The following is a 57,671-nucleotide window of genomic DNA, read 5'->3' on the forward strand; positions in this document are numbered from 1 at the left end:
GAGCACGGGGGTGCTTATTTCAATCAGCCGTTCAGGTGCGCGCAGCCCCCGGGCAACGAGAATGGAATCGAATTTGTCGCGCATGGCCATGCCCTGGTAGGGCACGATCCAGACTTCATCCACATACTGGTCCCAGTTGGCAAGAACATCGCTGAATTCCATGATGCCATCAGGGGTTACGATAATGGAGCGGTCATAGCCCAGCGGGTGGGTATTGAGCCGGAAGCGCGATTCAACGCCAAGCAGGTCAATGAAAATGAAATCGATGCGTTTGGTTTCAAGGTCCGTGATCAGGCGCGCGCGCATGCCATATTCGATTGTCAGCGTGAGGAATGGCTGCTCGCGTTTTATCTCTGCAAACAGGCGGGGGAGGATGGCCTCCATGATCGGGGCCTGGAACCCGATCCGCACGCTGCCGTAAAGCGTGCCCTTTATTTTTGAAAGATCATTGCTCAGAAGGCGCAGTTCCGTATCCATGCGCCGTGCGGTGGTGACGATGCGTTTCAGCACCGGTGTGGGCACGAGGCAGCCGCCATCGCGTTTGAACAGTTTCTCACCAAGGATTGATTCGATTTCGAGGCAGCTTTTCGAGACAGCCGCCGTGCTGATCCCGAGTTGTTCAGCCGCGCGGCGCATGCTGCGGGTGGTATCGAGCATTTCAAGCAAGCGAAAATGGCGGAATTTCAGGAGTCGCCCAAGTTGTACACTGCTGAGTGGTGGTTGTGACATAAAGACCAGGCCTCTTTTGCGTCAACCATGTGGTTGACAGCCTATAACATCATTTCGCTTTCCCAACACCTTTATCTCGTGAAACTTATATATCGGACATGAAACGATTTGTGGAGATGAAGGCCCTGTCTGCCTGAGGTGCCGGTTGCGCCCGAGTTTGCCACATGCCTGCACGATGTCTGTAACGCCTGCGAGGTAAAATCATATCATGAAAAATGCCGATGCCATCTGGAGCTTCGTTGATCGCCATGCCGCGCCGCTGATCCGGCTCAGTGATTCCGTATGGGAGGTGCCTGAACTGAATTATGGGGAGTTCAAGTCCTGCGCCCTGCACACGAAAGCGCTGGAAGATGAAGGATTTCGCGTAACGCGCAACGTGGGTGGCCTGCCCACCGCCGTCATGGGCGAAGCGGGGGAGGGGGGGCCTGTCATTGCGTTTCTGGGCGAATATGATGCCCTGCCAAACCTGAGCAATGCAGCGGGCGTGATGGAGCACGAGCCCCTGCCCGGTAACGGCAATGGCCATGCCTGCGGGCATAACCTGCTCGGCTCGGCCGCGCTGCTTGCGGCTACGGCTGTCAAGAACTGGCTGGCCGAAACCGGACAGCCCGGCCGCGTGCGGTATTATGGCTGCCCGGCGGAAGAAGGCGGCGCGGGCAAGAGCTTCATGGTGCGCGCGGGCGTGTTTGATGATGTGGATGCCGCCGTGTCATGGCACCCAACATGCTTTGCCGGCGTGTTTCCGCCCACCTCGCTGGCCAATATCCGCATGGATTTCACTTTCCACGGCAAGGCGGCGCATGCGGCGGCGGCGCCGTTTCTGGGGCGCTCGGCCCTTGATGCAGCGGAATTGCTGAATGTGGGCGTCAACTACCTGCGCGAACACATGCTGCCTACATCGCGCATTCACTATGCCTATCTTGATGCGGGAGGCACGGCGCCCAATGTCGTGCAGTCGAAGACGGTGATCCGCTATACGGTGCGCGCGCTGGAACTGGGCGACATGCTCGAACTCGCCGAGCGGGTGCGCAAGGTTGCCCGTGGCGCGGCCATGATGACCGAGACGACGGTTGAAGAGCAGATTGTCAGCAGCATGGCCAACCTGCTGACCTGTCCCCCGCTCGAGCAGGCCATGCAGGCCAATCTCGAACGCCTCGGCCCCCCGATTTTTGATAATGCGGATCGTGCCTTCGCCCGCGAAATGCAAAAAACCTTTCCGCCAGGCGACATCATTTCCGCTTTCCGCCATGTGGGCCTGCAACCCAGGCCTGACACGCCGTTGTGTGATTTCATCCTGCCGTTTTCCGACACGCGTGCCTCGATCGGGTCAACCGATGTGGGCGATGTCAGTTGGACCGTGCCAACCGTGCAGGCATTTGGCGCGACCTGCGCCATCGGCACGCAACTGCATTCGTGGCAGATGACCGCGCAGGGCAAGTCGTCGGTGGCGCATAAGGGCATGGTGCATGTGGCCAAGGTCATGGCCGCCACGGCGGTTGACCTGCTGAGCGATGAGGCGCTGCTGCTGCGGGCCAAGAAGGATCATGCCGACCGCCTGGCGGTTACGCCTTATGTCAGTTCCATTCCGCCTGAGGTCGGGCCTGCCCTGCAAGAGCCTGAAGCGGCCTGATGTGCCACTGCGGCACCCGTAGCGAAAGGAAATGATGATGACAGTGCTGGGCGAAATTACACACGATAGATCGTTTCTTGAAGCATTCCGCCGCAATATTCACGCGCACTCCGAACTCGGGCTTGAGGAGCATCGTACATCCGAGGCGGTTGCCAGCGCGCTTGAGTCTCTTGGAATCGAGGTGCATCGCGGCATTGGCCGCACCGGGGTGGTGGGCGTGCTTCGCGCGGGCAATGGCGCGGGCACGATCGGCCTGCGTGCCGAGCCGCCACCATTGCCGAAGCCTTTGGCGCCACGGCGGTCATGCAGCCTAGGATATATTTCGCGCCTTTATACAATAACCCTGAAAAATCGATCTTTGCGGCGGATGCGGCCGAAATGGTCATGGGGGCGGGAAAGGTGGCGCGCATAACCACCCCGGTCATGGGGTCTGAAGATTTCAGCTTCATGCTCGAACGCGTGCCGGGCGCGTACCTGCGGGTGGGGAATGGAGAGAGCGCGCCCCTGCATAACCCGTCCTATGACTTCAATGATGCTTCCATTCCCTATGGAGCGGCCATTCTGGCCAGCCTTGTGGAGCGGACACTACCGGTGGGATATGGGGGCTGAACGTAATAAATATCATGCAAGGCGTACAGGGCTGGATTTGCCTGTTGTGCTTTTTTTGCCATAAGACCCTAAAATATAAAATCAGGCTTAAAACTTTATTGATTTCGATTTAAGAATATTTTTATACTGAATTACTGTATATTACTTCTATTATCTCTGTATACCGAATTTGTTCAAAGTAATTTTTCATGTATATTTATGGTTCCATAGAAACTGGTAATTTCCATCAGAAACAAAATGAAAGGGAATATATTCAGTCGATAATTGTAAAATACAGTTACGAGAAGCAACGCTGAATTGATGGGTATTCAAACATCTCATTAAGGAAATGGTGATGAAAACTGGTATACCGTACAAAGAAACTGGGGGCAGGGGTATATTCCGTTCCCGGTATAGGATGCGTGTGGTTTCCGCTTTGTTGCTGGGCACTTCCTTGTGGTCAACATCTCATGCCCAGACAGTCACCGCAGGCAAAATGCAAAAACGCGGGCCTGTGCATCATGGCGCGCCAATATCGACACAGAATACGCCCGCCACGCCACAAAAACCGCCGCCTCCGCCCAAACCGGAAGCGATATCGGTTGTCCAGGCGCGTTCACCCTTCAAATTCGTCACTGCACAGCATCAGGCTGATTCAGCCACGCATCTCACTCCCGACCTGATCCGCCAGAAAGGCGTGGTCGGCATTACCGACCTGCAGAACCTCGCCCCCAACGTCACGATCCAGAGTGAAAATGGCGGCGCGACCACGAACTTCTACATTCGTGGCGTCGGCATGCAGGATCTGACACAGAATAACACCCAGTCCGTCATGACCTATGTCGATGATGTGGTCTATCCACTTTCGACAATGGCATCGGGCATGATGTTTGATCTCGCGGGTGTCGATATCAATCCCGGTCCGGTCGGCACCGAGCATGGCCAGGCGGATACGGGCGGCGAGGTCATGATCCGCACGGCTGACCCGACCAGTACGTGGCATGGCGGCGTGATGGAAGATATTGCCAGCTACGCGCGCAGCCGGACCGACATGTTCATTTCCGGCCCCATTACCAAAAACCTCTCCTTCCGCCTTGCAGCGCAGACCATGCATGGCGGCGGATGGCAGACAAACCCCTATACTAACCAGCGCCTGGGCGATGCCGATGAAGGCGCGATCAGGGGCAAGATCAAATGGACGCCAGACGACAAGACTACCGTCATGATCACGGGCCACTGGATGCAGGATGACTCGGAGGTGGTAACGGGGCGCCCGGCCATTGACAGCCTTTATGGCCACGCAGACCGGGACCTGCTGGGCAATGGCATGCCTTACAAAGAGGCGGAATGGGACATACGCCCCCAGTTTGCGAAGATGATCGGGCGCAGTGCCAGCCTACAGCCCAGCGAACATAATACCATGTGGGGGGCGGATGTTAAATTCACGCGCAATCTCGGTTTTGCGGAATTCAAGAGCATCAGCGCCTATGAAACCGAGCGCGAGGGTGAATACACCGATGCCGACGCCACGGCGCTTGGCTCAGGCGACACGTATCGCAACATCACGGCCAATTCCTTCTCGCAGGAAGTGCAACTGCGCAACATCAAGCGTGACTCCCGTTTCCAGTGGCTGGTGGGCATGCATTACAACCGGGTCCGCTCCGAGCAGCAGATGTGGTTTGACTTTACCGATTACGTGCCCAAGCGCGGTTACATATCACTGACAAGTTTTGGGCAGAACCAACAGACATTTGATCAGTTTGCCCATCTTTCCTACCGTTTTCCCCATCATGTCACGCTGTTTGGCGGGATCAACCACGAGGCCGATGACCGGCAACTCGTGCATCTTGCCACTACGCATTTTGCAAGCGGTACCATCTACCAGCCCACCACGCAGAAAGAAATTTTCCAGAATTCGGGTTCGGCCACCAACCAGTTTTCAGGCGTGATTGGTGTGCAGTGGCAGGCCACAAAAGACTTCATGGCGTATTTCAAGATCAGCAAGGGCTTCAAGCCCGGTGGCTTTACGGCCAACAATACGGTTGTCCAGGCCCAGCTCGAACCCATGAAGCCTGAAACGGTTCTGGATTATGAAGTCGGTTTCAAGGCGGATCTGATTCCCAACCGTTTTCGCCTCAATGCATCGGCTTTTTATTACGATTATCATGACCAGCAGATTCTCGGTTATTACGTGGTGCCAAGCTACGGCCCGCTTGGCCGCTACATCAACGTGCCCAAATCCCAGATCTGGGGCATTGAATTCACGGCGCAGATCCATCCGTTCAAAAATGTGTATGTTACGCAGAACCTAGGTTACGAACGGGGTGAATACCAGAAGTTCCAGAGCGTCAACCTGAGCGCAACCAATGCCCAATATGCCTCGACGGGGGCATGGTCGCCAGTTTACATGAGCTATAACAACACGGATTCAGGTATTCCGAAACTTACGCTCAATGGCACGGCAGATTACCGCCGCAAGGCGTTTGGAAACCGTTATACCTGGGAAGTGGGTGTTGACTGGATGTATCGTGGGCAGCAGGCCATGATTCCTGGTGGCCTGAATACTTATGGTTATCATCTGCCAGCCTATTTCCTGCTGGGGGCGCATGCGACCTTCAAGCCCACCAAGGGGCCGTGGACGGTGTCTGTCTATGCGACCAATCTGCTCAATCGCGATTACTACACAACGGGCGGCATGGCGACGACCACCTATTTCTGGATTCCGGGCACGCCGCGTTTTGTCGGTGGCCGCTTTGGCTTCCAGTACTGAAAAACAGGTTTAACCACCATCAAGACAGGCCGCACGATATTTTATGAAACAATACACGCCGACTGAAGTAAAAAATAACAATGACCCTGCCTTGCACGTCGAACGGGCAAGGCAGGGATTACAGGATTGAGTTATCTGGCAGGCAGCCCCTGCTCGGTGATTTCAGCCAGAATGGAAGCGCCGTAAACCAGGGCTTCATCATTGAAGTTGTATTCCGGGTGATGCAGCATCTGGCTTGCGCCATTGCCAAGGCACATATAGGCCCCCGGCACCTTGTGCAGCATATAGCTGAAATCTTCTGATGCCATGACCGGTTCCATATCGCATTTCACGTTGCTGGCGCCGCAAATACTGCTTGCAGCCCGGATCATCATATCGGTGCTGGCAGGATCATTGACGGTAGGCAGGAACTCGACCGGATAAGAAATCTCGATCGTGGCGCCAAAAGCATTGGCAATGCCTGTTGCGATGTCCTTCATGCGCTCGCGGATCAGATGTAGCACCTCTGTGTCGAGGCAGCGCAACGTGCCGCTGATGGTAACGGAATCCGGTATAACGTTTGAGGCATGCCCTCCTTCAATGCGGGTTGCGCTGATGATGGCTTCCTTTGATGCGGGAATATTGCGTGAAACAACGGATTGCAGCGCGGTAATGATGTGGCAGGCCGTCAGCATCGGATCGATGGAACTTTCGGGGCGGGCGGCATGAGAGCCCTTGCCTTTGACCAGAATTTCAAAAAAACCGCCTCCCGCCATGACAGGCCCGGTATTGATGGCGCATTTTCCCACGTCCAGGCCGGGCCAGTTATGCATGCCAAAAATATGATCGCAGGGAAAATCCTCGAACAGGCCATCACGTATCATGGCGCTCGCGCCCCCGCGCCCTTCTTCCGCAGGTTGGAAAATGAAGTTGACAGTGCCATCAAACTGCCGGGTTTCCGCCAGGTAGCGCGCAGCGCCGAGCAGCATGGTCGTGTGCCCGTCATGCTCGCAGGCATGCATTCGGCCTGCGTTCTGGCTTTTGTAGGGAACAGCGCCCAGTTCATCCATCGCCAGGGCATCCATGTCTGCCCGCAGGCCAATGGAGGCAGGCGAGGCGCCATTTTTCAGCACGCCCACAACGCCGGTGCCGCCAATGCCCCGATGCACGGCAATACCCCATTTTTGCAACAGGCCGGCAACAATATCGGACGTGCGGAATTCCTCCATGCCAATTTCAGGGTGGGCATGGAAATCATGACGGATATCCATTAGGTCTTTTCGGTAGGTACCGATTTTTTCGAGAGGGGTCATTCGTTCCTGGCCTGTTTTATTTATACTGAAAGCAAGCATGAATCATTCGACATGATTGCACACGGAAAAGTAAAGTATTTCACATATGTTATAGGCAAGCAATGAGTTTGCCCTGCATGTCTGTGAAGGCAGCCATTGAAAAATTTAAATGCACTCTGTTTTAGGGCATTCAGTGCAGGCTTCCTGTTGTTTTCAGGCAACAGACACGGTCAGAGGATCAAAAAAACATTATGTGTCCGCCCGGATGATATTCATAACGATAAAAGAATGAGATAAATAATCTATAAACAGGATAAATCATTATTTTCCGGAACAGACGTCGCGTGCCATCATATTGCGTGCGCAAGATCCAGGGGAGCCGCCGTTTTGCAGGGTCAGTCGAGGAAAATTCATAATCTCGTTGCAGCAACAATCGGAAATACGCTGGAGTTCTATGATTTCACGGTTTATGCTGCGTTCTCTACCATCATATCGCAGGTTTACTTCCCCGTAGGCAATCCCGGGCTGGCGCTGCTTCTGTCCACCATCATTTTTGGCATCGGCTTTCTCTCCCGTCCGATCGGGGCGGTCGTGATGGGCGCATTTGCCGACCAGTACGGGCGCAAGCGGGCCATGACGCTGACCATCTGGCTCATGGCGCTGGGCAGCCTCATGATTGGCGTGCTGCCGGGCTATGCCACCATTGGCCTGACCGCGCCAATCCTGCTGACGGTGGCGCGCCTCATACAGGGTTTTTCCACTGGCGGCGAAATGGGCAGCACCACGGCATTCCTTGTCGAATCCTCAGCGCAGGAACGCATTGGTCTTGCGGCAAGCTGGCAGATTGCCACCCAGCATGTCGGCACGATCATTTCCGGCGTCTGTGGCATTGCGCTGGGGCTGACCATGTCATCGGCGCAGATTGCGGGCTGGGGGTGGCGCCTGCCTTTCATCTTCGGGGCCATCATCGCGCCTGTCGGGTTCTGGATACGCCGCAACGTGGATGAAACGCTTCAGCCTGGCCAGACCTTGCGCAGCATGGGGGCCACCATCCGGCATATCTTCACACACATGCCCGGGCGGATCTGCCTTTGCGTCCTGCTTACGGCGGGGGCGACCATTTCACAGTATTTTTTCCTTTACGGCACTATTTTTGCCATCCACGATCTTCACTTTCCGGCCACTTTTGCAATATCGATCAATATCGCCCTTGGCCTGGTCGGTGTTCCGGCCGCGCTGCTGGGGGGGTATTTGAGTGATCATTACAATCCCTATGGCATCACGCTCTTGGCACGATTGGTCCTGTGCATTCTGTTCTTTCCGGCCTTCATGTTCCTGCTGGCCTATCCGTCGCCTTTTGTGTTTACCGTTGTGCTGATGGCGCTCATGACGCTGCATGCCCTGGCAAGCGGGGCCAGCCTGCGCGTGTTGCCTGATCTGTTTCCCATGAGCGTGCGCACGCTTGGCACCGGCCTGTCCTATTCGCTCGGCGTCACCATTTTTGGCGGCACGGCGCAGCCCATATTCACGCTGCTGATCTCCAAAACCGGCAATAACCTGTCATGGATATACTTTGTCGTGGGCATGCTGCTCGTTTCCTCGCTGTCTCTCGTGTTCCTGTGGCGCATGCCTGCCACACAGGAAGATGGACATGAACGTGTGGGGCATGAAGTGTCATGACCCGATGGGATGGCCTGTATTGGTCTCATCATGATTTTACGTAACAATTTGACGTTCTGCGCCAGTAAACCATACGGGATAAAATCATGACATCCTTGCTCGACGAAATAAAATCATGGGTTGAAATTGAAAGCCCGACCAGTAATCGTGCTGCCGTCAACCGCATGATGGACCTGGCGCAGGATACCGCGCGGCGGGCGGGATTGGGCCATGAGCGATTTGCCGGCACGCAGGGCTATGGGGACCACGTTCTTGTCTTTGCCCCCGATGATGATCGCACCCGGCCCGGCATCCTTCTGCTGAGCCATCTGGATACGGTGCATCCCCTTGGCACCCTCAGCCATAAGCTGCCCTGCCGTGTTGAAGGCGACCAGGCTTTTGGTCCCGGTATTTATGACATGAAAAGCGGCGCGCTCATGGCGCTTGCGGCATGGCGCGAACTGATTGCCGAAGGAAGCACGCCCCCCTTGCCGATCCGGCAGCTTTTTGTGTCGGATGAGGAAATCGGCAGCACGTCCTCACGCGGCCTTATCGAAACTCTTGGCCGCAAGGCACGCTATGTTCTGGTTACGGAACCCGCCCGCCCTGGTGGCGAGGTGGTGACAGGGCGCAAGGGCACGGCCCGTTTCAGCCTGCATGTGGCCGGTAGGCCAGCGCATTCGGGCACGCATCATGCCCAGGGCCGCAGTGCGGTCAAAGAGCTGGCGCGGCAGATTCTCGATCTGGAAGCCGTGACCGATCCGGCACGTGGCATTACGGTTAATGTCGGCATCATTCATGGCGGAACGGGCGCCAACGTGGTGCCGGGAGAAGCCACGGCGGAGATTGACATGCGCATGCCCGACAATGCTACGGGCATGCCCGTTGTCGAGCGCATACTGGCGTGTCGGGCCTATGACCCCGATGTTACGGTTACGGTAACGGGGGGCATCAACCGGCCCGGCTACGGCAAGGATGCGGGTGTTTCGGCTCTGTTCAACCATGCAGCGCATCTTGCCGCGGAGCTGGGCATCGACCTGCGTGATGTGTCATCCGGTGGCGGCAGCGACGGCAATTTTACCGCAGCACTCGGTGTGCCAACGCTGGATGGATTGGGGCCGGTTGGCGCAGGGGCGCATACGTTGCATGAACATATACAGATTTCCTCAATCCAGCCCCGCAAGCAACTCCTGCGCCGACTGCTTGAAACGCTGCGCTAGAAGCGTCCGTAAAGCTTTACTCTGAAACCGGTTTTTCGTGCTGTACCGCAGGGCCTGATTCCGCCTGCCCATTCCCGTCAGCATCAGCGCTTGCGGGCAGGGGCAGGCCTATATGGTGCGTGCCCCTGCTTCTGGCCAGCTTGATCTGGCGTTCGCGTTCGGCATAGCGCTGGCGCTGCGCCCCGGTGCGGTCCGTCGTGCAATGCGGGCAGCACACGCCTTCCTCATAGTCGGGCGACTGGCGGTCCATAGCACTGAGCGGCGTGCGGCAGGCGTGGCATATGTCGAACGTGCCCGGTGCAAGCCCGTGGCCTACGCTTACGCGCTGGTCAAACACAAAGCATTCGCCCTCCCACAGGCTCTGGGCCTCGGGCACGGTTTCAAGGTATTTCAGGATGCCGCCCTGCAGGTGAAACACGTCCTCCACCCCTTCGGCGCGGACAAAGGCAGTGGCTTTCTCGCAGCGGATGCCGCCGGTGCAGAACATCGCGATTTTGGGTGTGCGGCCTTCATGCTCCAGCGCGGCCCTGCGTTCGCGGAACCATTGCGGAAATTCGCGGAAGGTTTTCGTGCCCGGATCAATCGCGCCGCGAAAGGTGCCAATCGCCACCTCGTAATCATTGCGGGTGTCGATCACGATGGTATCGGGATCGGCAATCAGGGCGTTCCACTCCTCGGGTGGCACGTAATGGCCCACGTCGCGTCGCGGGTCGAGGCCGTCAATGCCCATGGTCACGATCTCGCGCTTGATGCGCACCTTCATGCGGTGAAACGGCAGCGCAGGCGCACGCGAGAACTTGACCTCAAGCCCGGCGCAGCCGGGCAGGGCGCGGATGATGGCCAGTATGGCGTCAATCGCCGTATCCGTTCCGGCAATGGTGCCATTGATCCCTTCATGCGCCACCAGCAATATGCCGCGTATGCCCAGTTCGTGGCAGGCGGCAAGCAGTTGCTCGCGCACGGCGGCAACATCCGCAAACGGGGTGAAATGATAAAGCGCCGCGACACGGATGGGCAGATCCGCCTGCGGCGCGGAAGATGCGGAAGAAAGGGATGGATCTGTCACACTGGCAACCCTGTGTTAAAAACGGCCACATGCAGGCATGCGGATACATGGCGCCATGATATAACCGAACCCCGGCCTGAATGCACCCTCCGCGCGATGGTGAGCGGGCGCATGGCAGGCGGCCCTGTGCCGGGTCAGGATGAGGAAGCATGACGGACGATCTGACACGGAATATCTTCTACCGGCATGATGACTGGGAGCATTTCCTGCTGGAAATGGTCTCGGGGAGAGATTTTTCCGATATCAGCACGTTTGTCGATCAGGTCTATCCGCCGGGCGCTGCCGGGGATTTTGACCTGCTCCTTTACAATGGCCGGAAGCTGGCCCTGCGGGGTGCAGCCCTCATTGCGTTCGAAAAGGATGGATGCATCGTCTTCCCGTCTTCCGGCATTGAGGTCCGGGCGCATGTCGCGCCGATGCGGACCCTGATTGTCCACCATATAACCTACATGCAGGCCATCAGGGCAGCATGGATGGGCTTTACGCAGGAGATGGCGCATGTCCGCGCAGCCACCTGCAAGGCCGTGCGCGGCGTGGATGCCGGTCTGCACGTATGCTTTGACAGCCAGTATAATGCTTACGTGCTCAAGGGGCCGCATGTCATCGCAACGGCAAATATCATCAATGACAGGGAAATTCCGTTTGTGGCTGACATGGTCAGGGAGAACCTGAAAGCAGGCCTTGTCCTGCCCGTTGACGTGCCGGAAGATGACGCCTCCGTGCCGCCACCGCTGCGGCAGTTTCACTTCCCGCGTGATGCAGCCTTCATCGATGCCTACAGCATTGCACCGCAAACACAGGTTGGCCCGGATGAAATTCCCTTCTGAACAGAAGGCCCTTTACGTCCGCGCGGAAATGGGGGACGACCGGAGCAGGCCGCAAGGCCCATCAGATTGTTCCTCTTGCGCCATGTGGGGCATGCCATGACCGTAACCCTTTACCATAACCGTGCCTGTGGCACGTCACGCAACGTGCTTGCCCTGATCCGCGCCGCCGGGATCGAGCCGGTCGTGGTGGAATACCTCAGGACACCGCCCACGCGGGCCGAACTCGATGTGCTGGCCAGCAGGCTGGTCGTGCCGGTGCGCGACCTGCTGCGCGAACGCGGTACGCCCTATGCCGAACTCGGGCTGGATAATCCCGCGCTGGACGATGGGCAGATCCTTGACGCCATCGCCGCCCATCCCATCCTGCTCAACCGCCCCGTGGTCATGACCGACACGCAGGCCCGACCGTGCCGCCCGAAGGAGACTTTGTTCGAGATCCTGCCACAGGCCCGCCCGGCTTCAGCCTGAAATCACGCCTGGTTTTTGCGGCGCAGGGCGTGGACCAGCACGAAAAACACTGTCGTGCCCAGGCTGGCCAGCGCGGTCATGCGCTGCGACGGGTTGAGCAGCATCGCCCCGAAAATGACCAGCACGCCCCCCAGCGTTGCCATGTTGATGACGGGAAACAACGGCAGCCGGAAATATGCCTGCCGCATGGCGGGCGTGGCCGCGCGGCGGGTGACCACATAGGCCGTGACGATGAGTGAATAGACCAGCAGGATCACGCCCCCGCTGCAACTGAGCAGGAAGGAGAACACCGTGTCCGGCGCGAGGATGGAGGAAAATGCCACCACGCCCCCGGCCAGTGAATTGGCCATGATGGCATTGACCGGCGTGTTCTGGCTGTTGCGGCGTTGCAGCAGGGCAGGCGCATCGCCATGGCGGGAGAGTTCGGCCAGAATGCGCGAGGTGATGTAAAGGCTTGAGTTCATGCACGACAGCACCGCCGTCAGCACCACCACCCGCATGCACGCAGCCGCCCCCGGAATGCCCATGACCTGCATGGCCGCCACGAAGGGCGAATGGCCCGGCTCGATGGTCCACCACGGCACGATCATCAGGATCAGCGCGATGGACAGGCTGTAGAACAGCATGATGCGCGTGCCGAGGCTGCGGGTTACATACGCCACGTTCTTGGCCGGTTCAGCGGATTCACCGGCGGCTACGGTCGCGATTTCCGAGCCGATCATGGTGAACAGAAGGGTGGGGATGATGGCCAGCACCCCCATCGCGCCATGGGGAAAAATCCCGCCATGACCCGTTACATTATGCACGACCGGCACGCCGGGACCAAAAACATGCGCCACGTACAGGCCACCCGCCACCACAAAGGCCACGATGCTGGCCACCTTGATGAGCGAGAGCCAGAACTCGCATTCGCCAAAAATATGCACCGCCATGCGGTTGACCAGATTCAGCGCCACGATCAGCGCCGTGGCCAGCACCCACACCGGCAGCCTGATCCAGTCATGCAGCAGGATCGCGCCTGCAATCGCCTCGCTGCCCAGCGCCACCAGCCAGAAGAACCAGTACAGCCACCCGGTGGTAAATGCAGCGCCATTGCCATGCGCCGCGCGGATATATTCCACGAACGATCCCTTGCCGGGGCTGGCAACAACCATCTCCCCCAACATGCGCATGACGAGCATGACCAGCATGCCCACCGCGACAAAGCCAAGCAGCACCGCAGGCCCCACCGCCGCAATGGCAGCACTGCTGCCCACGAACAGCCCGGCCCCGATGGCGCCGCCCAGCGCAATCATGATGATGTGGCGCTGCCTGAGCACGGAGGCAGGCCGGGCGGGGCAGGGGGGCGTGACTTCAGTCATGGCGCCGGCCATCGTGCCCGTACCATGCATGCAACGGGCCGCTCGCCCACGGGGAAAAACCGGCCCCGGCCGGGCGGGCCCATGTCAATGCCGGACAGCCATGGTGCTGCCCGCGCCTCTGTAATCGTTTCACTTTCATCCCGACCATTAGGACAGGAAGCCACACCGTCTGTAAAGGGGAGCGGGGTCGGGGCATGAAGTCATAACACGCTGGTTTTGCAGCACAACGGCAGGGCGGCTGTGCCGTGCTACCCTGCGGCATGGTCCGCTGAACCAGCCCGGTAGCCAGTGTGCGCGGGGTGGTCTACACGCTATGGTCATGAAGACGTCACGATCCGTTACCATGATCGTCAACCCCACCGCAGGGCGGCGGCGTTCAGGCCATGCCACCCGTCTTGCCGCAGCCCTGCGCCGCGCGGGTGTTGCGGTGCAGGTTGCCCATACGCGCGACCGGGGTCATGCCACCGAACTGGCACGCCACGCGGTGCGCCACGGCGGGTGCAGCCATGTCGTGGCCATTGGCGGCGATGGTACCGTAGCCGAAGTGGCACGCGGGCTTGCGGGGTCGGATGTGGTGCTTGCGGTGCTGCCCGCTGGCACGGCCAACGTGCTGGCGCGTGAACTCGACCTGCCGTTTGATGAAGGCCTGCTGGCGCGCGGCATCATTGCGGGTACGAGCATGACCGTGTGGCCCGGCGTGCTGCATACGGCGCAGGGCGCATCGCTTTTCGTGCAGATGGCGGGGGTGGGGTTTGATGCCCATGTGGTCCAGACCGTCTCGCCACGGCTGAAAAAGGCGGTGGGCCGCGCGGCCTATGTGGTGTCCGTGCTGCGGGCGCTGTGGCGCTACCGCTACCCCGCGCTGCGCGTGGAGGTGGATGGCGTTGTGCATGAAGCTTCATCGGCCATCATCTCCAAAGGTGCGCTGTATGCGGGCCAGCATGTGCTCGCACCCGTTTCCATGCAGGCGGAGAAGGCGTTCTCCGTCGTGCTGTTTGGCAGCGCCGGGCCGTGGGCGACCCTGCGCTACGGGCTGGCCCTGCTGCGCGGCACGCTGCCCCGCCAGAAGGATGTGACGGTGCTGCGGGCCACCACCGTCGCCATCCCCGCCCCCACCGGGCTACCCGTGCAGAGCGATGGCGACGCGCATGGCCAGACCGCCATACGCGCGGAGATCAGTGACCAGCCCATCCGCGTCGCCATTTGTCCGCGCGCGGCAAGATAGGAAAATCCCTCCCCAAACCGGGCCATGGCGTGATAGGTTTCCGCCCGCCATGACAACCCATATGATGATCGAGCTGATCGCTGTCCTGACGGCCGTGCGGGGGGATGTTCCCCAGGTCATGACCATCGACCACGGGCGGCAGTTGCCTTCCGGCCCGCTGGAAAGCACGCATCGCTCGCTGCAGGCGGGCGTCAGGGCATGGGTCGAGCGCCAGACCGGCCACCCCATCGGGCATGTCGAGCAACTCTACACCTTTGCCGATCATGATCGCATCCTTGCCACCACGCAGGGGCGGATGATCGCCATCTCCTATCTCGCCCTCACGCGCAGCCACGCGGGCGAGACGGGGTGGCGCGACTGGTACGACTACTTCCCGTGGGAGAACTGCAAGAGCGACGAGGGCCGCGCCAGCCTGGCCCTGATCGAGCGCCTGCTGTGCCATTGGGTTGCGGGCATGGGCCATGCGGCCGAGCGCGTGCGGCAGTGGCAGCGCTGTGTCAGCCTGTTCGCCATTGGCGACATGGTGGCCTGGAATGACGAACTGGTGCTCCAGCGCTATGAACTGCTGTATGAGGCGGGACTGGTGGCCGAGGCAGGCTGCCCGCCCGATCGCGCCGTGCCGGGGCAGTCCATGCACCATGACCACCGTCGCATTCTGGCAACGGCCATGGCGCGGTTGCGTGCAAGAATACGTTATCGTCCGGTCGTGTTTGAACTGATGCCGGAGGCTTTCACCCTGCTTCAGCTCCAGCGCGTGATGGAAAGCCTGTCGGGCGTGCATGTGCACAAGCAGAATTTCCGCCGCCTGATCATGCAGCAGCAACTGGTTGAAGAAACGGGCGAAATCGAGGAACGTACCGGCGGCCGTCCGGCCCGCCTGTTCCGCTTCTGTGGCGAGGTGCGGCAGGCGCGGCAGTTCGTTGGCACCAAGATTCCGCTGGTGCAGCCCTGAGCGGGCAAAGCACACCTCACGAAAATCCTGATTGACAAGCGGGCTGTTTCCCTCTGGAAGTGTGGGGCCGGTCCCTGCGGCCTGACTTATACTCAATATGAGCATAAATGGCATGCGGGAATGGGAAGGGAGAACAGGCATGAACCAGATTGCGCCACGTGGCAAAACGGACGGGCTGTATGACCGGGTGCGTCATCTGGTCCCCGAAATGGAATGGGAGACCTTTGTCGAGGATATCCGCGCGATCGAGACCCTCAAGCGCGAGCGCAACGCCGTCATTCTGGCGCATAACTACCAGACGCCGGAAATCTTCCATTGCGTGTCCGACATCCGTGGCGACAGCCTCGCCCTTGCGCGTGAGGCGCAGAATACGGATGCCGACGTGATCGTGATGGCGGGCGTGCATTTCATGGCCGAGACCGCCAAGATGCTCAACCCGCACAGCACCGTGCTGATCCCTGACCTCAAGGCAGGCTGCTCGCTGGCCGATTCCATCACGGGGGCCGATGTGCGCCTCCTGCGCCAGCGCTACCCCGGCGTGCCGGTCGTGACCTATGTGAACACCTCCGCCGAGGTGAAGGCCGAGAGCGATATCTGCTGCACCTCGGGCAACGCGAAGCGCGTGGTGGAGAGCCTGGGCACGGACCGGGTCATCATGATCCCCGATGAATACCTTGCCCGCAACATCGAGGCCGAGACCGGCATCAAGATGATCACCTGGGCGGGCCACTGCGAGGTGCATGAGCGCTTTACGCCCGGCGAGATCGAGCGCATGCGCGCCGACCATCCCGGCCTCGTGGTGCTCGCCCACCCCGAATGCCCGCCCGAGGTCGTGGCGGTATCGGATTTCAGCGGTTCCACCGCCATGATGGATGATTACGTGCGCGACCATAAGGGCGGCCGCATCCTGCTCGTGACCGAGTGCTCCATGAGCGACAACCTGGCCGTGCGCTACCCGCAGACCGAGTTCATCCGCCCGTGCAACATGTGCCCGCACATGAAGCGCATCACGCTGGCCAATATCCGCCAGTCGCTCGAAAACATGACGCATGAGGTCACGCTCGACCCGGCAATGGCCAGCCGTGGCCGTCGTGCCGTCGAGCGCATGCTGGCGATATGACCGCCCGCCCGGCCCTGCCGTCACTCGTGGGGCAGCCGCTCATCGTGGGGGCGGGGCTGGCGGGGGTCATGACCGCGCTCTCCACTAAGCGGCCCTGCGTGCTGCTATGCGCGGGCCGGCTGGATGAAATACGCCCCCCCCACGCCGCAAGCTGGCTGGCGCAGGGTGGCCTGGCTGCCGCCGTGGGCGCGGATGACACCCCCGCCCTGCACGCGGCCGACACGTTGGCGGCAGGGGCGGGGCTATGCGACCCCGAAATCGTGACGCGGGTGACCGATGATGGCCCCGCCGTAGTCGAGCGCCTTGCAGCCCTCGGCGTGGCATGGGACCGCAACCCCGATGGCAGCCTGCAACGCGGGCTTGAGGCCGCGCATGCGCGCCGCCGCATCGTGCATGCGGGCGAGGACGCGACGGGGGCCGCCATCATGCGCGCGCTCGCCGCCCGCGTGCGGCGCACCCCGCGCATTACGGTCATCGAGCATGCCCATGCGCGTGATCTGGTGCTGCATGATGGCGCGGTAGCGGGGCTGCAGGCCGTCATTGCAGGCGCGCAGGTGACCATGCCCGCCACCGCCATCGTGCTGGCCACGGGCGGCGTGGGCGGCCTGTTTGCCGATACCACCAACCCGGCAGGGGCCACGGGCGGCGGGCTTGCCATTGCCGCGCGCGCGGGCGCCGTGCTGGGCAACATGGAATTCGTGCAGTTTCACCCCACCGCGCTTTCCGCCGGGGAGGATGGGCAGCGCCTGTGCCTTGTCAGCGAGGCCGTGCGGGGCGAGGGCGCCACGCTGGTTGATGAAACCGGCGCCCGCTTTACTGAGGAACTTGCCACGCGTGATGCCGTATCGCGTGCGGTGTGGCGGCACATGATGGCGGGGCACACGGTCTATCTTGATGCCCGCAAGGCCATTGGCGCTGCCTTCACGCAGCATTTTCCCGCCATTTCGGCGCTGTGCGCGGCGCATGGCATTGATCCGCTCACGCAGCCCATCCCCGTGCGGCCCGCAGCACACTACCATATGGGCGGCGTGGTGGTTGACCATGCCGGGCGCACCGACGTGCCGGGCCTGTGGGCTGCGGGCGAGGTCGCCTGCACCGGCCTGCACGGGGCCAACCGCCTGGCCAGCAATTCCCTGCTTGAAGCCGTGTCGTTCGGCACATGGATCGGGCAGGCGCTTGATGGCCATGACCGCCCGGTCCGGCCCGTGGCCAGCGTGAAGGCCGATGCGCCCGCCTGGGCGCCCCCGCCGGTAGGCATGCGGCGGCTCATGAGCCGGTATGCCGGTGTCATCCGCAGCGGGGCGGAGCTTGAGGCCGGGCTGGCGCAGGTGCTGGCCCAGCCTGAAAGCGATGCCCGGCTGGTCTGTGCCGCCATCATGCATGCCGCCCTGATGCGCACGGAAAGCCGGGGCGGGCATTTTCGCAGCGATTATCCGCACGCAGCGCCCACGGCCCATGCCTCGCGGCTGACACTGGCAGATATTGCCCGCCTGAGCGCGCAGATGAACACGCCCCTGGCCACTACGCCCCCATGAAGGAAAGAAACGCCCCCATGCTCCATCCCTTGCCCGACATCATGCTCGAACCCCTCGTGCGCGCGGGCCTGCTCGAAGATCTGGGCCGCGCGGGCGATCTCACCACCGATGCCGTGATCGGGGAGGGCGATACGATTGTCCGCGCCGCCTTCGTGGCGCGGCAGGACGGCGTGATCGCGGGGCTGGACATGGCGCGCCTGTCCTTTGCCCTGATGGACCGGCGCATTACGTTTACCCCAAAGCTGCGCGATGGCGGCAGGGTCGGGCCGGGTGACGTGCTGGCCACGGTGGAAGGCCCGGCGCGCGGCATCCTGTCGGGCGAGCGGGTGGGGCTGAACTTCCTGTCGCATCTCAGCGGCATCGCCACGGCCACGGCTGCGGTGGCTGACCTTGTGCGGCCTTACCGCGCCCGCATCACCTGCACGCGCAAGACCATGCCCGGCCTGCGCGCCATCCAGAAATACGCCGTGCGGGCAGGGGGCGGCAGCAACCACCGCTTTGGCCTTGATGATGCGATCCTGATCAAGGACAACCACCTCGCCTTTGCCGGTGGCGTCAGGCCGGCGGTCGAACGCGCGCGGGCGGCGGCGGGCCATCTGGTGCGCATCGAACTTGAGGTGGACACGCTGGATCAGTTGCGTGAAGGGCTTGAGGTTGGCGGCGTGGATGTATTCCTGCTCGACAACATGCCGCCCGATACGCTGCGCGAAGCCGTGAAACTGGTGGATGGCCGCGCCATAACCGAGGCCTCGGGCGGGATTACGCCCGATACGGTCACCGCCGTGGCACAGGCCGGGGTGGATCTGATCTCGCTGGGATGGCTCACGCATACCGTGCGCGTCATGGATATCGGGCTGGATTACCAGCCCTGATCCTGTAGGAAGGAAGGGGTTTGTAACATAAGGAAACAACCATGGCCCGTCTTTCCGCCCGATATTCGCACCGCCTTGCAGCCTTTGCGGTTGCAGGCGGCCTGATGGCCGCAGGCTTGGCCCATGCCCAGCCCGACATGCAGCAGCGCATGCAACGTGAGCAGCAGGACGCGCAGATACATATGCAGCGCGACCAGCAGCGCCAGCAGATGGACCAGCAGTTCCGCCAGCAGCAGATGCAGCTTGACCAGCAGCGCGAGCAGATGCGCATGCAGCGTGAGCAGCAGCGCCAGCAGATGGATCAGCAGTTCCGCCAGCAGGACATGCAGCTTGACCAGCAGGCCCGGCAGATGGGCAACCAGCCCGGCGGGCGTGAACAGATCGAGCGCCAGCGCGAGCAGATCCGCCAGCAGCGTGAACAGCAGGGCCAGCAGATGGACCAGCAGTTCCGCCAGCAGGAGGAACAGCTTGGCCAGCAGCGCCAGCAGATGCAACAGCAACAGCAGCAGCAGATGCAGCAGTTCGGTCAGGGATGGGGCCGATAAGCACCGCCCGGGCCGTGGCGTAGGGTCGGGTCTTTATCGCGGCACTTCGCCCGCGCTTTTACCCAAGGGCGAAGATGTCGCGCATGTCCATGTTCGCCGCAATCTCCCATACCCGCACGGTCAATGCGGTGGGCAGGGACTGCGCCAGCCGCGCCAGCCCCACTTCCGGGGTTGCACATGGCCCCAGCGGGCGCACCTGCAGGCGGCCATGCCCCGTATGGGTGGGCAGGGCCGCAACAGGCAGGATGCTGGCCAGCCGCCCGGCCAGCAACTCGGCATACAGCACTTCGAGCGAGTTGGTTTCCATGACAATGGCAGGCGTTACGCCCGCCCCGCGAAAGGCCGCATCCACAATCTGCCGGGTGCGCATTTCCGTGCTGAGCAGGCACAGAGGCAGGTCGGCCAGCGTGTGCCACTCGCGCCGCCCTGCGGGCAGCACGAACGGCTCGGCGGCCACGAGCACATGCTGCTCGGTATAGAGCGGCAGGGCTTCAAAGGGGCCATCGGCGGGGATCTGGTCAAGATAGACCAGCCCCAGGTCAAGCTGCTGCTGGCGCAGGCGGTGGATGGTATCGGCGCATGAGCCAAGGCGCACCTGCAGGTGCAGGCCGGGAATGGCGGTGCGGAAGCTTTCCAGCAGTACGGGTGATGCCTGGAGCGCTGGCGGCATGACGCCAATCGACAGCGAGCCGCCTGCCACCGCCTGCGCGAAGGCGGCTTCCTGCCGCAGGCCATCAAGGGCTGCCAGTGTCTGGCGTGCCCAGTCGAGCACGCGCTGCCCCTCATCGGTCAGGCCATTGAAGCGGCGGGTGCGGCGAATGATGGTAATGCCCAGTTCGGTCTCGAGCTGGCGTATGGCCGAGGAGAGCGCAGGCTGCGACACGCCGCAGCTTTCCGCCGCGCGGGAGAAATGCCGGTAGCGATCAAGCGCTATGAGATAGGTCAACTGCCGCAGAAACACGCCACATCCATCCTGATAAAAACGGCCTCATACCTATCTGACAATGGCATGGCGCACCACTGCCCGCGTTCATGCGCCCTGTGCACCGGCATGCGGGTGGCTGGCGGAAAGGGTATTCTTGGGCCGCATGGCACGGCTGTTATGGCGGCATGCTCGCCATGATCCGCGCCCGTGCAGGCGAAACGGGGGTGCAGCCACAGGTTGCGCCACGTTCCGGCCTCATGCGGCATTGACGACATCGGATATGATCCTTGATGAAGGCATAAGCATTACTCAATCCGTCCCCGCGTCCGATCGGAGCCTGACATGACCGTGCCTCTCGCCAATACATCGCTTTTTCGCAAGGATGCGTTCATCCATGGCGAATGGACGCCTGCTGCAAATGGCGCGCGCCGGGCCGTGCACAACCCGGCCACCGGCGCGGAAGTGGCGGAAGTGGCGGAATGCGGGGCGGCTGATGTGGCGCGCGCCATTGAGGCGGCCGTGGCGGCGCAGGCACAGTGGCGCAACCGCACCGGCGCCCAGCGGCAGGTGATCCTGGCGCGCTGGCATGATCTGGTCATGGATAACCTTGATGACCTCGCCACGCTGATCGTGACCGAGCAGGGCAAGCCCCGCGCGGAAGCGGCAGGCGAGATCCGTTACGCCGCAAGCTTCCTGCTATGGTTTGCAGCCGAGGCCATGCGCGGCTACGGCGATGTGATCCCCCCCACCAACCCCGCCACCCGGCTGAGCGTGATCCGCCAGCCCGTGGGGGTGTGTGCCGCCATCACGCCGTGGAATTTTCCTGCCGCCATGATCACCCGCAAGGCCGCCCCCGCTCTTGCGGCGGGTTGCGCCATGATCATCAAGCCATCGGAACTGACCCCGCTCACCGCGCTTGCGCTGGCCGAACTTGCCCATCAGGCAGGCGTGCCCGCGGGGCTGGTGCAGGTGCTGCCCGGCGATGGCGTGCGGCTGGGCAAGGCGCTGTGCGCAAGCCCCGCCATCCGCAAGCTGTCCTTTACCGGCTCGACGCAGGTGGGGCGCATTCTCATGGCGCAGTCGGCCCCCACGCTCAAGCGCCTGTCGCTTGAACTGGGCGGCAATGCGCCCTTCATCGTGTTCGAGGATGCCCATATCGAACAGGCCATCAAAAGCGCCATTGCCGCCAAGTTCCGCAACGCTGGCCAGACCTGCGTGTGTGCCAACCGCTTTCTGGTCCATGACAGCATCTATGATGATTTCGCCACCCGCTTCGCCCGCGTGGTGGAAAAGCTGCATGTGGGGCCGGGCAACGCGCCCAATTCCGCCATCGGCCCGCTGATCAGTGCTGGCGCGCGCGACAAGGTGGAAACCCTCGTGCGTGATGCCGTGACCAGGGGCGCGGGCGTGTTGTGTGGCGGCACGCGCGACAGGGCGGGCGCGCTGTTCTATCGCCCCACCGTGCTGCGCGATGTCACACCCGCCATGCGCATTGCCCATGAGGAAACCTTCGGCCCCGTGGCCCCGCTCATGCGCTTTGGCACCGAGGCGGAAGCCGTCGCCATGGCCAATGACACGGAATATGGCCTTGCCGCCTATTTCTTCACCCGCGACCACGCCCGCGCCTGCCGCGTGGCCGAAGCGCTGGAATACGGCATGGTGGGCCATAATACCGGCCTGATCTCCAACGAGGTCGCCCCGTTTGGCGGCATCAAGCAGTCGGGCATGGGGCGCGAGGGGTCGCGTTATGGCATGGATGAATACATGGAGATGAAATACGTCTGCACCGATATCACCGACCCTGGTGCCTGATTACATTTACATCCGCTTTCAATGGAGTACGATGGTGGCATGAACGAATTCCGCTTTCTTCATGCCGCCGACCTGCATCTCGACAGCCCGCTACGCGGCCTGGGTGCGCGGTCGGATGACTATGCCCGCCTGATTGCCGATGCCTCGCGCCGGGCCTTTACGGACATGATCGACCTTGCCATCAGCAGTAAATGCCGCTTCGTGGTACTGGCGGGAGATGTGTTTGATGGTGACCTGCGTGATGCGCAGTGCGGGCTGTTTTTTGTCAACGGCATGGCGCGGCTGAAGCAGGCGGGCATCCGCGTGTTCATGATCCTGGGCAACCATGATGCCGAGAACCGCTTTGTCCGCCACCTGCACGTCACCAACAACGTGCACCTGTTCGATACCCGCAAGGCCGAAACACAGGTAATGGACGACCTTGGCGTGGCCGTGCATGGCCGTAGTTTCGGTCGCCGCGACGTGACCGACAATATTGCCCGGCACTATCCGCCCCCGGTGCCCGGCCTGTTCAATATCGGCATCCTGCACACCGCCTGCCAGGGGCGCGAGGGGCATGAGCCTTACGCGCCCTGCACGGTCGAACAACTGGTCAATCATGGCTACCAGTACTGGGCGCTGGGCCATGTGCACACCCGCGAGATCCTGCATCGCGACCCCTATGTGGTCTATGCGGGCAACCTGCAGGGCCGCCACGCGCGTGAGACGGGGCCGAAGGGGGCCTCGCTGGTGAGCGTGCGCGCGGGTGCTGTGGTGGATGTGGCCCATCAGGTGCTTGACGTGGTGCGCTGGGCCAGCGTGCGGGTTGACCTGTCCACCGCCACCACGCGGGGGGCGATGAGTGGCCTGATCCGCCATGCGGTCGAGGGCGTGGTGCGCGAGGCGGATGGCCGCCCCATCGCCCTGCGGCTGGAACTGGCGGGGGCAACCGGGCTGCATGCCGAACTGATCCGCAATGCCCGTGACCTGACGCTTGAAGTCGAGACCGTTCTGGCCAGCATCTCCGATGAGATCTGGCTCGAACGCCTCAAGGTCCACACCCACGCGCCCACCCGCGCGCCCGTGCTCGATACTTCAACCGGCGGGCGCATTGCCGCCGATATCCGCGCCAGCGCAACACCGGAGGCCCTGCGTGCGGAACTCGATGCCATCCTCACCGCCGTGATCGACCGCATGCCCGCCCATACCCGCACCGAGGCCCTGCGCGCGGGGCTTGCAGCCGACATACCCGCCCGCGCGGTGGACCTTGCCCTGTCATTGGTGGAAAACCCAGAAGAAAGCCGCGATGCACATTCGTAACCTGCGCATCATCCGCTATGGCGCCATTGCGGAGATGGAACTGGATTTTGGCGCGACCCCCGGCCTGCATGTCATTCATGGCCCGAACGAGGCGGGCAAGAGCACCACGCTCTCCGCCATGACCGATTTTCTGTTCGGCATTCCCAACCAGTCCGATGCGGGCGCGGTGTTCGGTAATGACCAGATCCGGCTTGAGGCCAGCCTCGTGCTGGCCAATGGCACCACGCTCGACCTGCGCCGCCGCAAGGGCCGCACCCGCACGCTGGCCAGCCTTGATGGCCAGCCGGTCAGCGATGACGTGCTGGCCCCGGCCCTTGGCGGCATGACGCGCGAGCGCTTTACCGCCCTGTTCGGCCTCAATGATGAAACCCTGCGCAGCGGGGGGGCGGCCCTGCTCAGGGCCAATGGCGATATCGGGCGGCTGATTGTGGAGGCGGGCGGCGGCCTGCGTGCCCTCATGACACGCCTGGCCGAGATTGATGAACGGCGCGCGGCCCTGTTTGCACCCCGTCGTGCGGCGGAGCGGGCTTTCTACAAGGCCTCCGATGCCTTCCGCGCGGCACAGGACAGCCTGAAGGAAGCTTCGCTGACGCATGAGGCCTATACCAGCCATTGCCAGCAGCGCGACGCGGCCCGCCAGCAACGGGCCGATTTTGACCGTGAACAGGCCGATCTTCGCCGCCTTCATGCACGGCTCGAACAACTGGCAAGGGCCTTGCCCCAGCTTCACGCCCTGACCCGGCTGGAAGCCGAGCGCGCAGGCCTGGCCGACCTCGCTGCATTGCCCACCGGCATGGGGGCGGAGATTACCGCAGCCCTTGAGGCCAGCACTGCCGCCCAGGCCAGCCTTGCCACGGCCCGCGCGCAGGCGCAGCGCCTGCAACACCAGACAGACGTGCCCCCCGCGCAGGCCCGGCTCATGGCACAGGGCGCGCGCGTGGCGCATGTGATCGCGCTGGGGCAGGTGGTCCGTCGCGATCGCGCGGCCCGGCCCGAACGCGACGCCAAACGCCAGCAGATCAACCTCAGCCTGGCCAGCCTGCGCCAGTGGCTTGGCAAGGGGCCGGATGCGGACCTGCGCCAGTTCATGCCCGCGCGCGTGGTGCTTGAAGAAATACGCCAGATGGCCGATGCCCAGATGCAGTGGCGCAACGCGGCCACGGCGCTGGAACAGCGGATCGCCGAGATCGACCTTGCCATTGCCCGCAAGGCGGCCCGCCTCGACACCCTGCGCGCACAGGGACACGACCGGCCCGTAGAGGCGGATGCCGCCATCTTTGCCGCCCTGCCTGCCGAGATCAAACGCCTTGAATTGCGCAGGAGCAGCCTTGCTGCCCTTGAGGAAAGGCTTGATGCGCGGCTTGGGGCGCTCGGTGTGGCCACGGTGGCGACCCTCCAGGCCCTACCGTGCCCTGATGCGCAGGCCCTGCACGCGGCAGGCGAGGGCCAGAAGCGGCTGCACATCCACAACGAGCGCATCACCCAGGCCCTTGCCACCGAGCGCGAACGGCTGGCCAGCCTGCGCCCGGCCCTTGCGCGGCTCGAGCACGCGGGCAACACCATCACGCCCGACATGCTGCACGCCGCCCGCGCGCAGCGCGATAGCGCCTGGCATGAAATCCGTGATGCCTATCTGAGTGCTGATACCACGACGCCACCCACCACGCGCCAGCACAATGCCACGATGCTGGAGCGTGCCATCACGCAGGCGGATAGCCTGTCACGGCAGTTGCTCGCACAGGCTGACCGCCTTGCCCGCATCGAGGCGCTGCGCCACGACATGGCCCAGTGTACCGACAAAATTGCCTGCCATGAGCGTAACCTGACTGATACGGCACAGCAGATTGCCCGGCACTGGCAGGAATTCATCGCGCCGTTTTCCGCCATCATGGCCCATGCGGCCACGCCTGCGGCGCTCGGGGCATTCGTGCAGCAGCGCGGTGAGGTGCTGGCCGAGGCCGAACAGGCCGCCACGGAGCACGCAGCCCTTGAACAAGAGCGCATCAGGCTGGCCGTGCAGCGTGACGGGCTTGCGCATCTGGCCCGCACGCTGGGCGTTGACCCTGACCTGCCGCCCGCCGCCTGCGTGGAGGGCGTGACCCGCGCCCTGCGCCTGCATGCCAGCGCATATGAGGAATATGACCGCCTGCGGCGCGAGCATGATGACCTGCTGCCCCAGCGCGTCCAGCTTGGCCAGCAGGCCAAGGCGCTTGAGGCCGAACGGCAGCACTGGGCCGCCCGCTGGGCACCCGCCATGCAGGCCATTGGCCTGAATGCCGATGCCCTGCCCATGACGGGCCGCAACCTGGCCGATGAATGGGCGGCAGCGCCCGCCACCATTGCCCAACTGGCCGAACTCGATGAAGCCACGGCGCGGGCGGCTGCACATGAAACCGAACTGGCACGCGGGCTGGACGGGCTGCGCCCCGATCTTGCCCTAAGCCTGCCCGCTGACGCGGCACTGGCCGCCGAGGAACTGGAACAGCACTGGCGCGAGGCCGAGAAGGCCCGCCACCAGCGTGAAGCCCTGCAACCCGAACGCGACAAGGCCAACCATATGCTAGCCCAAGGCGAAGCGGGCGTGAAGGCCGCCACCGCCGTGATCGAGGCGCTTCAGGCCCGCACCCATGCGCAGGGCAATGAGGCGTTGCGCCAGCTTGCCATCCGGCTGGAACAGCGCGACAGCGTGGCGGCGGCCCACGCCCAGGCGCTGCATACCCTGTCCTGCATGACCGATGGCCAGTCTCCCGACCAGCTTCATGCAGCCCTTGCAGGACGTGACGGGCCGGAACTTCAGGCGGAAATGGCGGCGATGCAGGCCCGGCAGGAGCAGCTTGCCGCCGCCCGTGACGATGCCGTGCGCACGGAGCAGCATGCCGAAAGCGCCCTTGCCGCCTTTGAGCACAATACCGAGGCCCCGCAGGCCGCCGCCCGGCGCGAAGCGGCCATAACCAGCCTGCACCGCATTGTGGAGGAATATGCCGAACTGACCCTGGCGCGTAACCTGATTGCAGCCGCCATGGACCGGGTGCGCGCGCAGGTGCAGGACCCGCTGGTCAGGCAGGCAGGCCAGTTTATGGCACAGGCGACCGATGGCGGCTTTAGTGGCATACAGACGGAACTTGATGCCAGTAACGAGCCCGTGGTGCGTGGCGTGCGCCCTGATGGCAGTACGGTGGCGGTGAGCGAGATGAGTGCTGGCACGCGCGACCAGCTTTTTCTGGCTTTCCGCCTGGCCAGCGTGGAGACCTATTGCCGCGCCACCGAACCGCTGCCGTTTATTGCCGATGACCTGCTGGTGCAGTTTGATGATGCCCGCAGCCACAGCACGCTGAACGTACTGGCCGAATTTGCCCGCACCACGCAGGTGCTGCTGTTCACCCATCACGACAGCATACGCGACATGGCGCGCGCCCTGCAGGCCGGAGGCGCTGCGATCAACCTGCTTGAACTGCCCGCCCTGGCCAACACGCGGGCCCTTGCGGCACTACAGGACTGATGCCAATCGACGTTTGCCGCGCGCCATGAGCCCTGACCTACAATCAGGACAGTATGGGCACCGGAGGCCTCTTTTTAAACATGCCCCGTGTTTTCCTATCGTGGCGATAGTGCTCTTGGCCGAGCTTTAAGCAGGCACAGGCCCTCGCGCCGCAGGATACGGCCCATCAAGGCGTTCCGTGCGTCGGCGGACTAAAAGCAGGTCAGGGGTTGCGGCTTTTCCACACCATGACCGCCAGTTCCAGTTCCGCGGCGCTTTCGGGCGTTCCGGGAGTTACGTTTTCATTATCCAGATAAGTGTTGAACCCGGAGCAGAAGATGTTTTCCGCATGCGAGCGTGCCACATCCATATCCCCGCCCATTTTCGCGATCTGGGAAAAGAAATTTTCGACATGCTTCTCACCGGCCTCCGCCGCCCTGTCATAGACCGTGGGCGTAGGGCGGGGGCCTTTCCCCTTGGCGATATCATCCACCCATCCACGCAGCAGGTTCAGGCCGGATGATGTTGGGTCTTTGTCTGCGGGAGGGGGCACGTCATGCCTTCCTTTGGGTAAGTATCCAGTAGCGCAGCAGCCGGTCTGCAGGGGCTCAGTTCATATCAAGTATGAAAATAGAGCACATGCCATGAAACGGTATCCAGAAAAAAAGGAACGTGAGACAAGAATCCGATGAGCAAAAGGACGCGGTATGCAGCGACTATGTTACGCACCACGGACAATACCACCGGGCGTACGGTCTTTTCGCGTTTTTTGAATAGTACTGCAGCCCTTTCCACCACGAGCAGGCAGCCCGAAGGGTGCGGTGTCGCTATTTGCGGCCCATCTGCCGGGCAATGGCGCGTTCGGATTGTGCGAACGCCGCCCAGTCCTGCTCATAGCGGTCGGGCTGGGGGGAAGGTGATGAATTACCCGCGTAAGGGGTATCTGGCCCGGTCGTGAGGCTGCGCGAAGGCGGCATGCCTGCATGGGGCAGGGGGGCGAAATGGTTCAGTGAGGGTGCGGCATAGGCTGGCGCCATGGGGGCGGCAGGCAGGGCCACGCTCCCGTTCCAGCCACCGGGCTGGGGCATCTGCGCCCGGGCCACAGGGGCGGGCAGGCAGAGCAGGGCTGTCACGATCAGCCGGAAGGCGCGCATGAGGCGAAAAAGGGGGAAGAAATAAAAACGGCAGGAACCGGAGTTCCTGCCGCGTTTATCAGCCAATCTTGAGATTGACTGCAGAAGACTTGCCGTTACGGCCCCGTTCGAGGTCATACGTCACGGCCTGCCCTTCGGACAGGGTCTGCTGGCCAGCCTGCTCAACGGCAGAGATGTGCACGAAAGCATCGGCGCTTCCGTCATCAGGCTGGATAAATCCAAAGCCCTTCTGGGCGTTGAACCATTTAACTGTTCCTGCGGCCATAATTTGGCCTCCTTAGAATAACCGGCACCCCCACGCGAACATGCATGGGATCGAGACTTTTCGTTTTATCGGGGATGCCATAAGGCCGCTTGGTGTAGCTGCTCTGAAATCTTGTCCGTAGCTGAAAAGTCCAGCCGTGAGGACCTTCCTATAGAGGTTATCCGGAAATAGCACGTAAAATATTCAAAAAATCGGAAATATTTCCGCTACCCCACCGGATAATTGCTCACAGCAGGCACCACTGGCGCATCATGTTATGGTAGATATTGGTCAGTGACAGCACGGCAGGATCGGCATCCCCCAGCCGTTCGCGCAGGGATGTGACCTGCATGTCGAGGTCGAACATGATCTGCCTGCGGCTCTCTTCCGCAATCATCGACTGCGACCAGAAAAATGCCGCCAGCCTGCACCCGCGCGTGACCGGGGTGACACTGTGCAGCACCGTGGTGGGGTAGAGGATCATGTCGCCCGCGGGCAGTTTTATGGCCTGCTCGTTGCCATTGGCGTGAATGGTCAGCTCGCCGCCGTCATACTCATCAGGGTCGGAGAAGAACAGCGTGGAGGACACATCGGTGCGGATGCGCGTGTGGATGCCGCCTGCCAGGATGCCGCGTATGGCGTTATCGACATGCGCGCCAAAGCGCATGCCGCCTTCGTAGCGGTTGAACAGCGGCGGGCTGACCCGGTAGGGCAGCACCGCGCTATTGAACAGGGCATTGCGCCCGAGCGCGCGCAGCACGATCTCACCCAGTTCCCGGCATGCCTCGGAATCGCGGGGCAGTTGCAGGTTGTTCTTTGTCTTCGCCGACTGCACGCCCGCCGTCTCGCGGCCATCGGTCCATTGCGCATCGCGCAGGCGGGCGCGGCAGTGGGCGAGTTCATCGGCGTTGAGCAGGGCGGGAATGTGCAGCAGCATGGGCTAGGGCCTTGGTTGTGGGGGATGGGTCAGTACTGCGCCGAGATGTTGAACAGGAACGACCGCCCGACGGAAGGGGTGACGCGGTTGGAGAACAGGCTGCCATAATTGAGCCGGTTATCAAGGTTATAGGCGTTCATGGCCACTTTCCAGTTGTTGTTGAAGCGGTGGGCGACCATGGCGTCGAACTCCACCGTGGCGGGTGCGCGGGCGGTATTGAGCTGGTCAAGCCACACGCCCTGCCGCCAGGTAATGCCGCCGCCTATGGTCATGTTCCACGGCTTGCGCGGCGCAATCTCGTAGCTGGTCCAGGCGGTGGCCTGGTTATGGGGCACGTACTGGATCTGGCCGCCCTGCTTGGATGAGGTGGAACCCGCCTTGGTAATGGTGGGGTCATACAGCGCGTAGGTGCCATAGAACATCCAGTTGCGCAGCAGCGTGCCCGATACGCTGAGTTCAAGCCCCTGGTTGCGCTCCTGGTCACTCGTGGCGCTGACATCGCCCGTGCTGGGGTCGGTCTGGGTGGAATTGTTCTTCTCGAGCCGGAACAGGGCCGCCGTAAAGCCGATACGGTCATGGAAGGCGCTGTATTTGGCGCCCACCTCATACAGCCTGCTGCGCTCGGGGGCGGCGCTCTGGCTCTTGGAGGTCATCGGCTCGGAACTGTTGGTCACGTAAAGGCTGAGCGGCGTGGTGGATTCCGACCAGTTGAAATACACCATCAGGTTGCTGCGCGGGGTGTACATGATGCTGACCGACGGGTTGATGGTGGTCTCGTTCTGGCCATAGCTCACATCGGGCGTGGCCGTGCTGCCGCCGGTGGCGCTGTAGGTGCTGTTCCAGTGATCCCACCGGAAGCCCGCCTTGACCGACAGGTTTTTCGTCAGCCACACCTGATCGGACAGGAAGAAGCCCACATCAAGCGCTGAACTGTCCTTGTAGCACTTGCGGCCCACGCCGTTGCCGATATTGACCAGCCGGTTGGGGTACTGGTTGCAGTCGCCCAGCGTCAGGCCGGGCACGTAGGGCGAGGGGTCGAGCAGGCTGGTGCTGGGGCGGTTGGAGCCATAGGCGTAGTTCTGGCGGTGGTCGGTCACATACTCGATGTCGAACCCGCCAATGATCTCGTGGCGGATATGCCCGGTCTTGAGATGCGCCACACCCGAGAACACGTCCTGTATCGACCAGTCGCTCTGCCGGTAGGGTTCGGGGCCGCCCACGCCACCGTTACGCGCCACCTGCGCATTGGCCGCGTTGCCGGACAGGTAATCCGACTGGCAGGTGGAGGAGGGGGCCACGCCGTTGATCGTGTTGTTGGTCAGCGTGGCGCCAGAGCTGAAATTGGAGCATGCCTCCTGCGATGCCGAGAAATAGCGGTGGAAGATGCCGCCACGCATGTCGTTATACAGCGTGAGCAGGGGGCTGACCTTGGCGGTCAGGCGGCCGGTTATCATGTCATCGCTGGTATTGTCCTGGTCGTAGGTGGTGCCGTACCAGTTGGTGCGCTTCACGCCCCTTTCGGTTACCGGGTAGCCGATGCCGCCGGTGGGGGTGACAACCGGCACGCCGTAATCGGGGATGCGATTATCGTTCTGGTGGAAGTATTCCAGAACGAACGAGACCTTCTTGCCCAGCCCGAACGCGATGGACGGCGCAATGCCCCAGCGATGGGAATAGATGTAGTCGCGCCCCACCACGTTGTTCTCGTTGCCCATGCCGGTCAGGCGGAAGGCGGTGGTGCTGTTGATCTGGTAGTTCACATCCAGCGTGCCGCGATAATACGACCCGCTGCCACCCGAGAAACTGGCCTGGTAGCTGTTGCCCAGATGCGGCGTCTTGGTCACGATGTTGATGGCGCCACCCGTGGTGCCATTGCCGAACACCTCCGATGACGGACCCTTGATGACCGAGACATGGTCATAATAGAAGCTGTCGCGCGCATAGACGCCAAAATCCCGCAGGCCGTTTTCATAAATGTCGTTCTGGGCTGCGAAACCACGGATCAGGAACTGATCACCCGCCATGCCGCCTTCGCCTTCACCCACCGATGCGGTGATGCCGGGCACGTTCTTCAGCGCCTCATCAAGCGATTTGACGTTCTGCTGCTGCATGAGCACCTGCGGCACCACATTCACGTTCTGGGGCGTGTGCATGGCGTCCTGCGGCATGCGGCTCAGGCCGATGGACTCATGCAGGACGTTCATGGGCGAGGCCGTGACGTGGGTGACGTCAAACCCGTGCTCCGCCTCATGGTTATAGGCATCCTGCTTTTTGGCGTTCTTTGCCGTGGCATCACCCGAAGGCGTGGTGGCCTGCGTATCGGTTGCGGGCACCGTGTCCTGTGCCGCATGCGCGCTGGTGGTGGCGCAGGCAAGGGCCATGGAGGCGGTGAGCAGGGAGAATGGCCTGAGTTTCTGGCGGATGGTCTTTTCGGTCATATTGCAACAGCCTCTTAATTGCAGGAGGTTGCAATATCGATTCTGATAATTAGTCGCAATATACCCGCGTGGGGTTTGTCATGATGTGTCACATAATTGCAACAAATTCACATTCTCATTAACGGTGCATGAAAAACCCCGCGCCGTTCCGGGCGCGGGGCAGGGGCCACATGGCTAGAGGTTGGCGATGACCTTCAGCCCCACGAGGGCCGCGTTGGGGATGTGCCTGGTCTCGCCCGGGCGGATCATGTATTCGAATTCCGGCTGCACCAGTATGCCGGGCATGGCGTCAATGGCGTAATACGCCTCGATGATGTGGGAGTCAGTCTGCGGCGCGCGCACGGAGGCGCCGAGCGAATAACCGGCCTCGTAACGCAAAATCTGCCCTTCCTCCTTGCGGTGGCTGACGTGGTACCATGAATACATGATGCCCAGCCGGTCGGTCACGCGCGAGGGAATGACACCCGCGAAGGACAGGCCGCCATAGGCTTCATCCGAGATGGACGTGACATGCGGCGTGTTGTGAATGTAGCCCGCCATCAGGTAGCCACCTGCCATCTGGTTGCGCCCGCCCCGGCGGTAGACCATCTGGTCGCCTTCAAACCAGAACATGTCCATCGGCGCCGAGCGCTGGTGGCCTGCCGCCGTGCGCAGGGCGGCGGGCAGGCCGATGCCGATCTCGTCAGGGTAGCGCGTGGTGTCATGCGCGTAGCCCAGCACGTAATGCCCCGGCAGGCGGTTACGGGTCAGGAAGGGCTGCCACGTGAACTCGACCGGCAGCATCACGCCCGTTGCCTTCTCGCTGCCCCATGACCAGCCGCTGGGGTTGTCGGTCAGCGCGTTGACGGAATAGGCGCCGAACTGGATGGCCGTGTCACGCGTGGGGCGCAGGCGCAGGCGGCTGCCCCATGTGGCCTTGGGATAGACCGAAAAGCCGGGGTCGAGCTTGAGCGCCACGGGAGCCGAGCAGGTGACCATGAACGAGCACAGCAGTGGCGAGGTGGCAAACACATGGGTCAGCGCCATGCGGCCGAAGCTGATGTCGAGATGGTTGTTGAGCAGCTTCTTTTCGGCATAGAAATCAACCAGATGCGCCACCACGTTGCCCGACAGGCCATACACTTCCTGCAGGTTGACGTAATATTCGCCCACCCGGTCATGGCTCACGGCGCGGCCTGCGCGTTCCATCACCAGCGTATGGACCGACCAGCCCTTGATTCCGGCCATTTTCTCCAGGTCAAAGTTCACCTGCGCGGTCAGCTCATGCACGTAGCTCATGCCACGCTGCACGCCGCCATCAATCACGCCCATCGCCTCGCCCTTGTAGGTAAAGGCAAAGCTTACGCCGTGGTCGCGCAGGCGTTTGCGCAGCGGGTCGAGCAGTGGCACGAGGTGGCCGCTGCCTGCGGTGGGCACGTAGTACGGGTCTTCAAGGTCGCTGTCATGCTGGGCGTCGATCCAGCCGGGCAGCAGGCCGGAGGGGCCTTCGTGGTGGCTCAGCGCATCAAGTTCGATCTGGTGGAAGGCCTTGCTGTCACCGGGGCTGCTGACGGGGGCCACGCTCATGGTGGCCAGGCCCGCGGACGGAAAGGCCGGCACGCCGCTGGGCGGGATGGGCGTGTTGGGCGGCCGGCGGATGGCCTGTGGCTGGGGGCCAAGCCGCTCGGCATCGAGGCGCATGCTGATCTGTTCCTCCTGCGTCATGCCGGTTGACGGCATGGCCGAGACCGCGCCGGGCGCCATGATGGAGGGCACGGGCTTCATGGCGGGGTCAACCGACGCCTGGGCATGGGCGTGCTGGGCCGGAGCCAGCGCGGTGGCGCCTGCGGCCAGCAGCCATCCCCAGCCGGAAGGGAACGGCGCGCGCGCACGCCCATTGGCGTGTGGGGAGATATGTCTTGTCATGTCTGTCGATTTTCTCGCGGCCCGGTCCAGCACGGGACGGGGCGGGGATGCCGGGAATAAAGGAATGCGGGCCTTAGCCGGGCGGCTGGCCTACGAACGTGGCGGGAAAAACGACTGGCGCGCTGTTGCGCGGGCGGGAGTGGATCATGATTTGAGGCACCATTGTTCTTGTTTTTTTAGAAGAGTATCCAGAACAAACCGCTGGTAAGAATAAAAGTTTTCAGCTCCCGTCTTTTTCAAGGCGGTCTTGTGGCAAAGCTTTCGTAAAAAACTTTCTCCCAATCGCCATGCGGCCTGCGGGTGCCTTGTAGGCAGGCTTTTTTCGGATACTCTTCGATCTTCAGGTATGATGGACTAAAATTATAAAATTATCAAACAGAAAATAACTATGTTAATTTTGCGATGCACAAATTGTAATTTTATTTCGTATCTCATTCTGGTTTCCGCTGTTCTCCCATTCATGGTATCGCGCCTGTGGTGCCGTGGGGCAGGCCCGCGAAGAGGAGACAAGGTGTGTCGGCGCTTGTGCTTGTGGTGATGGGTTTCGTGGCCGGGACGCTGCTCGGGGGGTATGGCGCGTGGCGTTATGGCGCGGTGGGGCGGCTTTCGGGCTACCCGGTGCGCCTGCAGGCCGAACCCGCGGGCACGGATGAGGATACGGTGCCGGTCGATGACCTGCCCGTGTCGTTGCTGGTGCTGGCACGGGGCGGGCGGCTGTTGCATGCCGGCGCCCGCGCGCAGGTGGAATTTGCCGAGGGGCTGGGCATGTTCGTGCGCCACCCCGCGCTGCAGCGTGCCGTGGCCGAACTGCGCCCCGGTGGGGTGACGGAAGTGACCATCGAAGCCGACGTGCCGGTGCGCCGCGTGGTGCAGGCCTTTGTCAGGGCCGGGATATGGCACGGACAGCCTGCCTGCGTCGTGGTGCTGCTCGATGCCACGGCGCGTGACGCGCTTGATCGCGCGCGCAGCGACTTCGTGGCCCATGCCAGCCATGAACTGCGCACCCCGCTTGCCGCCCTGATCGGCTTTATCGAGACCCTGCAGGGCCCGGCCGCCAATGATGCCACGGCGCGGCACAAATTCCTTGCCATCATGGCCCGGCAGGCCAGCCGCATGCAGCGCCTGATCGACCGGCTGCTCTACCTGTCGCGCGTGCAGATGCTCGAGCACCAGCGCCCGCAGGGCATGATTGTGGTGAGCGAGCTTTTTGCCCGCTTCAATGATGAGGTACAGGGCAAGCCCGAGGCGGATCGCGCGGCCCTGGTGCTGCATCCCGCCCCCGCAGGCACGTTGCGCGGCGATGCGGACCAGATATTGCAGGTGCTCGTCAACCTGAGCGAGAACGCCCTGCGTTATGGCAGGCCGCAGCCGCCCGTCGAGCCGCGCATCGAAATCGCGGCGCAATGGCAGGATAATGGTGGCCTGCTGCTCTCGGTGCGCGATAACGGGCCGGGCATCGCGCCACAGCACCTGCCGCGCCTGACCGAGCGCTTCTACCGTGTCTCGCCCACGCCGGGGGCGGGTGGCGAGCAGGGCACGGGGCTTGGGCTGGCCATCGTGCGCCATATCGTTGACCGGCATGGCGGCCGGCTCGACATCACCAGCGCGCCGGGGCAGGGCACCTGCTGCACGGTGTGGCTGCCAGGCAGCGCGAATGCCGTGTAATTATCAATCCTGACTATTTTTAAAGCTGCCATTTCCCGCCCGGCTGGCCGGGCCTATGTGCCGAAATAGGCCTGCCGCAGTTCCTTGCGCACGAAATCGAGGAACAGCCGCGTGCGCGAGGGCAGGTGCGTGCGCGAGGGGTAGACCGCGCACAGGGTCACGTCCTCCCACCTGTAGGTGCTGAGGCATTCGATCAGCCGGCCGCATTTGAGGTCATCGGCAATGTCCCACAATACCTTGAGCGCAATGCCGCGCCCGCTCACTGCCCAGTCATGCACCACCTCGCTGCTTGATGTGGCGAGGCGGGGCGTGACATGCACTTCCTTGCGGGCCTTGCCATCAAAATACACCCATTCGTTAAAGATGCGCTGGCGGCGGATCAGGCAGATGCAGTCATGCTTGAGCAGGTCGTGCGGCGTGGCGGGCAGGCCCTTGCGGTCACGGTATTCGGGTGAGGCGCAGACCACGCGGCGGCTGTTGATAAGGCTGGTGGTCATCACCTCCTGATCGGGCGGCATGCCGGGGCGGATGGCGATGTCCAGTCCGTCATCAATCACGTCCAGCCCGGCATCGGACAGGGTAAGCTGCACCGTCACCTCGGGGTACTGCTCCACGAAGGCCGCCACCACGCCTGCCAGCATCTTGCGCCCGATCTCCGATGGCACGCCCACGCGCAGCAGCCCGCGCGGAATGCCCGCGCGTGCGGTCAGTTCGGCTTCCGCCTCTTCCACTTCCTGCATGATGCGTACGGCATGCTCGTGCAGGCGCTGCCCTTCCGCCGTGAGCGCGAAATGGCGCGAGGTGCGCGTGACCAGCCGCGTGCCCAGCCGGGCTTCCATGGTGCTCAGCCTGCGGCTCATGGCAGCGGACGAGAGGCCCATGGCGCGCGCGCACCCCGCAATGCTGCCCGCTGCGGCCAGGATGCAGAAAAATCTCAGGTCACTGATCTCATCGGGCAACTGTCGGCTCCATGATTGCGTTTGGCGTACGGTTGGCGTGCATGCCCATGCCCTACACGAAGATGTGCAGATCCGTATCCTGCGCGCCGTTCAATCGTTATCACAATGTCGGGTCATTATGTCGGATACAGCGCGGGCCATGCTTTCCTCCTCCCTCAAAACGGCTTTGTCTGGCAGGGAACTTCTGGATTGCCCCGTGCTGAACAAGGGAAATGCATTCGACAGGCGCGAACGTGACCTGTTCGGGCTGCATGGCCTGCTGCCCGCTTCCGTCACCACTTTGGCCGAGCAGGCCGACCTTGCCCGCGCCCGCCTCGCTGCCCTGCCGGACAATTTTGCGCGACATATTGCGCTACGCGAAATCCAGGACCGGAACGAAACGCTTTTCTATGCCATCATAGACGAGGCGCTCGAGGCGTGGCTGCCCATCATCTACACGCCCGCCATCGGTCGGGCATGTCGTGAGTTCAGCCATATCTGGACCCGCCCGCGCGGCCTGTTCCTGAACTATGCCGACCACCGTGGCCGCATTGCCGAGATTCTGGCCAGCCCGCAGTTTGATGGCGTGCGCGTGATTGTGGCGAGCGATGGCGGCAGCATCCTTGGCATTGGCGACCAGGGGGCCAATGGCATGGGCATCCCCATTGGCAAGCTCTCGCTCTATACCGCCTGTGGCGGCCTCGACCCGGCCCGCGCGCTGCCCGTCCTGCTCGATGTGGGCACCGATAACGAGACCCTGCTGGCCGACCCCGAATATATCGGCTGGCGGCATGCCCGCGTGCGCGGTGCGGAATATGATGCCTTCATTGCCGAATTCGTGCAGGCCGTGAACACGCGCTGGCCCAACATCGCCCTGCATTGGGAGGATCTTTCGGGCGCTGACGCGCTGCGCATCCTGCGCCGTTATCGCGGCGAGATGTGCACCTATAATGATGACATTCAGGGCACGGCGGGCGTTACTGCCGGAGCGCTGCTCGCGGCCATCAGGGCCGGAGGCGCGCCGCTTGAGGCGCAGAAGATCGTCATTTTTGGCGCGGGCGGTGCCGGGTGCGGCATTGCCGACCTGCTGGCGCAGATGATGGTGGCAGGCGGCATGACGGCGCAGGAGGCCAGCCGCCGCTTCTTCATGGTTGATATCAATGGCCTTGTGCGCGAGGGCATGGCGGGTGTTACCGAGGGCCAGCAGCCCTTCGCCCAGCCTGCCGATGTGGCATCGGGCTGGCGCGTGGATGATGCCGCCCATATCACCCTTGCCGAGGTCATGGCCCATGTGCAGCCCACCATGCTGATCGGCACATCAGGGCAGGGCGGGGCATTTACGCGCGAGATTGTGGCCCCCATGGCGCAGCAGGCGGCGCGGCCCATCATCTTCGCACTGTCCAATCCCACCGCCAATATCGAGGCCACGCCTGCCGACCTGCTGGCATGGACGCAGGGGCGCGCCATCATCGGCACGGGCGGCCCGTTTGCGCCGGTGGAATATGCCGGTCGCCTGCGCCCGGTTGACCAGATCAACAATTCCTACGTCTTTCCCGGCGTGGGGCTGGCAGTGGTGGCCGGTGGCATCACGCGCATGACTGATGGCATGTTCCTGGCTGCGGCCCATGCGCTTGCCGCCCTCTCGCCCGCGGCAAAGGCTGCCGACCCCACCACCGCGCCGCTGCTGCCTCCCGTATCGGAACTGCGGCTTGTTGCCACCGCCGTGGCTCGCGCCGTCATTGCGCAGGGGCAGAAGGAAGGCGTGGCCCCGCAGGCCCCGGCCCATGAAGTCGAGACCGCCCTGCGCGACGCGGTGTGGACCGCCTGCTATCGCCCGTACGAGAAAGCCTGAATTTCGATATTGCCGGACAAAAGCATGTGCAGGCAACGTCTTGATGCCAGATGATGAAAGGCCACCTCTGTCGCCTTTTTTTCACGAATGCGGCATTCTGCTGCGCGGCTATGTCAAAAACATTGGCGCGACGTGCCTGTGCCGTGCAGGCGACTGCGCGGGCAGGTTTTGCCTAAAGCCCATACCTGCCGTGACATGCCCCTGGTCCTGCGCTCCAGCCCGATGCGGAGCAGCGCTCTGAGGGCGCCATGCAGTCGCGTCAAAGCGCCCCGCGCGAGGAGGGGCTGCGACCAGCCGCGTCGGGGCAGGGCTGCCTAGATGGATCTATCCCGCCTCATCATGCCCAATCCGGTCGCCCGCCTGCGCTGGCCGCCCGGGGTGGACTGGCTGCGCTGGCTGGTCTGCCCCACGCCACAGGCCGTGGGCTTTGCGCTGCGCAATACGGCGGCCTCGCTCATCGCCCTTGCCATTGCGCTGTGGATGGAACTCGACAGCCCGCAATGGGCGGTGGCCACCGTGTGGTCGGTGGCCCAGGTGCGCCGTGGGGAGAGCATGTCCAAGGCGCGGTGGCGCATTGTGGGCACGCTGGTCGGCGCGGTGGCGGCGGTCGTGTTCATCGGGGCGTTTCCGCAGCAGTCATGGCTGTTTTTTCCCGCCGTTGCGACGTGGATCGGCCTGTGCAGCTTTCTGGCCACGTTCTGCCTCAACTTCCGCTCCTATGCGTTCGTGCTGTCGGGCTATACGTGCTCCATCATTGCAGTGGCGGCCGCATCCGAGCCCGATAACGTGTTTTTCATCGCCATGTCGCGCGCCAGCTATATCGTGCTGGGTGTGGTGTGCGAGGCGGCGATGGCGGTGCTGTTCACCTTCAATCTTGCCACACGCGCGCAGGCCACCATGGTGGGGCAGGTGGAAGATGTGCTGCACCGCCTCGGTGGCCTGCTGCGCGAGATCGTGCTGCATGAGCGCGATACGCTGGTCCATGCCGGCGAGTTTTCCGACATGCTGGTATCGGTGCATCAGGGGCTGGAGTTCCCGGCCATCGAGATGGGGCGGCAGGTGCATGCGGGCGATCATGCCCGCGCGGTTCTGGCCGCAGTCTCCATTCTGGTGACCCGCCTTGTCGGCCTGTCTGGCGGCACGGAGCGGGCCATGCTGGCCGATGATACGGCGCTGGCCGATACGCGTGGGCAATTGCTGCATCTGTGCGACCGGCTGGCTACCTGCCGCCTTGCAGCCGGCGCGCTGGATGATCTGTACGAGCAGGTCACGCATCTGCATGCCCTGTTCGAGCAGCGTGCCGCACGCGGCGCGCACGAGATGGCCCGCGTGACCCACGGCGTGCTGGCCGCCACCATGGAGGACCTGCAGGCAGCGCTGGACCACGCCCATGCCATTTTCAACCCGCCGCCGCATGACCGCTTTCGCTTTCACCTTGGCGGGCACCGCGATATCCGCCTTGCATTCCATAACGGGCTGCGGGGGGCTGCCGCCATCATGCTCGCCGCCCTTGTCTATGAATGCACGGCCTGGCCTGGCGGCATGGGGTTCATTGCCATTACCACGCTGGTGTGCGGGCTGTTCGCCACGCGCGAAAACCCGGTGGTGGCCACGACGCGCTTCCTGTCGGGCGCGGTGTGGTCGGCCGTGGCGGCGGGGTGCCTCAGCCTGTGGCTGATCCCGTATCTGAGCGATTATGAGGAACTGGCCTTCGTGCTCGGCCTCTTCCTGTTCGTGGGCGGGCTGGCCAAGTGCAATCGGGGTACGGCGGGGGCAGCGGCGGCTTACGGGCTGCTCATGCCCAACCTGCTCATGACCGGCAACCAGAGCCGGGTGGATGAGATCGCCTTCCTCAACAACGCGCTGCACACGGTGCTGGCTGTCGGGCTGAGCGTGCTGGTGTTCCGGCTGGTGCTGCCATTCAGGGCGCGGGCCGAGCGGCTGCGTTTTGGCGCGCATATGCGCGGCGAGTTGCGGCGGCTGTGCCTCGTGCCGCTGCCGCCCTCGCCCCAATGGTGGATCGGCACGAGTGTTGACCGGATCGGGCGCATGGTGCGCCACGCGGCCCAGGCGGGCGATCATACGGCGGGTGGCGGCATCCGGCTCATGCTCATGTTTTCCTCCGTCGGGCTGAACATCCTGCTGCTGCGCGAACTCAAGCGGCAGCGACGCGACGGCGCAACCGACATCATCACCACCCTGCTGCGCGCGCTGGTGCGCTACCGGCCCATCAGCCCGCGCGGGGTGGCCGTGGTGCGGGCGGCGCGCAGGCGGCTGGCCGGGCTGGAAAAAGCCGACCCCGGCAACGGAAGGCTGCTTGAGGTGCTGGCCTGCCTTGATGGCATTGCCCGCACGGTCACGGCCTGCCTGAGCGCGATGGAAGCCGGGGTGGAATGACAACTGCAAAAGTTTTTGGTGAAGCTGTTTTTCAAAAAGACGGCCCCCAAAAACTTTTTACTGGGTCTGGTCAGGTTGCGGATTGGTCAAATCCGGTTTTTTAGGATAATCGCAACGCATCCGGTCCGGTCTGGCAAGGGGGAAACGCACGGGGCATGAGAAAACGCTATGATCTCGACCTGCTCCGCAGCCTTCAGGCCCTGATCGAGGAGGAAGGCGTCTCGCACGCGGCGCGCAGGCTCCAGATGAGCGAGGCCGCCATGAGCCGCAGCCTTGCCAAGCTGCGCGTGGTGTTCAATGACCCCATTCTGGTGGCATCGGGGCGGCGCATGGTGGTCACCACCTTTGCGCTCGGCCTGCGCGAGCGGCTGCGCGCCATTGTCGATGGCGCTGATTCATTGCTCGAAGAACAGGACACGCCCGATATTGCCAGCCTGTCACCGCATTTCATGCTGCGCGCCAATGACCTGATCGTGGGCGCCTTTGGCGCGGCCATTCTTGCCGCCCTGCGCCATGACTGCCCCGGCTGCACCCTGACCTTCGTGCCCGAAACGGATGATGAACCCAGCAACGACCTGCGCGAAGGCCATATCGACCTGTATCTCGGCGCATCGGATGACATGCGGCCCGAGATACGCCGCCAGAGCATCTTCCCCACTGCGTTCCGCGCCCTCGTACGGGCCGATCACCCCATCCTGGCGGAAGGGATCACGCCGCAATCCATCGCGCGGTATGAGCATATCAGCGTATCGCGCCGGGGCAGGCTGCATGGGCCGATCGATACGGTGCTCAAGGAGCAGTTTGGCCTGCGCCGCCGGGTGGTGATGGTGGTGCCCACCTATTACGCCATGGTCGAGACCCTGCGCATGACCGACATGATCCTGCCGCTGCCGGGCATCGCCATTGATTATCTGCCCATCCGCTCCATGCACCTGGCCGAGTTCGAATTTCCCTTCGCCCTGCCCACGGTACATTCCTTTCAGGCATGGCACCCACGGCGCGATGGCGATCCGGTGCATCGCTGGTTGCGCAACACGGTGTATCGGGTGGTGCGCGAACGGGGCGGGGGCCTGCCGGAAGGGTTTGCTCCTCCGTCAGGCCCGTGAGGGATTACTGCCCGTAGCGCACGATGCCCAGGTCTTCATGCGGGATGTCGGGCATGCGGCCGGACATGATGTCGGCCAGGACCTTGCCCGAGCCGCAGGCCATGGTCCAGCCCAGCGTGCCGTGGCCGGTGTTGAGGAACAGGTTGTCATACTTGGTGCGGCCGATGATGGGGGTGCCATCAGGTGTCATGGGGCGCAGGCCGGTCCAGAATTTTGCGGCGGGGATATTGCCGCCACCGGGGAACAGGTCGTTCACCGAATGCTCCAGCGTTTCGCGGCGCGGGGCGCGCAGCCGGGTGCTGAAGCCCGCGAGTTCCGCCGTGCCGCCAATGCGGATACGGCCGCCAAGGCGGGTGATGCCGATCTTGAAGGTTTCATCCATGATGGTCGAGACCGGGGCGCGCTGCTCGTTCACGATATCGGCGGTGAGCGAGTAGCCCTTGACCGGATAGATCGGCAGGTCAAGACCCAGGCGGCGCACCATGGCGGGCGAGTAGCTGCCAAGCGACACGACATAGGAATCAGCCACCATGCGGCCCCGGCTGGTCTCGACGCCGGTAATGCGCCCGCCTTCGGATGTCATGGTGCGGATGCTTGTATCGTAATGGAAGGTGACACCCGCTTCAGCCGCCTTGGCCGCGAGGCGCTGGGTGAACAGGAAGGCATCGCCCGTCTCGTCACCCGGCAGGCGCAGGCCGCCCACGAATTTATGCGCCGATGCGGCCAGTCCCGGTTCGGCCTCGACGCAGCCTTCACGCGTGAGCACCTGATAGGGCACGTTATACTGCTCAAGCACGCGGATATCGCCTGCAATGCCATCAAGCTGCTTTTGCGTGCGGAACACCTGCAGCGTGCCCTGCTGGCGGTCATCATAGGTGATGGCAGTGTTGGCGCGCAGGTCCATCATCATGTCGCGGCTGTATTCCGCAATGCGCACCATGCGGCCCTTGTTGCGGTCATAGGCACTCGTGGTGCAGTTCTCGAGCATCTGCACCAGCCACTTCCACAGATGCGGGTCGGGCATGGGCCAGAACACGAAGGGGCGGTACTTCATCAGCAGCCACTTGATGGATTTGAGCGGCACGCCCGGCCCCGCCCATGGCGAGGAATAACCCGGCGAGACCTGCCCGGCATTGGCAAAGCTGGTTTCAAGCCCGGCTGCGGGCTGCCGGTCAACAACCGTGACCTCATGGCCCGCCTGCGCGAGATACCATGCCGATGTCACGCCAACGACACCACTACCCAGTACGATGATTTTCATTACACGGAGGCCTTGTTCTGGCGGGGAGAAGCATCGCACGCGACAGCTTGCCGGTATGTGCGATGGAAACGCGAACCCAGTGCGGTCAGCACTTCGTAACCGATGGTGCCTGCATCATGCGCCACGTCGTCCACGCTGCGGCGCGGGCCGATCATGTCCACATGGGTTGCGGCATCGAGCACGCTTTCGGGCACGTCATTGACATCCACCGTGGTGGAATCCATGGAAATGCGCCCCAGGATGGGCAGCCGGTAGTCACCCAGCCACGCGCAGCCACCCTGTGCCCCGCTGCGCAGGAAGCCATCGGCATAGCCGATGCCCAGCGTTGCAATCCGTCGCGGCCCGGTGGCGCGCCAGGTCAGGCCGTAGCCCACACCATTGCCCGCGGCAATGGCGCGGCGCTGCACGATGCGCGCGCGCAGCCTGACCGTGGGGCGCAGCGGGTTGGGGGTCTGTGCATTGGGGGCAAGGCCGTATAGCGCCGCGCCGGGGCGCACGAGGTTGAAATGATAGTCCGGCCCAAGGAAAATGCCCGATGAGGCCGAAAGCGCCCACGGGGCGGCGGGCAGCCGGGCTGCCATGGCGCGCAGTCGGTCGCGCTGCATGGCGTTGGCCGGGTTTTCGGGCGTGTCGGCGCAGGCGAGGTGGCTCATGACCAGCTTCGTGTCGATGCCATCAAGCAGGGCAGGGGTCTGGGCCAGTGTCGCCACATCCGCCTCCGACAGGCCAAAGCGCGACATGCCGGTATCAACCTGCAGGGCGGCGGGCAGCGCCTTTTGCGCCTGTGTGGCATGGGCGCGCCAGCCGGCAACCTGCTCCATGCTGTTGAGCACGGGCAGCAGGGCGTGGCGGGTGAACAGCGCCTCGGTGCCGGGCATGGGGCCGTGCAGCACAAAGATCCGTGCCGTGGGCGCAACATGCGGGCGCAGGCGAATGCCTTCTTCCAGATGGGCGACAAAGAAAACCCCCGCTCCGGCCTGTTCCAGCACCGGGGCAACCCGGTCGGCGCCCAGGCCATAGGCATCGGCCTTGACCACGGCCGCACAGGTGGCAGCGCCCGTGCGGGCATCGAGCAGGCGGTAATTGGCGGCGATGGCATCCAGGTCGATTTCCAGCGCAGCACCCGCACCGGCAAGGGCCCAGCCTGAAGTTATGGGCAGGGGGAAGGGCAAATCAGGCATGGGGCGCTTACTCCATCGGGCGGAACATGACTGATCGTATGCGTGTGGTAACAAAATGTCCTGTCGTTTTGTGCATGATCATGCGATTAATGCGCGCCTGTGCGCAATTATATACGAAAATAAGCGGAAAATTCACCATGCCCTTCGACCGGCTGACAGATGCCATCCTGCGTCACCTCCGCCATGATGGCCGCATGAGCAATGCGGACCTGGCCCAAAGGGTGGGGTTGTCGCCTTCGGCGTGTCTGCGGCGTGTGCGGATGCTGGAAAAAGAAGGGGTGATACGGGGCTATCGCGCCCTGGTGGATGAGCGCTCGGTGCATGGCATGACCACCGTGATTGTGCAGATCACGCTGGAGCGGCAGACGGAGGAATGCCTGCGCCGTTTTGAAGCCCGCGTGCGTGAATGCGCCGATGTGCGCGAATGCTACCTGATGACGGGCGACGCCGATTACCTCGTGCGCGTCGAGGCACGTGACGCGGCTGACTATGAGCGCATCCATAAGGAGGAACTCTCGCGCATGCCCGGCGTGGCCCGCATACAGAGCAATTTCGCCATCCGCACCGTCGTGCAGCGTTAGCACGGCATGCGCGTTGTGGAACGCAACTGCGGTGCTGGCACGCTCCGCCATGGTGCGCGGAGTGGCGTGGTTCAGGCGCGGGCCATGTTGTCTTCCTGCTCATCGGCCACGGCCTCCACGTAGCGCTTGAAGGTGCGCAGGTCGCCCCGAAAGACTTCGCCCAGCGCGCGTAGTTCAAAAGTGGAGAGATGGTACCAGCCGGGGCACAGGCCGCGTTCGGCTTCGATTTCGCGCATCAGGTTCGCAGCGATGGCAGGCATGTGCTTAGGCTTCGGGGCCTCGAGCGGGATGATGGTGCAGCGCGAGCGCAGCGCCGGGCTGACCCTGTCAAGGTCATTGACGGTAAACACCCATGACAGCCAGGACAGGTCGGCATCCAGATCGAGCCAGTAATCGCGGAAATGCTCCGCCTCCTTCTTGTCGGCCACGGCAAGCAGCGCATCTTGCAGGCATCCGTGCTGGAGGTTGTTGGAGACCTTGTCCACTTCATCAAGGATGAACGCCATGTTCGGGCAGCGGGTCATGGCGATGCGCTCGATGACCTGTGACGGCCCTGATTCGGAAAAACCCTTGTGGTTGCCGGTCAGGTAAAACGTATCATGAATACTGGCCACATTCTTGGTATCGAACGGCAGGCCGATATGTTCAAAAAACGCGCGCGCCAGGCTGGTCTTGCCGCAGCCCGAGGGGCCTGCGAGCATGATGGGCCGCGGGCGGATGAACTTGCCAAAGCGCTGCCTGCTATTGAACACCCGGGCCATTTCGTTAATGGCATGCGCCGCATGCGGAAAGCGTGCGACCAGCGGCGCCATGTCCAGCGTTGTCGGCTCGGCCAGGGGCAGGGGCTGGTTCAGTTCGGCAAACAGGCCAATCCGGTTATTGGTGCCCTTGCGGCCTGCATGCTTCTTGATAATGTCCTGCGGCACGGGTGTGGGGAAAATGGTTACGCACGTTGCATCAGCAGGTGTTGGGGCGGGTGGTGCCTCGGGTTCCGCCTTCGCTCTGGTAGCCATGCCAAAGGAGGCAAAGGGAGCCGGCACTTCTTCAGACTCATCGGAGAAGAAATCCTTCAGCAGATCATCGTTATCCATTACCTCAAAATGGGGGAAAGACGCATCGTCATCATTGTTTTCGCGATCATTATTGTCGTGATCATTCATGATTTCTTCAATGGCCTTTCTGCTGATATGGGTCTGACGATCAAGCGCTTCCCGGAATTCAATAAGATTCTCGAAGAAAGCCGGTATTATGTGCATCTTGCCAAATAGATGTCTCCTGTCGGCCCCGGAATGGAACGTTTTGAAAAGAGCTACCGCCGCCTGCGCCAGGCTGTCGCTGTTCAGGCATGGCGCGGGAAAGATACGGTCAAGGCACTGGGCTTTAAGAATGTGGCCCGTGTCGTGCTCTACATTGATGTAATCATACTGATCGAAGACATGGGTTATGATTTTAAGCATGAAGGATTCATCGATCTGCCCGATGAGCGTGTGCCCGGCGTCCGGGCCAACAAAAGCGATGGCGGCGAGGGCTGCCTCCCTTATGATGCCGCGAATGGTGTAATCCGGTTCGGACGTACGAATAAAGGCTGCCCGTCCCATATCACGCAGATACCCGTCGTGCAGCGCCGTGTCATAGAATATCATTCTTTCATCTATCATTTTGAAGAAAGAAAGCTTTTCCGTACATCCGGGGTAAAAAGGCATATCCACCATGTATTCATCGCCATCAACAAGCATGAAGCACCATATGCCTATCTCGTCGATGTCATGGCGGGGGGGCGGATAAGTGCCCGTACTGTCATATGGGCTGATGCCGAGTTCTGAATACAGGACCAGCGCCTTGACCATATTCCTGAACAGGACAAGGTCATCGGTGTCCTCGTTCTGCACGCAGTTGATGTATTCCCTGGTCCTGTGCAGCCCAAGCATGAGCCGTTCAATAACCAGCGCCCAGTCGGCAAGGTTGACCTTATATGTATCATGGTCGTAACTGGTATTCATGTGCATGGTCTTGTGCAGATCACGCAGGCACGCGACCTGATAGCGCTCTTTATTGTCGCAATAGGTCAGAAGCGCATCCATGACATGACAGAGCAGGGTATGATTCTTGACATACAGGCATGCGGTTACCGGATCCTGCGCCGTGTTGCCATGCGGCGTGTGGTCAAGCACATACATATTGTTCGGACGCAGTAAAACACTGACCCGGGATTCATGCAGTTTATCAACAATGGCAGTAATCAGCAGCGACAGGTCGATATCGCAGTCCGGATCGGGAGGGGCAGGTGACTGTGCATCGCCTGTTTCAGTCAGGGACGTTTTTATTTTGGAGACGGGGTTTGCTGCCCGGTATTCACGGATGAACCGGTCCGTATAATCGCAGATGGCATTGCGCACGGATTGCCGTTCAAGGTCACGCATTGCGGCTTCAGGGGGGCGTGGCATGATAGGCAGGGAACGCGAAGCACGCCCCATGAACATAAGCGAGGCGACAATATCATTTCTGAAGTATTGCCTGAACCGTTCCAGGTCCGTTAAGGATTGCCCAAGGGCGAAGTCAAATCTTTCGAGCGCTGTTTTTGTTCTTTCGCGCGCTATGGAGTATTTCCATCTGAAATAATTTAAAGTGTCTTTTGAAATTGTCGCCTCCCCCCTGTCGCATGATGTGCCATCTGATGCAGTTGACTGCATATTCAGTGGAGGGGAGTGCATGGACAGATGACTACATTTTTTTATTGCTTTTGTCAACCCCTATTATCATTGTGGTGGCATAAAATCTGATAATTATTGGTATTATCATTAATTATATAAAATAACATATCAGCATTATAAAAATATGAAATCCTTGTTAAAACAGGCGGCATGATCGCTGGCGCGCTCAGGCCCAGAGCATCTGCCCGGTGGGTTGCACGCGGGCAATGACCTGTCCGGGCGCGTTTTCATGGGTCAGGACGGACGTTCTGCCACAGGCGCGGGCCAGCATGGCCATGAAGTGCCGCAAGCCAGGCAGGTTGTGGCCTGATTGCACGCTGCGCGGGTCGAGGTCGAATTCGATTCGTTCGGTGCTGAAGAAGTGACAGGCATAGACTATATTGCCCATATGGCAGGCAAGGGTCACCGCATGGTGTCGCGTGGCCGCGAATATGGCATTGACGGTAGCGGGCAGGGGCGCAGGGATGCCATCAAGCCGGTAGTCCAGCCGGGCAGGTTCGTGGCGCAGGCTGGTAAGCACGCGCTGCCAGTCCGCCATGGTGGCGGGTGTGACGTAAATATCGCGCAGCGCCCCATCCCATTTGAAGTGATGCTGTCGTGTTGCCCAGTCCATGAATCCGCCTGCAAAAATGCCGCACAACGTAATAAATTCGCAAGGGCGCCTCTTTGGAAAAAGGCGCCCGAAAGCTTTATCACATCATACGCGCACTGTGTCGCAGGGGCGGTGGTTCATGGCGCGGGCGGGATGGATGGCGTGGCGCTGCGCGGAATGAACGGGCGGATGAGGAACTGGTAGCCCCCGGCGCCCACCACCCCGCCAACCAGCGGCCCGGCAATGGGCACCCACCAGAAATGGTCCGGTCCGGGCAGGGCAGAGTCGCCCCAGCCCATGACAAGGCAGAACAGTCGCGGCCCGAAGTCGCGTGCGGGATTGATGGCCCAGGCCTCGAGGTAACCCGAGCAGGCGCCAATGCTGGCCACAAGCAGCCCGATGATCAGCGCGCCCGAATTGGCCTGGGGTGCGACGGTATTGTATTCACACGTTATGGCGAAAATGCCGAAGACCAGCAGCCCGGTCAGGATGATTTCATCAACAAAGGCATGCAGTGGCGTAATGCCCTCGCCGGGATGGGTGAAGAACACGCCCGCCGCCCCGCCAGCGGCGCGGGTGAGGTCATGCGCCTGATTGTAATGGTCGATCACGGGTTGGTACAGCGTATAGACCAGTGCTGCCCCGATCACGCCCCCCAGCACTTGGGCTGCGCAGTAGCCGGGCACCTTGCGCCACGAAAAGCCCCGGTAGAGCGCGAGTGCGACTGATACGGCCGGGTTGGCATGCGTGCCCGACACGCTGCCGGTGATGTAGATGGCGATCGTAACCCCAAGCCCCCACACAATGGCCACCCCCCAATAGGCCTGCTTGTACGGGCTGGGATCGTACAGCGCGTACATCGCGGCGACCGAATCACCGATCAGCACGATGATCATGACCGCGATGCACTCTGATATGAGTTCACCCAGAAATTGTCTGTTTTTCAGCATTTTAACCCACTTTATTCTTTTATTATCATTTGATGGGAAACGGCTGTTGGCCTTGTGGCCGGTTTGCAGCCCGGGAATGTTCTTAAACGAACATTCTTCACCGGGGAAGGGGCCTGCGCGATCCGTCGGGTAAGAGAGTCTCCTTTTTCCATATATTTCATTATATTTCATGAAATTTCTCCAACATTCCAGATTCGGGGGCAGGTGATGTTGTTGTGATGATGAAAGGTGAGGAGTGGGGTTGCGGAACGAGATGTGCGATTTCGCACATGCACAAAAATCGCTCCGGCATATAAATTACTCGGAATGGCGAATTTGTGGCTAATGCCGGGCACTATCATGCATGGAAAAAGAAGGAATTATTTAGACGTGCCGCATGCAGAAATGTGCGCGTGCCCTCTTGAATCGATCATAATGTTCGGTTACGAACATATGCATCAGGAGGAACATTGACTATGGCGTCCATGGACGAAACATTCCGCACCACCGCGGCACCGGGTGGCCTGCTCGACCTGCTGGTCGTGGGCGGGGGTGTGAACGGCACGGGCATTGCGCGCGATGCCGCCGGGCGCGGCGCATCGGTCCTGCTTGTCGAGCAGGATGATCTGGCCAGCCACACCTCATCGGCCAGCACCAAGCTGATCCATGGCGGGCTGCGCTATCTGGAATATTATGAATTCCGTCTGGTGCGCGAGGCGCTGATCGAGCGCGAGAAACTGCTGCGCATAGCCCCCCACATCATCTGGCCCATGCGTTTCGTGCTGCCCTACACGCCGCAGGCGCGCCCGGCCTGGATGCTGCGCCTTGGCCTGTTCCTGTACGATCATCTCGCACCCAACATGACGCTGCCCAAGTGCAAGTCGCTCGACTTCCGCACGTCATCGGCAGGTCAGCCGCTCAATGGCAAGCTCGCCCGCGGCTTCGCCTATTCCGATGGCTGGGTGCAGGACAGCCGCCTCGTCGTGCTCAACGCCATGGATGCCAAGGCGCGTGGCGCCGATATCCGCACCCGCACCCGCATGGTTGCTGCCCGCCGTGTCAATGGCGTGTGGGAAGCCGACATCGAGAACATGCTCGATGGCACCAAGACCACCGTGCGTGCCCGCGTGCTGGTCAATGCCGGTGGGCCGTGGGTGAGCGAAGTGCTGCGTGAGCGCGCGCAGGTGCAGTCCACCAAGAACGTGCGCCTCGTCAAGGGCAGTCACATCGTGGTGCCGCGCCTGTTTGACGGGCCGCAGGCCTACATCCTGCAGAACCCGGACAAGCGCATCGTCTTCGCCATTCCCTACGAGCAGAAATTCACCCTGATCGGCACGACCGACGTACCGTGGACGCAGGCCCCCGGCGATGTCGAGATATCGCCCGAGGAAATCAGCTACCTGTGCGAGAGCGTGAGCCGCTACTTCACCAAGCCCGTAACCCCGGCTGATGTGGTGTGGAGCTACGCCGGCGTGCGCCCGCTTTATGATGACGCGGCCAAGAACGCCTCCGCCGTAACGCGTGACTACGTGCTCGATGTCGACACGCAGGGCAACCAGGCGCCCATGCTGTCCATCTTTGGCGGCAAGATCACCACTTACCGTCGCCTTGCCGAGCATGCGATCGAGAAGCTCCAGCCCTTCCTGCCCGTGCTGTCGGCACCGGGCTGGACGGCGGACAAGGTGCTGCCCGGCGGCGACCTGGGCGAGGGCGGGTTCGAGGGCGCACTGGCCCGCCTGCGTGCGCAGGCTCCCTTCCTTGGGGATGAGCTGAGCTGGCGCCTCGTGCGCAATTACGGCTCGCGCGCCACCGAGATCGTGGGCGATGCCCATAGCATGGAGGACATGGGCGAACTGTTTGGCGCGGGGCTGAGCGTGCGGGAGGTTGAATACCTGATCGCGAACGAATGGGCGCAGACCACGCAGGACATCCTGTGGCGTCGCTCCCGCCTTGGCCTGCATGTGACCGATGAGGACACGGCCCGCCTCGAGGCCTACCTCAAGGCCCGCAAGCCGGGCACGGCGCCCACTTCCGCATAAATAAAAACAGTCAGGCCGCAGGTGTCATACGCCTGCGGCCCAAACGCGCATCCGCCCTGTTGGGGCAGGAGAAGATAATGAACAAGAAGAACAGAATTCTCGCCATCGACCAGGGAACGACCTCGACCCGCAGCATCGTGTTCGATCGCGATATTACGGCCATTTCGGTCGCCCGCATCGAGTTTGCCCAGCATTATCCCAGCCAGGGCTGGGTCGAGCATGACCCGGAGGAGATCTGGTCCAACGTTCTCTCCACCGCGCGCGAGGCCATTGAAAAGGCAGGCGGCCCCGGCGTGATCGCGGGTATCGGCATTACCAACCAGCGTGAAACCATCGTGGTGTGGGAGCGCAGCACCGGCAGGCCCATCCACCGCGCCATTGTCTGGCAGGACCGGCGCACCACGCCCATCTGCGCGCGCATGCATGAGGAAGGGCTTGAACCCTTCGTGCGCGAGCGCACCGGGCTGCTGCTCGACCCCTATTTCTCGGCCACCAAGATCGCGTGGATTCTCGATAACGTGGAAGGTGCGCGCGCGCGGGCCGAGAAGGGCGAACTGGCCTGCGGCACCATCGACAGCTTCCTTTTGTGGCGGCTGACCGGCGGCCGCGTGCATGCAACCGACACCACCAACGCCGCCCGCACGCTCCTGTTCAATATCCATAGCTGCGCGTGGGATGATGAATTGCTGGCCCTGTTCAAGGTGCCGCGCGCCATCCTGCCTGAAGTCAAAACCAACAGCGAAGTGTTTGGCGAGACAACGCCCGAGCTGTTTGGCGAGCCGCTCAAGGTCGCGGGGATGGCAGGCGACCAGAATGCCGCCATGGTGGGGCAGGCCTGTTTCCGCCCCGGCACCGCCAAGGCCACCTACGGCACGGGCTGCTTCGCGCTGCTCAACACCGGCACCACGCCCGTCATGTCCGAAAACCGGATGCTCACCACCATCGCCTACCGCATCGGGTCGGAGATGACCTATGCCCTCGAAGGCTCGATCTTCGTGGCGGGGGCGGCCATCCGCTGGCTGCGCGACGGGCTGAACCTCATCACCCATGCCTCCCAGACCGATGACATGGCCACCCGCGTGCCGCACAGCCACGGCGTGTATATGGTGCCCGGCTTCGTGGGCCTTGGCGCGCCCCACTGGGACCCCGACGCCCGTGGCCTGATCTGCGGGCTTACGCTCGATGCCACGGCGGCGCATATTGCGCGCGCGGCGCTGGAATCGGTAGCCTACCAGACCATGGACCTGATGGACGCCATGCATGAGGATGGCGGCGGCAAGCTCAACGCACTGCGTGTTGATGGTGGCATGTCGGTCAATGACTGGTTCTGCCAGTTCCTCGCCGATATGCTCCAGACTCCGGTTGAACGGCCCCGGCAGGTCGAGACCACCGCACTCGGGGCCGCCTTCCTCGCGGGGCTGGCCACAGGGGTGTGGGAAAGCATTGCCGAACTGGAGGGCACCTGGACACGCGGGCATCTGTTCCGCCCGACAATGGACAAGGCGCAGCGCGATACTATGGTGGCCGGATGGCATGTGGCAGTTCGCCGCACGCTCAGTTCCACCGTTGCTGCGTAATCAAGACTACTGACCAACAGGAAAAGAGTGTTTCATGACCACCACACGGCATAATCCCTATCAGGTTACCGACCGCAATCTTGCCCTTGAACTCGTGCGCGTAACCGAGGCGGCCGCGGTCGCCGCATCGGCCTGGACCGGTCGTGGCCTCAAGAACGAAGCCGATGGCGCTGCGGTGGAAGCCATGCGGCGCGCGTTCGACACGGTGGCCATTGATGGCACCGTGGTGATTGGCGAAGGCGAGATGGACGAAGCGCCGATGCTGTTCATTGGCGAGAAGGTCGGCTCGGGCGGCCCGGGCATGGATATTGCCGTGGACCCGCTTGAAGGCACCAACCTGTGCGCCAAGAACCTGCCCAACGCGCTGACCGTGGTCGCGCTGGCCGAAAGCGGCAACTTCCTGCATGCGCCCGACATCTACATGGACAAGATCGTGGTCGGCCCCTACCTGCCCGAAGGCGTGGTGGATCTGGACAGCACCATCGAGGCCAACCTCAAGTCACTGGCACAGGCCAAGAAATGCGCGGTGTCCGACCTCATGCTCTGCACGCTCGACCGTGAGCGCCATGAGGAACTGATTGCTCGCGCGCGTGCTGCCGGCGCGCGCGTCACCCTGCTGAGCGATGGCGACGTGGCCGCCGCCATCGCCGCCTGCCTCGATGACAGCGAGATTGACATCTATGTCGGCTCCGGCGGCGCGCCAGAAGGCGTGCTGGCTGCCGCCGCCGTGCGCTGCGTGCATGGGCAGATGCAGGGCCGCCTCCTGTTTGAAGATGACGACCAGGTGGCGCGCGCGCGCAAGATGAACCCCGGCGCCGACCCGTCGCGCAAGCTGGCGCTCGAGGACATGGCGCGCGGTGACGTGCTGTTCTCCGCCACCGGGGTGACGGGCGGGGCGTTGCTCCACGGCATTCGCCGCAGCGGCATCCGCACGGTCACGCATTCGCTGGTCATGCGCTCCAAATCCGGCACCATCCGGTTTGTGGAAGGCCATCACGATTACCAGACCAAGACCTGGTGAGCAGTATTTCATCGATTGCATAACAACAAGAACAGGCAATAGAGGAACGACATGACCAATACAGCACACACCGCTTCGGGCCGACTGGGCCTGCGCCCCGGCGTTGTGACGGGCGCGGATTACCGCCGCCTTGTCGAGACCTGCCGCGACGAGGGCTATGCCCTGCCGGCAGTCAACGTGGTGGGCACCGACAGCATCAACGCGGTGCTTGAGGCGGCAGCCCGCAACCGGGCGGATGTCATCATCCAGCTTTCCAACGGTGGCGCGCGGTTCTATGCGGGCGAGGGCATGAAGGATGCCGAACAGGCCCGCGTGCTCGGTGCGGTGGCTGCGGCCCGTCATGTCCATACTGTGGCTGCTGCTTACGGCGTGTGTGTGATCCTGCATACCGACCACGCCGACCGCAAGCTGCTGCCATGGATTTCCGGCCTGATCGATGCCAGCGAGGAGGCGGTGAAGGAAACCGGTCGCCCGCTGTTCTCGTCCCACATGATCGACCTTTCGGCTGAACCGCTGGAAGACAACATTGCCGAATGCGCCCGTTTCCTGCGCCGTATGGCGCCGCTGGGCATCGGGCTTGAAATCGAGCTTGGCGTTACCGGCGGCGAGGAAGACGGCATTGGCCATGACCTTGATGATGGCGCCGATAACGCGCATCTCTACACCCAGCCCGAGGATGTGCTGAAGGCTTATGAGGCCCTTTCCCCGCTGGGGTTCGTGACCATCGCGGCCTCGTTTGGCAACGTGCATGGCGTGTATGCGCCGGGCAATGTCAAGCTGCGGCCCGAGATCCTGCGCAATTCGCAGGCGGCGGTGGCCAAGGCCACCAACCTTGGCGAGAAGCCGCTGGCACTGGTGTTTCATGGCGGTTCAGGCTCGGAGCAGGCCAAGATTACCGAGGCGGTCTCCTACGGCGTGTTCAAGATGAACATCGACACCGACATCCAGTTCGCCTTTGCCAGCAGCGTGGGTCATTACGTGCAGGAGCATGCGGAGGCGTTCAGCCACCAGATCGCGCCTTCCACCGGCAAGCCGACCAAGAAGCTGTATGACCCGCGCAAGTGGCTGCGCGTGGGCGAGCAGGGCATCGTGGCGCGGCTCGAGCAGTCGTTTGCCGATCTGGGAGCCACCGGGCGCAGCGTGGCGCGCGCGGTATAAAAACCACATGTGAAGGGGGAGTATCTGGCAACGTGTCAGCAGAAGAACGTCACCGGGAAATTACCGCGCTGGTGCGTACCCAGGGCTATGTCTCCAACGAGGATCTGGCCCAGAGGCTGAATGTTGCGGTCCAGACCATCCGCCGTGATGTCAACCTCCTGGCCCGTCGCGGGTTGGTGGCGCGGCATCATGGCGGGGCGGGTCTGGCCTCGTCGGTCGAGAATATCGCCTATTCTGAGCGGCAGGTGCTCAACCGGCGGGCCAAGGAAGCCATTGGCACCCTTGCAGCCCGCCAGATCCCTGATAACTCATCGCTTTTTGTCAGCATCGGCACCACGACCGAAGCCTTTGCCAAGGCCCTGCGGCGGCACAAGGCGCTGCGGGTCATTACCAACAACCTGCATGTGGCCACTCCGCTTTCCGCCCAGACCGATTTCCAGGTGATCGTGACGGGGGGGCAGGTGCGGTTTTATGATGGCGGCATTACCGGCTCCACCGCCAGCACCTTCATCGAGCAGTATCGCACCGATTTTGCCGTGATCGGCATCAGTGGCATCGAGGATGATGGCACGTTGCTTGATTTCGATGCCGATGAGATCAGCGTGGCCCAGGCCATGATGCGCAATGCAAGGCGTGTCTACCTGCTGGCCGACCAGACCAAATTCGGCCGCAGGCCCATGGGGCGGCTGGGGCACCTTTCGCATGTGCATGGCTTTTTTACCGACCGGCAGCCATCCGAGCAGATCTGCGCCATGCTGCGCGCTCATGATGTGGAACTGCACATCGCCTGAAGTCGGGTCAGGAGTTTTGAGGTGCCGCCTTTTGTTAAAGGCGGCATTTTCTGAAGCTTTTCAAAAAAAGCTTCAGAAAAATTCCATAATTTTATCAGTAACTTACTGTGCCAGATAACCACCATCAACCGGTAGCACCGCGCCTGTAATGAAGGATGCATCATCCGAGGCCAGGAACAGGATGGCGCTGGCAATCTCCGCGGGCTTGCCCATGCGGCCCATCGGGTGCATCTCGACCACCTTGCGAATACCTTCCGCATCCATGCCCGCCACCGCAGGGGTGTCGATGGTGCCCGGTGCCACGGCATTGACCCGCACGCCCTTGTCAGCAAGGTCGATGGCGAGGTGCTTGGTGATGCCCGAGGCCACGAATTTGGCTGGGCCATACACCGCCTGGCCCTTCTGCCCGGCAAAGGCCGAGATGGAGGACAGGCACACGATCGCGCCCTGTCCTGCATGGACCATCTCGGCTGCGGCATGCTTGCAGCACAGGAACATGCCGCGTGCATCGACCGCCATGGTGTGATCCCACAGATCCGCCGTGGCGGAGGCGAGATCGGCCTCGGGGATGACCCCCGCATTGGCCACGAGAATGTCGATGCGGCCAAAATGCTTCATGGTTTCATGCACCACGCGGGCAATGTCGGCCTCGCTGGTTACGTCGGCTGGCACCGAGATCACGTCCACGCCGTTTTTTTCAAGCTGGCTGGTCAGTTCATCGAGTGCATCGGTGTTGAGGTCGGTCAGGGCAAGCTGTGCGCCCTCGGCGGCAAAACGCTCCGCCGTGGCGCGGCCAATACCGCTTGCAGCACCTGTAATGATGGCGACCTTGCCTGCAATGCGTCCGGTTTGTGTGGCTGTCATGGGGTCTCCTGCTTGTCGCTGGCATCAGGCGGGTTAACGCGGGGGGTGTCAAGATGTTGCCCGGCCTGAAGGGAGAGGCAGGGTGCATGGGCCGGGCTGATCGGGTTCTTTTGATCGGGTGGGGGTGATCGGCCTGTTTTTCCCGCTCTGGCGCGGTCAGGCGGCACGGAAAAGGGGCATTGGTTACGAAGTTGCACCAGAATTCGGGCCCGGGCATGTTTCAGCCAAGGGGGGGATCACATATACTCGCCACAAACATGGTTTGTTATGAATGTGGCGGGGCGGTGTTTTCCATGCGAAAAACCGGCCACGCCGTGCGAGCGGGTTTGGAGCATTATCGAGATGGCACAGAAGTTTCGGATCGTTATTGTAGGCGGTGGCGTTGCGGGCCTTGCGCTGGCAACCCGGCTGGGCAATTCGGTCGGCAAGTCGGGCCGTGCGGAAATCACGCTGGTCGATAAAAGCTTCGCGCATGTGTGGAAGCCGATGCTGCACTGCTTCGCCGCAGGCACCGCCGCCAACGAGAATGACCGCATCAGCTTCATGTCACAGGCCAGCCGGCACCATTTCGAGTTCTGGCCCGGCGAGATCACGGCGCTCGACCGCGCGGCCAAGACCATAGCGCTCGCTCCCATCAAGGACCCGCTGAGCGGGGAGGTGGTGGTCGAGGCCCGCACGCTCGATTATGATGCGGTGGTGCTGTCAATCGGCAGTCGCGCCAACGATTTCGGCACGCCCGGCGTGGCCGAGCACTGCCTGTTCATTGACAACCTTGTCGATGCCAACGGCTTCAACGACCGCTTTCGCATGGAGCTGCTGCGCTCCTTTGCCAATAACAACGAACTCGATATCGCGATCGTGGGTGGTGGCGCCACCGGCACGCAGCTCGCCGCCGAGCTGCACAAGGCGCTTGATCTCGCCTCGCTCTACAGCTTTGGCCGCAAGCCGCCCAAGCTGCGCATCACGCTCCTTGAGGCA

General features: G+C 62.3%; 45 protein-coding genes (2 of these 45 cut by a window edge). 27 read left to right on the plus strand and 18 right to left on the minus strand.

Features of this window, described 5'->3' with window-relative positions:
• Positions 1-729, minus strand: the 5' portion of a protein-coding gene (locus tag QEG70_RS00795) for a LysR family transcriptional regulator (RefSeq protein ID WP_308718888.1). The gene continues 252 nt to the left of window position 1, outside the view; 729 of the gene's 981 nt are visible here — the first part of the coding sequence; its start codon is at positions 727-729; its stop codon lies beyond the left edge, outside the window.
• 208 nt (positions 730-937) lie between these two features.
• On the opposite strand from QEG70_RS00795, the gene QEG70_RS00800 reads away from it, so the two are divergent.
• The 3 genes from QEG70_RS00800 to QEG70_RS00810 all read left to right on the plus strand — a co-directional run bounded on the left by QEG70_RS00800 (position 938) and on the right by QEG70_RS00810 (position 5,717).
• Positions 938-2,359, plus strand: coding sequence for a M20 family metallopeptidase (locus tag QEG70_RS00800; RefSeq protein WP_308718889.1), 1,422 nt, complete (start codon positions 938-940; stop codon positions 2,357-2,359).
• A gap of 303 nt (positions 2,360-2,662) precedes the next feature.
• Positions 2,663-2,968 carry a M20/M25/M40 family metallo-hydrolase gene (locus tag QEG70_RS00805; protein WP_308718890.1) on the plus strand — a complete coding sequence of 102 codons (306 nt, stop codon included), beginning with the start codon at positions 2,663-2,665 and terminating at the stop codon, positions 2,966-2,968.
• 475 nt (positions 2,969-3,443) lie between these two features.
• Positions 3,444-5,717, plus strand: a complete 2,274-nt coding sequence (locus QEG70_RS00810) for a TonB-dependent receptor (RefSeq protein WP_308718891.1) — start codon at positions 3,444-3,446, stop codon at positions 5,715-5,717.
• 131 nt (positions 5,718-5,848) lie between these two features.
• Here the strand turns inward: QEG70_RS00810 and QEG70_RS00815 are convergent, their stop codons facing one another.
• Positions 5,849-7,009 carry a M20 aminoacylase family protein gene (locus QEG70_RS00815; protein WP_308718892.1) on the minus strand — a complete coding sequence of 387 codons (1,161 nt, stop codon included), beginning with the start codon at positions 7,007-7,009 and terminating at the stop codon, positions 5,849-5,851.
• A 366-nt stretch (positions 7,010-7,375) separates the two neighbouring features.
• Here QEG70_RS00815 and QEG70_RS00820 point away from each other — a divergent pair, with 366 nt between their 5' ends.
• Together QEG70_RS00820 and QEG70_RS00825 are read left to right on the plus strand one after the other, a co-directional pair.
• Positions 7,376-8,668, plus strand: coding sequence for an MFS transporter (locus QEG70_RS00820; protein ID WP_308718893.1), 1,293 nt, complete (start codon positions 7,376-7,378; stop codon positions 8,666-8,668).
• Between the two features lie 86 nt (positions 8,669-8,754).
• A complete protein-coding gene (locus QEG70_RS00825; RefSeq protein WP_308718894.1) occupies positions 8,755-9,867 on the plus strand; it encodes a M20 family metallopeptidase in 1,113 nt (370 codons plus the stop codon).
• Between the two features lie 16 nt (positions 9,868-9,883).
• Here the strand turns inward: QEG70_RS00825 and trhO are convergent, their stop codons facing one another.
• Positions 9,884-10,933, minus strand: a complete 1,050-nt coding sequence (gene trhO, locus QEG70_RS00830) for an oxygen-dependent tRNA uridine(34) hydroxylase TrhO (protein ID WP_308718895.1) — start codon at positions 10,931-10,933, stop codon at positions 9,884-9,886.
• A 149-nt stretch (positions 10,934-11,082) separates the two neighbouring features.
• Between trhO and QEG70_RS00835 the strand changes: the two genes are divergently transcribed.
• Positions 11,083-11,760: a hypothetical protein gene (locus tag QEG70_RS00835; RefSeq protein ID WP_308718896.1), complete on the plus strand. Its 678-nt coding sequence runs from the start codon at positions 11,083-11,085 to the stop codon at positions 11,758-11,760.
• A 96-nt stretch (positions 11,761-11,856) separates the two neighbouring features.
• Complete coding sequence (gene arsC / locus QEG70_RS00840; RefSeq protein ID WP_308718897.1) at positions 11,857-12,228, plus strand: arsenate reductase (glutaredoxin); 372 nt, start codon at positions 11,857-11,859, stop codon at positions 12,226-12,228.
• Positions 12,229-12,230: 2 nt separating this feature from the next.
• Here arsC and QEG70_RS00845 read toward each other — a convergent pair whose 3' ends face one another.
• The gene (locus QEG70_RS00845; RefSeq protein WP_308718898.1) at positions 12,231-13,589 is read right to left on the minus strand and encodes an amino acid permease; all 1,359 of its coding nucleotides are present in this window, start codon (positions 13,587-13,589) and stop codon (positions 12,231-12,233) included.
• 319 nt (positions 13,590-13,908) lie between these two features.
• On the opposite strand from QEG70_RS00845, the gene QEG70_RS00850 reads away from it, so the two are divergent.
• From QEG70_RS00850 to QEG70_RS00875, 6 genes are all read left to right on the plus strand, one after another.
• Positions 13,909-14,814: a diacylglycerol/lipid kinase family protein gene (locus QEG70_RS00850; protein WP_308718899.1), complete on the plus strand. Its 906-nt coding sequence runs from the start codon at positions 13,909-13,911 to the stop codon at positions 14,812-14,814.
• Positions 14,815-14,875: 61 nt separating this feature from the next.
• Entirely contained in the window at positions 14,876-15,766 is an 891-nt protein-coding gene (locus tag QEG70_RS00855) for an NUDIX hydrolase (RefSeq protein ID WP_308719421.1), read from the plus strand.
• Between the two features lie 139 nt (positions 15,767-15,905).
• Positions 15,906-16,886 carry a quinolinate synthase NadA gene (gene nadA / locus QEG70_RS00860; protein ID WP_308718900.1) on the plus strand — a complete coding sequence of 327 codons (981 nt, stop codon included), beginning with the start codon at positions 15,906-15,908 and terminating at the stop codon, positions 16,884-16,886.
• On the plus strand, positions 16,883-18,421 hold the full coding sequence (locus tag QEG70_RS00865) for an L-aspartate oxidase (RefSeq protein ID WP_308718901.1): 1,539 nt from the start codon (positions 16,883-16,885) through the stop codon (positions 18,419-18,421). Before nadA ends, QEG70_RS00865 begins: the two co-directional genes overlap by 4 nt.
• Before the next feature lie 17 nt (positions 18,422-18,438).
• Positions 18,439-19,293: a carboxylating nicotinate-nucleotide diphosphorylase gene (gene nadC, locus QEG70_RS00870; protein WP_308718902.1), complete on the plus strand. Its 855-nt coding sequence runs from the start codon at positions 18,439-18,441 to the stop codon at positions 19,291-19,293.
• Positions 19,294-19,334: 41 nt separating this feature from the next.
• Positions 19,335-19,838 (plus strand): hypothetical protein, encoded by a 504-nt coding sequence (locus tag QEG70_RS00875; protein WP_308718903.1) that lies wholly within the window; start codon positions 19,335-19,337, stop codon positions 19,836-19,838.
• Between the two features lie 58 nt (positions 19,839-19,896).
• Here QEG70_RS00875 and QEG70_RS00880 read toward each other — a convergent pair whose 3' ends face one another.
• Complete coding sequence (locus QEG70_RS00880; protein WP_308718904.1) at positions 19,897-20,799, minus strand: LysR family transcriptional regulator; 903 nt, start codon at positions 20,797-20,799, stop codon at positions 19,897-19,899.
• 306 nt (positions 20,800-21,105) lie between these two features.
• On the opposite strand from QEG70_RS00880, the gene QEG70_RS00885 reads away from it, so the two are divergent.
• The 3 genes from QEG70_RS00885 to QEG70_RS00895 are packed head-to-tail and all read left to right on the plus strand — an operon-like array spanning position 21,106 to position 27,373.
• Positions 21,106-22,575 carry an NAD-dependent succinate-semialdehyde dehydrogenase gene (locus QEG70_RS00885; protein ID WP_308718905.1) on the plus strand — a complete coding sequence of 490 codons (1,470 nt, stop codon included), beginning with the start codon at positions 21,106-21,108 and terminating at the stop codon, positions 22,573-22,575.
• Positions 22,576-22,614: 39 nt separating this feature from the next.
• Positions 22,615-23,874, plus strand: coding sequence for a metallophosphoesterase family protein (locus QEG70_RS00890; RefSeq protein ID WP_308718906.1), 1,260 nt, complete (start codon positions 22,615-22,617; stop codon positions 23,872-23,874).
• A complete protein-coding gene (locus QEG70_RS00895; protein ID WP_308718907.1) occupies positions 23,861-27,373 on the plus strand; it encodes an ATP-binding protein in 3,513 nt (1,170 codons plus the stop codon). The genes QEG70_RS00890 and QEG70_RS00895 overlap by 14 nt, the downstream gene beginning before the upstream one ends.
• 202 nt (positions 27,374-27,575) lie before the next feature.
• On the opposite strand, the gene QEG70_RS00900 is transcribed toward QEG70_RS00895, so the two are convergent.
• From QEG70_RS00900 to QEG70_RS00925, 6 genes are all read right to left on the minus strand, one after another.
• Positions 27,576-27,905, minus strand: coding sequence for a hypothetical protein (locus QEG70_RS00900; protein WP_308718908.1), 330 nt, complete (start codon positions 27,903-27,905; stop codon positions 27,576-27,578).
• 274 nt (positions 27,906-28,179) lie between these two features.
• Positions 28,180-28,485 (minus strand): hypothetical protein, encoded by a 306-nt coding sequence (locus QEG70_RS00905; protein WP_308718909.1) that lies wholly within the window; start codon positions 28,483-28,485, stop codon positions 28,180-28,182.
• Between the two features lie 79 nt (positions 28,486-28,564).
• Positions 28,565-28,771 (minus strand): cold-shock protein, encoded by a 207-nt coding sequence (locus tag QEG70_RS00910; protein ID WP_061271879.1) that lies wholly within the window; start codon positions 28,769-28,771, stop codon positions 28,565-28,567.
• Positions 28,772-28,997: 226 nt separating this feature from the next.
• Positions 28,998-29,687 carry a Fe2+-dependent dioxygenase gene (locus tag QEG70_RS00915; RefSeq protein ID WP_308718910.1) on the minus strand — a complete coding sequence of 230 codons (690 nt, stop codon included), beginning with the start codon at positions 29,685-29,687 and terminating at the stop codon, positions 28,998-29,000.
• 29 nt (positions 29,688-29,716) lie between these two features.
• The gene (locus QEG70_RS00920; RefSeq protein WP_308718911.1) at positions 29,717-32,125 is read right to left on the minus strand and encodes a TonB-dependent receptor; all 2,409 of its coding nucleotides are present in this window, start codon (positions 32,123-32,125) and stop codon (positions 29,717-29,719) included.
• A 174-nt stretch (positions 32,126-32,299) separates the two neighbouring features.
• Positions 32,300-34,030: a carbohydrate porin gene (locus tag QEG70_RS00925; RefSeq protein ID WP_308718912.1), complete on the minus strand. Its 1,731-nt coding sequence runs from the start codon at positions 34,028-34,030 to the stop codon at positions 32,300-32,302.
• A 513-nt stretch (positions 34,031-34,543) separates the two neighbouring features.
• On the opposite strand from QEG70_RS00925, the gene QEG70_RS00930 reads away from it, so the two are divergent.
• Positions 34,544-35,695, plus strand: coding sequence for a sensor histidine kinase (locus QEG70_RS00930; protein WP_308718913.1), 1,152 nt, complete (start codon positions 34,544-34,546; stop codon positions 35,693-35,695).
• A gap of 53 nt (positions 35,696-35,748) precedes the next feature.
• On the opposite strand, the gene QEG70_RS00935 is transcribed toward QEG70_RS00930, so the two are convergent.
• Positions 35,749-36,654 carry a LysR family transcriptional regulator gene (locus QEG70_RS00935; protein ID WP_308718914.1) on the minus strand — a complete coding sequence of 302 codons (906 nt, stop codon included), beginning with the start codon at positions 36,652-36,654 and terminating at the stop codon, positions 35,749-35,751.
• A 118-nt stretch (positions 36,655-36,772) separates the two neighbouring features.
• On the opposite strand from QEG70_RS00935, the gene QEG70_RS00940 reads away from it, so the two are divergent.
• From QEG70_RS00940 to QEG70_RS00950, 3 genes are all read left to right on the plus strand, one after another.
• Positions 36,773-38,485, plus strand: coding sequence for an NAD-dependent malic enzyme (locus QEG70_RS00940; protein WP_308718915.1), 1,713 nt, complete (start codon positions 36,773-36,775; stop codon positions 38,483-38,485).
• A gap of 318 nt (positions 38,486-38,803) precedes the next feature.
• Positions 38,804-40,882, plus strand: a complete 2,079-nt coding sequence (locus tag QEG70_RS00945; protein ID WP_308718916.1) for an FUSC family protein — start codon at positions 38,804-38,806, stop codon at positions 40,880-40,882.
• Between the two features lie 155 nt (positions 40,883-41,037).
• On the plus strand, positions 41,038-41,988 hold the full coding sequence (locus QEG70_RS00950) for a LysR family transcriptional regulator (protein WP_308718917.1): 951 nt from the start codon (positions 41,038-41,040) through the stop codon (positions 41,986-41,988).
• 4 nt (positions 41,989-41,992) lie between these two features.
• Here QEG70_RS00950 and QEG70_RS00955 read toward each other — a convergent pair whose 3' ends face one another.
• Positions 41,993-43,249 carry a D-amino acid dehydrogenase gene (locus tag QEG70_RS00955; protein WP_308718918.1) on the minus strand — a complete coding sequence of 419 codons (1,257 nt, stop codon included), beginning with the start codon at positions 43,247-43,249 and terminating at the stop codon, positions 41,993-41,995.
• A complete protein-coding gene (gene alr, locus QEG70_RS00960) occupies positions 43,249-44,430 on the minus strand; it encodes an alanine racemase (RefSeq protein ID WP_308718919.1) in 1,182 nt (393 codons plus the stop codon). Before alr ends, QEG70_RS00955 begins: the two co-directional genes overlap by 1 nt.
• Before the next feature lie 137 nt (positions 44,431-44,567).
• Here alr and QEG70_RS00965 point away from each other — a divergent pair, with 137 nt between their 5' ends.
• Positions 44,568-45,011, plus strand: a complete 444-nt coding sequence (locus QEG70_RS00965; RefSeq protein ID WP_130731805.1) for an Lrp/AsnC family transcriptional regulator — start codon at positions 44,568-44,570, stop codon at positions 45,009-45,011.
• A 71-nt stretch (positions 45,012-45,082) separates the two neighbouring features.
• Here QEG70_RS00965 and QEG70_RS00970 read toward each other — a convergent pair whose 3' ends face one another.
• The 3 genes from QEG70_RS00970 to QEG70_RS00980 form a co-directional block, all read right to left on the minus strand.
• Positions 45,083-47,431: an AAA family ATPase gene (locus QEG70_RS00970; RefSeq protein ID WP_308718920.1), complete on the minus strand. Its 2,349-nt coding sequence runs from the start codon at positions 47,429-47,431 to the stop codon at positions 45,083-45,085.
• Positions 47,432-47,888: 457 nt separating this feature from the next.
• Positions 47,889-48,335 carry a hypothetical protein gene (locus QEG70_RS00975; RefSeq protein ID WP_308718921.1) on the minus strand — a complete coding sequence of 149 codons (447 nt, stop codon included), beginning with the start codon at positions 48,333-48,335 and terminating at the stop codon, positions 47,889-47,891.
• Between the two features lie 116 nt (positions 48,336-48,451).
• Positions 48,452-49,264: an MIP/aquaporin family protein gene (locus tag QEG70_RS00980; RefSeq protein ID WP_308718922.1), complete on the minus strand. Its 813-nt coding sequence runs from the start codon at positions 49,262-49,264 to the stop codon at positions 48,452-48,454.
• Positions 49,265-49,719: 455 nt separating this feature from the next.
• Between QEG70_RS00980 and glpD the strand changes: the two genes are divergently transcribed.
• The 5 genes from glpD to QEG70_RS01005 all read left to right on the plus strand — a co-directional run bounded on the left by glpD (position 49,720) and on the right by QEG70_RS01005 (position 55,829).
• Positions 49,720-51,282 carry a glycerol-3-phosphate dehydrogenase gene (gene glpD / locus QEG70_RS00985; protein WP_308718923.1) on the plus strand — a complete coding sequence of 521 codons (1,563 nt, stop codon included), beginning with the start codon at positions 49,720-49,722 and terminating at the stop codon, positions 51,280-51,282.
• Positions 51,283-51,359: 77 nt separating this feature from the next.
• Entirely contained in the window at positions 51,360-52,859 is a 1,500-nt protein-coding gene (gene glpK / locus QEG70_RS00990) for a glycerol kinase GlpK (RefSeq protein WP_308718924.1), read from the plus strand.
• 34 nt (positions 52,860-52,893) lie between these two features.
• Entirely contained in the window at positions 52,894-53,880 is a 987-nt protein-coding gene (gene glpX / locus QEG70_RS00995; protein WP_308718925.1) for a class II fructose-bisphosphatase, read from the plus strand.
• A gap of 51 nt (positions 53,881-53,931) precedes the next feature.
• A complete protein-coding gene (gene fbaA, locus QEG70_RS01000) occupies positions 53,932-55,038 on the plus strand; it encodes a class II fructose-bisphosphate aldolase (protein WP_308718926.1) in 1,107 nt (368 codons plus the stop codon).
• Between the two features lie 32 nt (positions 55,039-55,070).
• The gene (locus tag QEG70_RS01005) at positions 55,071-55,829 is read left to right on the plus strand and encodes a DeoR/GlpR family DNA-binding transcription regulator (RefSeq protein ID WP_308718927.1); all 759 of its coding nucleotides are present in this window, start codon (positions 55,071-55,073) and stop codon (positions 55,827-55,829) included.
• A 102-nt stretch (positions 55,830-55,931) separates the two neighbouring features.
• Here QEG70_RS01005 and QEG70_RS01010 read toward each other — a convergent pair whose 3' ends face one another.
• Complete coding sequence (locus QEG70_RS01010) at positions 55,932-56,693, minus strand: SDR family NAD(P)-dependent oxidoreductase (protein WP_061271895.1); 762 nt, start codon at positions 56,691-56,693, stop codon at positions 55,932-55,934.
• A gap of 342 nt (positions 56,694-57,035) precedes the next feature.
• Here QEG70_RS01010 and QEG70_RS01015 point away from each other — a divergent pair, with 342 nt between their 5' ends.
• A protein-coding gene (locus QEG70_RS01015) for an NAD(P)/FAD-dependent oxidoreductase (protein ID WP_308718928.1) crosses the window boundary here: on the plus strand, positions 57,036-57,671 show its 5' end (the start). The gene runs 651 nt beyond the window's last position; 636 of the gene's 1,287 nt are visible here — the first part of the coding sequence; its start codon is at positions 57,036-57,038; its stop codon lies off the right edge, out of view.

Source organism: Komagataeibacter xylinus, from assembly GCF_031081985.1.
Classification (GTDB): Bacteria; Pseudomonadota; Alphaproteobacteria; order Acetobacterales; family Acetobacteraceae; genus Komagataeibacter; species Komagataeibacter xylinus_E.

Coding starts and splice junctions, on each gene's coding strand:
- QEG70_RS00950 (WP_308718917.1), top strand. CDS start 41,038: ATGAGAAAACGCTATGATCTCGACCTGCTCCGCAGCCTTCAGGCCCTG.
- QEG70_RS00965 (WP_130731805.1), top strand. CDS start 44,568: ATGCCCTTCGACCGGCTGACAGATGCCATCCTGCGTCACCTCCGCCAT.
- QEG70_RS00940 (WP_308718915.1), top strand. CDS start 36,773: ATGTCGGATACAGCGCGGGCCATGCTTTCCTCCTCCCTCAAAACGGCT.
- QEG70_RS00805 (WP_308718890.1), top strand. CDS start 2,663: ATGCAGCCTAGGATATATTTCGCGCCTTTATACAATAACCCTGAAAAA.
- QEG70_RS00850 (WP_308718899.1), top strand. CDS start 13,909: ATGAAGACGTCACGATCCGTTACCATGATCGTCAACCCCACCGCAGGG.
- QEG70_RS00810 (WP_308718891.1), top strand. CDS start 3,444: ATGCAAAAACGCGGGCCTGTGCATCATGGCGCGCCAATATCGACACAG.
- QEG70_RS00825 (WP_308718894.1), top strand. CDS start 8,755: ATGACATCCTTGCTCGACGAAATAAAATCATGGGTTGAAATTGAAAGC.
- arsC (WP_308718897.1), top strand. CDS start 11,857: ATGACCGTAACCCTTTACCATAACCGTGCCTGTGGCACGTCACGCAAC.
- QEG70_RS00915 (WP_308718910.1), bottom strand. CDS start 29,687: ATGCTGCTGCACATTCCCGCCCTGCTCAACGCCGATGAACTCGCCCAC.
- QEG70_RS00855 (WP_308719421.1), top strand. CDS start 14,876: ATGATGATCGAGCTGATCGCTGTCCTGACGGCCGTGCGGGGGGATGTT.
- QEG70_RS00885 (WP_308718905.1), top strand. CDS start 21,106: ATGACCGTGCCTCTCGCCAATACATCGCTTTTTCGCAAGGATGCGTTC.
- QEG70_RS00865 (WP_308718901.1), top strand. CDS start 16,883: ATGACCGCCCGCCCGGCCCTGCCGTCACTCGTGGGGCAGCCGCTCATC.
- QEG70_RS00835 (WP_308718896.1), top strand. CDS start 11,083: ATGACGGACGATCTGACACGGAATATCTTCTACCGGCATGATGACTGG.
- QEG70_RS00815 (WP_308718892.1), bottom strand. CDS start 7,009: ATGACCCCTCTCGAAAAAATCGGTACCTACCGAAAAGACCTAATGGAT.
- QEG70_RS00895 (WP_308718907.1), top strand. CDS start 23,861: ATGCACATTCGTAACCTGCGCATCATCCGCTATGGCGCCATTGCGGAG.
- fbaA (WP_308718926.1), top strand. CDS start 53,932: ATGACCAATACAGCACACACCGCTTCGGGCCGACTGGGCCTGCGCCCC.
- QEG70_RS00875 (WP_308718903.1), top strand. CDS start 19,335: ATGGCCCGTCTTTCCGCCCGATATTCGCACCGCCTTGCAGCCTTTGCG.
- QEG70_RS00910 (WP_061271879.1), bottom strand. CDS start 28,771: ATGGCCGCAGGAACAGTTAAATGGTTCAACGCCCAGAAGGGCTTTGGA.
- QEG70_RS00955 (WP_308718918.1), bottom strand. CDS start 43,249: ATGAAAATCATCGTACTGGGTAGTGGTGTCGTTGGCGTGACATCGGCA.
- QEG70_RS00800 (WP_308718889.1), top strand. CDS start 938: ATGAAAAATGCCGATGCCATCTGGAGCTTCGTTGATCGCCATGCCGCG.
- nadC (WP_308718902.1), top strand. CDS start 18,439: ATGCTCCATCCCTTGCCCGACATCATGCTCGAACCCCTCGTGCGCGCG.
- QEG70_RS00845 (WP_308718898.1), bottom strand. CDS start 13,589: ATGACTGAAGTCACGCCCCCCTGCCCCGCCCGGCCTGCCTCCGTGCTC.
- QEG70_RS01010 (WP_061271895.1), bottom strand. CDS start 56,693: ATGACAGCCACACAAACCGGACGCATTGCAGGCAAGGTCGCCATCATT.
- glpD (WP_308718923.1), top strand. CDS start 49,720: ATGGCGTCCATGGACGAAACATTCCGCACCACCGCGGCACCGGGTGGC.
- QEG70_RS00890 (WP_308718906.1), top strand. CDS start 22,615: ATGAACGAATTCCGCTTTCTTCATGCCGCCGACCTGCATCTCGACAGC.
- glpK (WP_308718924.1), top strand. CDS start 51,360: ATGAACAAGAAGAACAGAATTCTCGCCATCGACCAGGGAACGACCTCG.
- QEG70_RS00970 (WP_308718920.1), bottom strand. CDS start 47,431: ATGCGTGACCTTGAACGGCAATCCGTGCGCAATGCCATCTGCGATTAT.
- nadA (WP_308718900.1), top strand. CDS start 15,906: ATGAACCAGATTGCGCCACGTGGCAAAACGGACGGGCTGTATGACCGG.
- QEG70_RS00975 (WP_308718921.1), bottom strand. CDS start 48,335: ATGGACTGGGCAACACGACAGCATCACTTCAAATGGGATGGGGCGCTG.
- QEG70_RS00945 (WP_308718916.1), top strand. CDS start 38,804: ATGGATCTATCCCGCCTCATCATGCCCAATCCGGTCGCCCGCCTGCGC.
- QEG70_RS00980 (WP_308718922.1), bottom strand. CDS start 49,264: ATGCTGAAAAACAGACAATTTCTGGGTGAACTCATATCAGAGTGCATC.
- QEG70_RS00920 (WP_308718911.1), bottom strand. CDS start 32,125: ATGACCGAAAAGACCATCCGCCAGAAACTCAGGCCATTCTCCCTGCTC.
- QEG70_RS00925 (WP_308718912.1), bottom strand. CDS start 34,030: ATGACAAGACATATCTCCCCACACGCCAATGGGCGTGCGCGCGCGCCG.
- alr (WP_308718919.1), bottom strand. CDS start 44,430: ATGCCTGATTTGCCCTTCCCCCTGCCCATAACTTCAGGCTGGGCCCTT.
- glpX (WP_308718925.1), top strand. CDS start 52,894: ATGACCACCACACGGCATAATCCCTATCAGGTTACCGACCGCAATCTT.